The sequence below is a fragment of the Rhodoglobus sp. G.S.4 genome, assembly GCF_056619605.1.
In genome coordinates this window covers 575383-633053 of sequence record NZ_CM152748.1, presented here as the reverse complement: position 1 = coordinate 633053, position 57671 = coordinate 575383, and the positions used below count along the sequence as shown (strand labels likewise).

At 59.5% G+C, this 57671-nt stretch carries 48 protein-coding genes (2 of these 48 only partly in view); 16 read left to right on the top strand and 32 right to left on the bottom strand.

Annotation, left to right across the window (positions count from 1 at the left end; translation table 11 throughout):
- Positions 1–808: the 3' portion of a GNAT family N-acetyltransferase gene (locus AC061P_RS03115; protein WP_449648242.1), read on the top strand. It extends 2 nt beyond the left edge of the window; only the last 808 of its 810 coding nucleotides appear in the window; its start codon straddles the left edge of the window (only 1 of its three bases is visible, at position 1); the stop codon is at positions 806–808.
- 11 nt (positions 809–819) lie between these two features.
- Here AC061P_RS03115 and AC061P_RS03110 read toward each other — a convergent pair whose 3' ends face one another.
- From AC061P_RS03110 to AC061P_RS03100, 3 genes are read right to left on the bottom strand one after another with little or no spacing between them, the layout of a single operon-like run.
- Entirely contained in the window at positions 820–1782 is a 963-nt protein-coding gene (locus AC061P_RS03110) for an SDR family oxidoreductase (protein ID WP_449648243.1), read from the bottom strand.
- Complete coding sequence (locus tag AC061P_RS03105; protein WP_480391794.1) at positions 1779–2738, bottom strand: bile acid:sodium symporter family protein; 960 nt, start codon at positions 2736–2738, stop codon at positions 1779–1781. The genes AC061P_RS03110 and AC061P_RS03105 overlap by 4 nt, the downstream gene beginning before the upstream one ends.
- Positions 2735–4063, bottom strand: coding sequence for a flavin-containing monooxygenase (locus AC061P_RS03100; protein ID WP_480391793.1), 1329 nt, complete (start codon positions 4061–4063; stop codon positions 2735–2737). The genes AC061P_RS03105 and AC061P_RS03100 overlap by 4 nt, the downstream gene beginning before the upstream one ends.
- 197 nt (positions 4064–4260) lie before the next feature.
- Between AC061P_RS03100 and AC061P_RS03095 the strand changes: the two genes are divergently transcribed.
- Both AC061P_RS03095 and AC061P_RS03090 read left to right on the top strand, forming a co-directional pair.
- Positions 4261–6573 carry a glycosyltransferase family 2 protein gene (locus AC061P_RS03095; protein WP_480391792.1) on the top strand — a complete coding sequence of 771 codons (2313 nt, stop codon included), beginning with the start codon at positions 4261–4263 and terminating at the stop codon, positions 6571–6573.
- Entirely contained in the window at positions 6570–8165 is a 1596-nt protein-coding gene (locus AC061P_RS03090) for a chitinase (RefSeq protein WP_480391791.1), read from the top strand. The genes AC061P_RS03095 and AC061P_RS03090 overlap by 4 nt, the downstream gene beginning before the upstream one ends.
- Here AC061P_RS03090 and AC061P_RS03085 read toward each other — a convergent pair.
- On the bottom strand, positions 8162–9835 hold the full coding sequence (locus AC061P_RS03085; RefSeq protein WP_480391790.1) for an ABC transporter ATP-binding protein: 1674 nt from the start codon (positions 9833–9835) through the stop codon (positions 8162–8164). The two genes, AC061P_RS03090 and AC061P_RS03085, sit on opposite strands and share 4 nt — an antisense overlap.
- Before the next feature lie 53 nt (positions 9836–9888).
- Here AC061P_RS03085 and AC061P_RS03080 point away from each other — a divergent pair, with 53 nt between their 5' ends.
- Positions 9889–10497 carry a PH domain-containing protein gene (locus AC061P_RS03080; RefSeq protein ID WP_449648249.1) on the top strand — a complete coding sequence of 203 codons (609 nt, stop codon included), beginning with the start codon at positions 9889–9891 and terminating at the stop codon, positions 10495–10497.
- A 47-nt stretch (positions 10498–10544) separates the two neighbouring features.
- Here AC061P_RS03080 and AC061P_RS03075 read toward each other — a convergent pair whose 3' ends face one another.
- From AC061P_RS03075 to AC061P_RS03065, 3 genes are all read right to left on the bottom strand, one after another.
- Complete coding sequence (locus AC061P_RS03075; protein WP_449648250.1) at positions 10545–11663, bottom strand: ABC transporter permease; 1119 nt, start codon at positions 11661–11663, stop codon at positions 10545–10547.
- 2 nt (positions 11664–11665) lie between these two features.
- Positions 11666–13210 (bottom strand): ABC transporter permease, encoded by a 1545-nt coding sequence (locus tag AC061P_RS03070; protein ID WP_449648251.1) that lies wholly within the window; start codon positions 13208–13210, stop codon positions 11666–11668.
- 122 nt (positions 13211–13332) lie between these two features.
- Positions 13333–15102: an ABC transporter family substrate-binding protein gene (locus tag AC061P_RS03065; protein ID WP_449648252.1), complete on the bottom strand. Its 1770-nt coding sequence runs from the start codon at positions 15100–15102 to the stop codon at positions 13333–13335.
- 314 nt (positions 15103–15416) lie between these two features.
- Here AC061P_RS03065 and AC061P_RS03060 point away from each other — a divergent pair, with 314 nt between their 5' ends.
- The 5 genes from AC061P_RS03060 to AC061P_RS03040 all read left to right on the top strand — a co-directional run bounded on the left by AC061P_RS03060 (position 15417) and on the right by AC061P_RS03040 (position 22875).
- Complete coding sequence (locus AC061P_RS03060) at positions 15417–15992, top strand: antibiotic biosynthesis monooxygenase (protein ID WP_480391789.1); 576 nt, start codon at positions 15417–15419, stop codon at positions 15990–15992.
- Between the two features lie 39 nt (positions 15993–16031).
- The gene (gene hrpA / locus AC061P_RS03055) at positions 16032–19958 is read left to right on the top strand and encodes an ATP-dependent RNA helicase HrpA (protein WP_480391788.1); all 3927 of its coding nucleotides are present in this window, start codon (positions 16032–16034) and stop codon (positions 19956–19958) included.
- Positions 19959–20057: 99 nt separating this feature from the next.
- Complete coding sequence (locus AC061P_RS03050) at positions 20058–20912, top strand: HpcH/HpaI aldolase/citrate lyase family protein (RefSeq protein ID WP_449648255.1); 855 nt, start codon at positions 20058–20060, stop codon at positions 20910–20912.
- A gap of 53 nt (positions 20913–20965) precedes the next feature.
- Complete coding sequence (locus AC061P_RS03045; RefSeq protein WP_449648256.1) at positions 20966–22123, top strand: thiolase family protein; 1158 nt, start codon at positions 20966–20968, stop codon at positions 22121–22123.
- Positions 22120–22875 (top strand): 3-hydroxyacyl-CoA dehydrogenase, encoded by a 756-nt coding sequence (locus tag AC061P_RS03040; RefSeq protein ID WP_480391787.1) that lies wholly within the window; start codon positions 22120–22122, stop codon positions 22873–22875. Before AC061P_RS03045 ends, AC061P_RS03040 begins: the two co-directional genes overlap by 4 nt.
- A 33-nt stretch (positions 22876–22908) precedes the next feature.
- On the opposite strand, the gene AC061P_RS03035 is transcribed toward AC061P_RS03040, so the two are convergent.
- From AC061P_RS03035 to AC061P_RS03005, 7 genes are all read right to left on the bottom strand, one after another.
- On the bottom strand, positions 22909–23691 hold the full coding sequence (locus AC061P_RS03035; protein ID WP_304612869.1) for an amino acid ABC transporter ATP-binding protein: 783 nt from the start codon (positions 23689–23691) through the stop codon (positions 22909–22911).
- Positions 23688–24704: an amino acid ABC transporter permease gene (locus AC061P_RS03030; protein WP_480391786.1), complete on the bottom strand. Its 1017-nt coding sequence runs from the start codon at positions 24702–24704 to the stop codon at positions 23688–23690. Before AC061P_RS03030 ends, AC061P_RS03035 begins: the two co-directional genes overlap by 4 nt.
- A 9-nt stretch (positions 24705–24713) precedes the next feature.
- Entirely contained in the window at positions 24714–25604 is an 891-nt protein-coding gene (locus tag AC061P_RS03025) for an ABC transporter substrate-binding protein (protein ID WP_449648259.1), read from the bottom strand.
- A gap of 221 nt (positions 25605–25825) precedes the next feature.
- Positions 25826–26353: a hypothetical protein gene (locus AC061P_RS03020; RefSeq protein WP_449648260.1), complete on the bottom strand. Its 528-nt coding sequence runs from the start codon at positions 26351–26353 to the stop codon at positions 25826–25828.
- A gap of 75 nt (positions 26354–26428) precedes the next feature.
- Positions 26429–26908 (bottom strand): GNAT family N-acetyltransferase, encoded by a 480-nt coding sequence (locus AC061P_RS03015; protein ID WP_449648261.1) that lies wholly within the window; start codon positions 26906–26908, stop codon positions 26429–26431.
- Entirely contained in the window at positions 26905–27903 is a 999-nt protein-coding gene (locus tag AC061P_RS03010; RefSeq protein ID WP_449648262.1) for a ribonucleotide-diphosphate reductase subunit beta, read from the bottom strand. Before AC061P_RS03010 ends, AC061P_RS03015 begins: the two co-directional genes overlap by 4 nt.
- A 79-nt stretch (positions 27904–27982) precedes the next feature.
- Complete coding sequence (locus tag AC061P_RS03005) at positions 27983–30424, bottom strand: ribonucleoside-diphosphate reductase subunit alpha (protein ID WP_449648263.1); 2442 nt, start codon at positions 30422–30424, stop codon at positions 27983–27985.
- A 248-nt stretch (positions 30425–30672) separates the two neighbouring features.
- Between AC061P_RS03005 and AC061P_RS03000 the strand changes: the two genes are divergently transcribed.
- Entirely contained in the window at positions 30673–31881 is a 1209-nt protein-coding gene (locus AC061P_RS03000) for an MFS transporter (RefSeq protein ID WP_449648264.1), read from the top strand.
- A gap of 22 nt (positions 31882–31903) precedes the next feature.
- Here AC061P_RS03000 and AC061P_RS02995 read toward each other — a convergent pair whose 3' ends face one another.
- Complete coding sequence (locus AC061P_RS02995; protein WP_480391785.1) at positions 31904–32902, bottom strand: aldo/keto reductase; 999 nt, start codon at positions 32900–32902, stop codon at positions 31904–31906.
- Between the two features lie 306 nt (positions 32903–33208).
- Between AC061P_RS02995 and AC061P_RS02990 the strand changes: the two genes are divergently transcribed.
- Positions 33209–33916 carry a M50 family metallopeptidase gene (locus tag AC061P_RS02990; protein ID WP_480391784.1) on the top strand — a complete coding sequence of 236 codons (708 nt, stop codon included), beginning with the start codon at positions 33209–33211 and terminating at the stop codon, positions 33914–33916.
- A 9-nt stretch (positions 33917–33925) separates the two neighbouring features.
- On the opposite strand, the gene AC061P_RS02985 is transcribed toward AC061P_RS02990, so the two are convergent.
- The 3 genes from AC061P_RS02985 to AC061P_RS02975 are packed head-to-tail and all read right to left on the bottom strand — an operon-like array spanning position 33926 to position 36297.
- Entirely contained in the window at positions 33926–35185 is a 1260-nt protein-coding gene (locus AC061P_RS02985) for an FAD-dependent oxidoreductase (protein WP_449648268.1), read from the bottom strand.
- Between the two features lie 22 nt (positions 35186–35207).
- Complete coding sequence (locus AC061P_RS02980) at positions 35208–36035, bottom strand: alpha/beta fold hydrolase (RefSeq protein ID WP_449648269.1); 828 nt, start codon at positions 36033–36035, stop codon at positions 35208–35210.
- 49 nt (positions 36036–36084) lie between these two features.
- Positions 36085–36297 (bottom strand): hypothetical protein, encoded by a 213-nt coding sequence (locus AC061P_RS02975; RefSeq protein ID WP_449648270.1) that lies wholly within the window; start codon positions 36295–36297, stop codon positions 36085–36087.
- A 220-nt stretch (positions 36298–36517) separates the two neighbouring features.
- Here AC061P_RS02975 and AC061P_RS02970 point away from each other — a divergent pair, with 220 nt between their 5' ends.
- The gene (locus tag AC061P_RS02970; protein ID WP_480391783.1) at positions 36518–37468 is read left to right on the top strand and encodes a DUF4349 domain-containing protein; all 951 of its coding nucleotides are present in this window, start codon (positions 36518–36520) and stop codon (positions 37466–37468) included.
- Here the strand turns inward: AC061P_RS02970 and AC061P_RS02965 are convergent.
- The 4 genes from AC061P_RS02965 to AC061P_RS02950 form a co-directional block, all read right to left on the bottom strand.
- Positions 37465–38505: an LLM class flavin-dependent oxidoreductase gene (locus AC061P_RS02965; protein WP_480391782.1), complete on the bottom strand. Its 1041-nt coding sequence runs from the start codon at positions 38503–38505 to the stop codon at positions 37465–37467. The genes AC061P_RS02970 and AC061P_RS02965 overlap by 4 nt on opposite strands.
- A gap of 200 nt (positions 38506–38705) precedes the next feature.
- Positions 38706–40556 (bottom strand): alpha/beta hydrolase family protein, encoded by a 1851-nt coding sequence (locus AC061P_RS02960; RefSeq protein ID WP_449648273.1) that lies wholly within the window; start codon positions 40554–40556, stop codon positions 38706–38708.
- 87 nt (positions 40557–40643) lie between these two features.
- Positions 40644–42161, bottom strand: a complete 1518-nt coding sequence (gene glpK / locus AC061P_RS02955) for a glycerol kinase GlpK (RefSeq protein WP_449648274.1) — start codon at positions 42159–42161, stop codon at positions 40644–40646.
- Between the two features lie 67 nt (positions 42162–42228).
- On the bottom strand, positions 42229–44016 hold the full coding sequence (locus AC061P_RS02950) for a glycerol-3-phosphate dehydrogenase/oxidase (protein ID WP_449648275.1): 1788 nt from the start codon (positions 44014–44016) through the stop codon (positions 42229–42231).
- 147 nt (positions 44017–44163) lie between these two features.
- Here AC061P_RS02950 and AC061P_RS02945 point away from each other — a divergent pair, with 147 nt between their 5' ends.
- On the top strand, positions 44164–45195 hold the full coding sequence (locus AC061P_RS02945; protein WP_449648507.1) for a sugar-binding transcriptional regulator: 1032 nt from the start codon (positions 44164–44166) through the stop codon (positions 45193–45195).
- A gap of 3 nt (positions 45196–45198) precedes the next feature.
- On the opposite strand, the gene AC061P_RS02940 is transcribed toward AC061P_RS02945, so the two are convergent.
- Positions 45199–46635, bottom strand: a complete 1437-nt coding sequence (locus AC061P_RS02940; RefSeq protein WP_449648276.1) for an NAD(P)H-quinone dehydrogenase — start codon at positions 46633–46635, stop codon at positions 45199–45201.
- Between the two features lie 118 nt (positions 46636–46753).
- On the opposite strand from AC061P_RS02940, the gene AC061P_RS02935 reads away from it, so the two are divergent.
- Together AC061P_RS02935 and AC061P_RS02930 are read left to right on the top strand one after the other, a co-directional pair.
- On the top strand, positions 46754–47590 hold the full coding sequence (locus AC061P_RS02935; RefSeq protein WP_449648277.1) for a purine-nucleoside phosphorylase: 837 nt from the start codon (positions 46754–46756) through the stop codon (positions 47588–47590).
- Positions 47587–49254 (top strand): phospho-sugar mutase, encoded by a 1668-nt coding sequence (locus tag AC061P_RS02930; RefSeq protein ID WP_480391781.1) that lies wholly within the window; start codon positions 47587–47589, stop codon positions 49252–49254. Before AC061P_RS02935 ends, AC061P_RS02930 begins: the two co-directional genes overlap by 4 nt.
- Before the next feature lie 59 nt (positions 49255–49313).
- On the opposite strand, the gene AC061P_RS02925 is transcribed toward AC061P_RS02930, so the two are convergent.
- Genes AC061P_RS02925 through AC061P_RS02905 form a run of 5 tightly spaced genes read right to left on the bottom strand, consistent with a single transcriptional unit; the run spans position 49314 to position 53063 of the window.
- Positions 49314–49586: a PTS sugar transporter subunit IIB gene (locus AC061P_RS02925; RefSeq protein ID WP_449648279.1), complete on the bottom strand. Its 273-nt coding sequence runs from the start codon at positions 49584–49586 to the stop codon at positions 49314–49316.
- Positions 49583–50032 (bottom strand): PTS sugar transporter subunit IIA, encoded by a 450-nt coding sequence (locus tag AC061P_RS02920; RefSeq protein WP_480391780.1) that lies wholly within the window; start codon positions 50030–50032, stop codon positions 49583–49585. The genes AC061P_RS02925 and AC061P_RS02920 overlap by 4 nt, the downstream gene beginning before the upstream one ends.
- A 2-nt stretch (positions 50033–50034) precedes the next feature.
- Positions 50035–51156: an adenosine deaminase gene (locus AC061P_RS02915; RefSeq protein WP_480391779.1), complete on the bottom strand. Its 1122-nt coding sequence runs from the start codon at positions 51154–51156 to the stop codon at positions 50035–50037.
- 57 nt (positions 51157–51213) lie between these two features.
- On the bottom strand, positions 51214–51885 hold the full coding sequence (locus AC061P_RS02910) for an IclR family transcriptional regulator (RefSeq protein WP_449648282.1): 672 nt from the start codon (positions 51883–51885) through the stop codon (positions 51214–51216).
- A complete protein-coding gene (locus AC061P_RS02905; RefSeq protein WP_480391778.1) occupies positions 51885–53063 on the bottom strand; it encodes an adenosylhomocysteinase in 1179 nt (392 codons plus the stop codon). The genes AC061P_RS02910 and AC061P_RS02905 overlap by 1 nt, the downstream gene beginning before the upstream one ends.
- Before the next feature lie 48 nt (positions 53064–53111).
- Here AC061P_RS02905 and uriH point away from each other — a divergent pair, with 48 nt between their 5' ends.
- Entirely contained in the window at positions 53112–54059 is a 948-nt protein-coding gene (gene uriH, locus AC061P_RS02900) for a uridine-preferring nucleoside hydrolase UriH (RefSeq protein ID WP_449648284.1), read from the top strand.
- Here uriH and AC061P_RS02895 read toward each other — a convergent pair.
- The 4 genes from AC061P_RS02895 to AC061P_RS02880 form a co-directional block, all read right to left on the bottom strand.
- The gene (locus AC061P_RS02895; RefSeq protein ID WP_480391777.1) at positions 54056–55546 is read right to left on the bottom strand and encodes an MFS transporter; all 1491 of its coding nucleotides are present in this window, start codon (positions 55544–55546) and stop codon (positions 54056–54058) included. The two genes, uriH and AC061P_RS02895, sit on opposite strands and share 4 nt — an antisense overlap.
- A gap of 86 nt (positions 55547–55632) precedes the next feature.
- Entirely contained in the window at positions 55633–56946 is a 1314-nt protein-coding gene (locus tag AC061P_RS02890; protein ID WP_449648286.1) for a thymidine phosphorylase, read from the bottom strand.
- Positions 56939–57355 carry a cytidine deaminase gene (locus AC061P_RS02885; RefSeq protein WP_010205718.1) on the bottom strand — a complete coding sequence of 139 codons (417 nt, stop codon included), beginning with the start codon at positions 57353–57355 and terminating at the stop codon, positions 56939–56941. The genes AC061P_RS02890 and AC061P_RS02885 overlap by 8 nt, the downstream gene beginning before the upstream one ends.
- 4 nt (positions 57356–57359) lie before the next feature.
- Positions 57360–57671: the end of an ABC transporter permease gene (locus tag AC061P_RS02880; protein WP_449648287.1), read on the bottom strand. Its footprint extends 969 nt past the window's final position; 312 of the gene's 1281 nt are visible here — the last part of the coding sequence; the start codon falls outside the window, past its right edge — the gene reads right to left on this strand; its stop codon occupies positions 57360–57362.

Below are 57671 nucleotides of genomic sequence, written 5' to 3'. Positions count from 1 at the left end.
GATCTCCCCTACCGAACTGCTGGCGCTCTACGACGCCCAACAGCGGTTAATCGTGCCCGAGCATCCGCCGGTTGGAGTTCATTTTGAACTGACAGACTCCGTGCTTCGAGTAACCGGGCGCAGCGAGGGAATGATCGAAACTGCGCAGCGCCTCGACATGAGCGGCGCCGAATTGGATGCCCTCATCGCCGATCACCGCAACTTCTTTGCTGCCCGAAACGAACCCGTGGAATGGAAAACGCGAGCCCATGACGTGCCCGCCGACATCCCTCAGCGACTCGAACATGCAGGGTTCATCGCTCAAGAACGAGAAGCGGTGCTCGTCGGCCACACCGCTGACCTAGTGAGCGCACGCCCGCTACCTGCCGAGATCACTATCCGCGAGACCCACGACCACAACGACATTGTCGGTCTGGCAGCCATGCTCTCTGAAGTGTGGGGCTACGACTTCGTCTGGTTTATCGACGAACTCGAAGCACAAATCGCCTCAGCTCCTGACCTCACCGTGCTCTTCGTCGCTGAAGCCGGCGGCCGCATCGTCTCCGGTGCCAGAATCGAATTCACCCCCGGCAGCGACTTCGCGGGACTCTGGGGAGGCTCAACAGCATCCGAGTGGCGGGGCAAAGGAATCTACGGTGCCCTCGGCGCAGCCCGCGCCCAACGGGCACAACAACGAGGAGTGCCCTATCTGCAAGTAGATGCCTCAGACGAGAGCAGCCCCATCCTGAAACTTCGCGGTTTCGTTGAACTCACCACCACGACGCCGTATCTGTGGACGCCACCGAGCACCGAGGCACCGAGAATCTGAGCACCAACGATTCAGCTTGAGCGCAGAGCACGCGCCTCAAGGTAGGCGGCAAAAGCTTCTCGGCTAGTCTTGCGCGGTCGGTAGCCAAATGACTCGCGAAGGGCGCGGTTGTCGAGCACCGGCCGATAGCGCAAAAACTTGACCTGTGCCGGTTTGTGCGGGGTGAGGCGTAGCCCATGCCCTACCCAGAGCGCGACCGCGAATACCCACGGCGGCAGCACGAGGAGCTTTTTGCCGAGCGCGTGAGCAATCTCGCCGATCGTCATCTTGCCGTCGCCAGCAACATTGAAAATTCCGGCAGGCCCGCCTGTGGCCGCGCGCACCATCACTTCAACAACATCGTCGACCCAAATAAACACAAAGGGGCTGTCAGAACCGGCAAGCTTCAGCAACCGACGCCCCTCCCACAGGGCAGTGATCTGGTTGTCGACTGCCGGACCCAAGATTGTTCCGATGCGAAAAATGGTCTGAGTCAGCTGTGGTGCGGTTGTGCGCAGCTCGGCCAGCATCTCCTCAACCATTCGCTTGTGTTTGCTATAGGGAAAGTCGTCGTTGCCTCGCAGCGGGTCACTCTCCGTGATCCACTCCGGGTTGTCAGCGTGATAGCCATACGTCGCACCGCTCGACGACACGACGATGCGCGAAACACCTGCCTCAACGCAGGAGGCAAAGACCGCGCGCGACCCGTCGACGTCGACCGCAAACTCTTGCGCCACGGTGGTTGTTCTGCCCGGGTTCACGATCGAGGCGAGGTGGACAACGGTGTCAATGTTGTGAGCACGCAGCAGTTCGGGAAGGTCAGCGGCAGCCGTCACATCAACCCGTTCATAGTGCACGCCCGCTAGCCGCACGCCGGGGCTCGGAACCCGAATGTCCGCACTCACTACACGCTCAATGGCTTCGGATGCAGCCAACCCGGCAACCACGGAGGTGCCCAAGAATCCGCTGCCACCCGTAACCAGTACCCGCGTCACGCGACTGCCTCCGTGCCACTCTCGGGCACACCGGAATGCGGCCCAGAACCGTCACCGGCACCCTTCGCCTTGCGGCGTCCCCACCAAGTGGCCAAGGCGAGCCCTGCGATGATGTCCCAAATTCCCCACCAGCCAGCGACGACCGCCATGCCGCCGAGCCCACCGAAGAAGGCAAATACCAGTCCTAGCCCGAGACCGGCGTTGCGGATCCCCACTTCGAAGGTCACCGCCTTGGCCTCATAGAGGGCGAGGCCACCGAGTCTCGCGCTCGCATAACCGAGGCCGAGCGCGACAGCATCGTGCAGGAATACGGCCAACAGCACAACACCGACGTAGGCGATGAAGAATGGGAAGTTACCGGCGAGCGCCGCAATGATGAATCCGAGCAACGCTAAGAGGCTCACCCATTTCACCGTGGGCTGCACTTTTTTGGCAAACGCTGGCCACCGATTCTTGATGGCAAACCCGACCGCGAATGGCAGACCGATAATCACAACGATCTCCAGCAACATCTGCCAACCATTGAGGCTGACGCTCTCGAGAATAGTCGACGCTGTCGGGTGCCAACCACCCCACAGCGACAGGTTCACGGGCAGCATGACGATGTAGACCACATTGGTGACTGCCGTCATAGATACGGAAAGCGCTACGTTGCCTCGTGCACGATAAGTGAGCACTTGGGAGATGTTTCCTGGCGGGCAGCACGCCACCAAAATCATCCCGAGTGCGATCGACGGACCGACCTGCAACAACAGCGTCAGACCGAAGGTCACGGCGGGGAGCAATACAAGTTGAGCAACCAAAGCGATCGCAAAGGCCCGTGGGGCTTTGAGTACCGCCCGAAAGTCTTCGAGGCTCGTATCGAGCGCGATTCCGAACATGATGAGACCAAGCACAACGCTCAAAGCGATAAGCGATGCTGGGCTGAAGTTGAGCATCGCATCATCGATGGTCATGAGTTGGCCTTTCGGGTGAGAGTCTCACGCAGTTTTCGTAGGGTGCGTCGGTAGGCATCTTTGTTTACGTAATACGACATGCGTTCGAGTGCGAGGTACTTGTAACCACCGGTAAGGTCTGGCCACGGTTGCTCGGCGGACTCCCTGAAGTGGGCGGCAGCACGAGGAGCATCTTCTTGCGCGGCAAGATATGCCGCCAAAAGTTCGGCTTGCTCGTAGCGGCCCTGCCAGCCGATGCCACTGGCCTCGATCATGCCCATAACGTACAGACCGTTGAAGCTCGGCGGGAACATATTGAGATAGAGATCGGGGGCCATCCCCGACCAGTTCAGGTGATCTCGATCAACGAACGGATAATCGAGACTGTAACCGGTTGCCAATACGATCAGGTCATAGTCGGTGTGGGTTCCATCCGCGAAATGCACCGTGTTGCCTTCGAAGCGTTCTGGGGCGGGAACGACACGCAAATCGCCCTGCCCGAGGTGCCCGAGCACAAGAGTATTCACAATCGGGTGCGACTCATAAATGCGATAATCGGGGGCAGGAAAGCCAAAGGTGACGGGATCACCGGTAAACGCCCGCAACACTCTCGTGTCGATGAACTGCTTTATTCGCGCCGGAAGCGGTCGCCCCTGGTTGAGGGTGTCAGCAGGCTTTCCAAACAAATAGCGCGGAACAAAGTAGTAGCCACGGCGCACACTCAAGTCGATGCTGTCAGCGTGATGCACAGCATCCACGGCAATATCGCAACCGCTGTTTCCCGCGCCGACAACGAGCACTCGCTTGCCCGCAAACATTGTTGCCTTTTTGTACGCGCTCGAGTGAATGATCTCCCCCGAAAATTCACCATCAAAGTTCGGGATGCTGGGGTGCGCCAGCGTGCCATTGGCCAAGATTACGCCGTCGAAGTGTTCAGTCTCGCTCTCGCCGCCTTGGCGCATTCCGCTATCGGCATCCGTCGGACTCGTCGTTACATTCCACCCGCCACCATCGGCGGGCTCAACACGCTCCACCGTCGTGGAGAAACGAAATTTCTGCCCCAGGTCATAGCGATCACTAAAGGCGCGAAAGTACTTCTGGAGCTCTCGGTGGCCAGGATAATCCGCCGTCGTAGCCATAGGCAGCTCACGGAATTGAGTCGTGGTGCGCGACGAAATGAGGTGCGCTGACTCGTACATAGTGCTGCGTGGATTATCAATATTCCAGAGGCCGCCAACGTCGTCTGCTGACTCGAAACCGACGTAGCGGATGCCTGCCTTATCGAGGGCACGAGCGGCTGCGAGCCCCGAAGGTCCAGCACCGATGATGGCGATGGTACGAGGCATCCAGTCCTCCCGGGGTGAACAACACTATTCAGGGCGTTTCCGCAGCTTACTAGACAGGATCTCGCAGGTAGACCAGTTGCGGTTCGCGTACTGTTTTCTTGCGAACAGAAGCCCAGTTGTCAATACTGGGCGATGCAAGGTCACCCGACGGCGTCTACCCGAAAGACGCCGGATCTTGCATAGGGGATTAACCAACCATGCTTAAAGACAGTACGGTTGCGCCTGCCCGGCGCCGCCAATGGGGCTCAGAAACACGCCTCCATCCATTACCCACCGTGCACCCTGCACCCAGTGATCGCACGATCGCGCTTGCGCGTCTGGCGATTGTTGCGACGATTGTGTTCTGGCTGACGTATGTGATCTATACGATCGTTCGCCAGTTCATCAACAACGGCACCGAAAGTTTCCGGTTCACAACCGAAGCTATTTCGTACTTAATCGTTGTTACCTTCCTCACCTTCTCTGCGCTCATGTATTTGATCGCGAGACACGGTGCCTATCAACGCTTCCGGGCGCACGCTCGCGTGCCGCGCGCTGAACTCGATCGGCACTTCGCCGAGAACCAGGGCTCGATCACCGTTCTGGTTCCCAGCTACAGCGAAGAACCGGATGTCGTGCGTGCCACCCTGTGGTCGGCGTGCCTTCAGGAGTATCCGACTTTGCGTGTCGTGCTCTTGCTCGACGACCCGCCGTTTCCTTCTGACCCGGATGCTGCAGCACAGCTAGCGGAGTCTCGTTTGCTTGCCGAGAAGATTCAGGCTGAACTCGCTGAGCCCCGTGAACGCTTCGGTGACGCTCTTGCGACGTTTGAGCGTCGAGTGCAGCTGGGCCGCACGGTCGGCCTGTTCGAGCTCGAGGAGCTCGCTGAGCACTACCAGTGGGCTGCCGACTGGCTAGAGAACAAGGCTTCCAACGAACAGCGCATTGACCACGTCGATGAGTTCTTTGTCACGCAGGTTATTCAGGGCCTGGCCGGTGAGCTGCAACTGACCGCCGATGCGCTCGGCGCAGCTCACGATGAGCATATGGTTCCCCCCACCGCACGGATGCGCGAACTGTACCGTCGTCTCGCTTGGACCTTCACGGCCGACCTCTCGACCTTCGAGCGCAAGCTTTACGCTTCTGTGTCTCACGAAGCGAACAAGGCAATGAACCTCAACGCTTATATCGGCCTGATGGGTGGCAATTACCGCCCAGAGGAAACACCAACCGGCACGGTACTGCGCCGCGTGAACCACGCAGAAGCTGGCGATCTGTCGATCCCCGATTCGCAATACCTGCTAACTCTCGACGCTGACTCGCTGCTGCTGCGCGACTACTGCCTCCGACTTGTCTACTTGCTTGAGCAGGCGGACAACTCCCGGGTCGCCGTCACCCAAACGCCGTACTCCTCATTCCGCGGAGCAGGTACACGCATCGAACGACTCGCTGGCGCCACGACTGATCTGCAGCACATCCTGCATCAGGGCAAGTCGTATTACGGCGCAACCTTCTGGGTGGGGGCCAACGCCGTCATCCGCAAAGCTGCACTGGATGACATTGTCGAGACCGAGACCGAGGGCGGCTTCACGGTCAAGCGCTACGTGCAGGACCGCACCGTCATCGAAGACACCGAATCGAGCATCGACTTGGGCGCCCACGGCTGGACGCTCGTGAATTACCCAGAACGACTCAGCTACAGCGCAACCCCGCCCGACTTCGGTTCGCTTGTAGTGCAACGTCGTCGCTGGGCTAACGGTGGGCTACTCATCATGCCCAAACTGATGCGCCAAATGCGTGAGCGTCGCGCTCGCGGCGAAACTGTGCCGTGGACCGAGTTCTTCCTGCGCGTGAACTACATGACATCGATCACATGGGCGAGCTTCGGTCTCGTGTTCCTGCTGGCCTACCCCTACGACAGCAGACTCTTGAGCCCCGTGGTGCTACTCGCCGCGGTGCCGTATTTCTTGGCCATGGGCAGCGACCTTCGCTATAGCGGCTACAAGTTCTCCGACATCTTCCGCATTTATGGGTTCAACCTGATCTTGCTCCCCGTCAACCTTGCCGGAGTTCTCAAATCACTCGAGCAGGCCATCACGAGCAAGAAGATCCCATTCGCTCGCACCCCAAAGGTTCGCAACCGCACCTCAACTCCGTTGCTGTATGTGCTGGCGCCGCTCGTGATCATCACGTTCTCGGGCTTCACTTTCTGGCGCGACTTGAACGCCGGCAACTGGGGTAACGCCGCGTTCGCGGCTTTCAACCTGGTTCTCGCCGGCCTCGCCGTCGTGTCGTGCATCGGCATCTGGAACACCATCGTGGATATCTGGTTGGGTGTCACACGCCCGCTCTTTGTCGAACGAAAGCCAAAAAAGACGAAGGAAGAACCAGTGCCAGAATCGACTGAACTCGACTGGCGTTCAATCCTCTATTACGGCGACGACAGCGGAGTTCACACCAAGGTGCGAGACTCCATCGTCTTCGCTGAAATGCTGCCACCCGCTGAGGCTGAAAGCGAGGTGCGAGCATGAGCACCGCGACTCACCGACTCTCTTTCAGGCGACTCGTCATGGCGGTTGTTATCGCCATTGCTGTCGCCGCCGGTGGTCTCTTCGCCTACCAAGCGTGGGCATCCACTCAGGCGGCTCCCGCGCCAGACCCGTGGTTCGCCGCCTACGTTGACGTCACAGCCACCCCGAGTTATGAATTCGAAGCTGCGACGAAGGAGAGCGGCAAAGAGGTCATGCTTTCGTTCATCGTCGCCGCTAGCGATGAAGGTTGCACTCCAACGTGGGGCACCGCCTACACAATGGATGAGGCAGCAATCTCACTCGACCTCGACCGCCGGATTGCCCGGCTACAACAGCAGGGCGGTGACGTCGCGGTTTCGTTCGGCGGGCTCCTGAATAACGAGCTCTCCACGACGTGTACCGATCCTGCAGATCTGGTTTCCGCCTACAACTCGGTGCTCGACCGCTATGCGTCAACCACGATCGACCTCGACATCGAGGGCGAAAACCTCAGCGACACCGCTGCGGGTGAACGTCGGGCGGCGGCAATGGCCACCCTGCAAGCAGCACGGCGCTCCGCAGGCGATGATCTCGCTGTGTGGCTGACGCTTCCCGCAGCAACCTTCGGACTCACGGAAGAGGGAACCACTGCGGTCACTCAGATGCTCGATGCCGGTGTCGATCTCGCCGGAGTGAACATCATGACGATGAACTTCGGTCAGAGTATGGCCGATGGAGAGACCAGCGGTGACGCCTCCATTCGCTCGCTGCAAGAAACTCACCGTCAACTGGGCATCCTCTATGACAACGCCGGGATCGAACTGACGGATGCCACGATCTGGACAAAGCTCGGCGCGACCCCGATGGTCGGCCAGAACGATATCGAAGCCGAAGTTTTCACGATGGCCGACGCTGCAGCACTCAACGAGTTTGCTCTCGACAAGGGCACTGGTCGCATGTCGATGTGGTCGCTGAACCGCGACACTACGTGTGGGCCGAACTACGCCGACACGTCCCGCGTCTCTGACTCCTGCAGTGGTGTAGCCCAGGGTGACCTGTTCTTTGCGGATGTCTTGGCTGACGGTTTTGACGGTCACGTCGCGAGTTCTGCAAAGACCATCACCACCGAAGAGCCGTCGGATCCCAATGATTTCATCGACGATCCTGCGACTAGCCCGTACGCAATCTGGCAAGAAGACGCCAGCTACCTCGCGGGTACAAAAGTGGTCTGGCACCGCAATGTGTACCAGGCCAAGTGGTGGACGCGCGATGAGTTGCCAGACAACCCCGTGCTCAATTCGTGGGAAACACCGTGGACTCTCGTAGGGCCAGTGCTTGAGGGCGAAACCCCCGTTGAAGTTCCTACGGTTCCGAGCGGAACCTACCCTGGTTGGGATGGCACCGCTGTCTACGAAGAAGGCGACCGCGTACTGTTCAGCGGAGTGCCCTACGAAGCAAAGTGGTGGAATCAGGGCGACAGCCCCGCCGCCTTCTCTTCAGACCCCGACGGAACCCCGTGGGTTCCGCTGACGGCCGAAGAGGTCAAAGCGCTGATTTCGGGCGGCGAGACTGGCGAACCAGCCAACCTCGCCACCGCCACTACCGAAGGCTAGGAAGCGAGCCCTTCGCGTTCGCTTCTCCGGCGACGCTGTTCTTCAGGATCTGGAAGAGGAACGGCGGCAATGAGTCGCTGCGTGTAGGGGTCCTTCGGGCTGCGCAGAACCTCATCGCGCGTCCCCTGCTCCACAATTTTTCCGCGGTGCATGACAGCGATGCGGTCAGCCAGAATGTCAATCACGGCCAAGTCATGCGAAACGAAGAGGCACGCAAATCCGAGTTCCTTTTGGAGTTCTTGGAAGAGCTCAAGCACCTTTGCCTGAACCGACACATCGAGAGCCGAAGTAGGTTCGTCAGCGACCAACAATTTGGGGCTCAGCGCTAGCGCCCGAGCAATTCCCACTCGTTGGCGCTGACCACCAGATAGCTCATGCGGGTATCGGTTACGCATGTGAGCGGAGAGCTGCACGCGGTCGAGCAACATGCTCACTCGCGCTTCCTCATCTTTGCTAGTGAAGCCGCCAACGAGCCGAAGCGGCTCACCGATGCTCTCGCCGATCGGCATCCGCGGGTTGAGTGACGAACCGGGGTCCTGAAAGACGATGCCGATGTCTCGACGCACAGCGCGCAAATCGTTTTTACTGATGCCGACCATATTCGTTCCGACAATATCGAGGGTTCCCGCAACAGCGGGAAGGAGTCCGACGACGGCGCGACCGATCGTAGTCTTGCCCGAGCCAGACTCACCAACGAGGCCGAGCACTTCACCCTGGCGAATCGTGAGATTGATGTCGTCGGCAGCACGGAAGGCCGGCACCCGGCCGCGCTTCGGATACTCAATCGCGACACCCTTCATCGTGAGAACGACATCGCGGTTGTCTTTCGAGGCGGATGCTTCGCCTGCAGCCCCCAAGTGAGGAACAGCAGCCAAGAGTGCCTGAGTGTAGGGGTGCGTCGCTCCGGCGAAAAGCGACTCCGCTGTTCCCGTCTCAACAACTTCGCCATCCTTCATGACCATCACGCGGTCAGCGAGGTCGGCGACAACCCCCATGTCATGCGTGATCAGGATGATCGCGCTGTCGAGCTTGGAGCGCAAGTGGTGCAGCAACTCAAGAATCTCGGCTTGCACGGTCACGTCGAGCGCTGTCGTTGGCTCGTCAGCAATGAGCACGCGCGGGTTGCAGGAAATGGACTGCGCAATCATGGCGCGTTGACGCTGACCACCAGACAACTGATGCGGGTACGAGTCGAACGCTTTTTGCGGGTCAGGCAGCTCGACCATCGCGAGCAATTCGAGGGCACGCTTGTGAGCATCCGTCCGGATCATTCCCGGATTGTGCACTTGAAGCGCCTCAACGATTTGGAACCCAATTGTGTAGACCGGGTTGAGGGCCGTCATCGGCTCTTGGAAGATCACGGCAATGCCGGCACCACGCAATTGGCGAAGACGGTGCAGCGACGCCCCAACCATCTCTTCACCGGCAAGCTTCACGCTGCCCGAAATGCGACCATTCTCAGGAAGCAAACCGAGGAGGCCCATCGCGCTCGTGCTCTTGCCAGAACCAGATTCGCCAACAATGGCAAGCACTTCGCCACCCTGGAGGGTGTAGCTGACATTCTTTGCCGCCGTGACCCACTCCCCCTCAACCCAGAATTCGACGCCAAGGTCAGTAACCTCGATCGCGGGAGTCTTCGTTGCTGTCTCAGTCTTTGCTGTCTCAGTCATCAGGAGATTCGCCTTTCGCCCTGGATACGGTGCGCACGTGGGAACATAGTTCCGTGTCGCCAAACTTCACCCTGCACTCGCGATTCGGGCGCGTACTTTCCATCGTCGTTTTTGTCGCGTGCGCTGCCGCACTGATCGTCACGGCCGCTCAGGGCCGCTGGCTGGATGCCCTGCAAGTGCTGCCCGTCTTTGGCTTCGTTTCGCTGCTCACGTGGGCCATGTTCTGGCGCCCCGCTGTGCTCGTGACGGCGGCCGGCGTTACGCTGCGTAATGTACTGCGCACCGTCGACGTGGCGTGGCCCGAGATTCGCCGCATCGATACCAAATATGCGCTCGCGCTCGAAACGGTTCACGGCACCGTCACAGCGTGGGCTGCGCCCGCTCCCGGCCGCCACTCGGTCTTCTCGGCGGTGCGCCAGGATGGCGCGAACCTTCCGGAGTCGAGCTACTTGGCTGGCACAGTGCGACCCGGCGATCTGATCACGTCGGACTCTGGTCAAGCCGCCCACATCATCCGTACGCACTGGGAGCAGTTGCGAGACGGCGGACATTTGGATGCCGCCACGAGTGAATTCACGAAGCTGCGTGTAACGTGGCACTTCCGCACGATCGCGGCTGTCGCCGCGCTGATCGTGGCTGTGCTGCTCACCACCGTCAGCTAGCTCGTGTTCATTCGGCGACGAGTGCCGGTCGATCGACCTCATCGCCCTCATTTGTTGGAGGTCCCGTCACCGGGGCGTGCACCGGGAACGTAGCTCTTGAAGAAGCTGATGACCTGCGAACCGAAACCGTTCTGGGCCGGTACTCGCTTCTGCCGGGGGTCGAAAGCATCGCGCAGTCCGTCACCGATGAAGTTGATACACAACGCAATCACGACGATGAATAGTCCCGGCCACCAAAACAACCACGGACGAGTCTTGAATGCTTCGTTGTACTCGCTGATGATTTGGCCGAGCGAAATGTCTGGCGATTTGATGCCGAACCCCAGGAAGCTCAAAGAAGTTTCGAGCAAGATCACGGCGCTCATCAGGAGGGTCGCGCTGACCACGATCACGCCGACAGTGTTTGGCAGAATATGGCGGAAGATAATGCGGAAGTCGCTCGCACCAGCCACGCGGGCTGCATCGACAAACTCTCGTTCGCGCAGGCTCAAGAACTCGGCTCTCACGAGTCTCGCCATTCCTGTCCAGGCAATGAGGCCAAGCATGACGGCCAAAAGAATTGCGTCTCCACCGATCGTGCGGCCAAGAACAGCGCCCAACACGAGCAGCGGGATGATGATGATGACGTCGGTGAGACGCATGATGACCTGGTCGATCCACCCCCGGTAGTACCCAGCAAGGGCCCCGAAAACGACACCGATGACGGTGGAGATCACTCCAACGATGAAGACGACACTGAGTGATTGCTGCATTCCGCGCATCACGCGAGCAAAAACATCCTTACCGGTGTTGTCTTGGCCGAACGGGTGTTCGCCAATGCTGAACGGCCACAGCGTGAAGGTGGGAGCACCGCCTGGGAGCACGATGTCATAGCGTTCCCACCAGGTGGATGTCCACCAACCAGGAATACGCACGCCGTCGATAATGAGGCGCGTCGAGTTGGCGTCGGGCACGAGGGCTCCTGATCCGCCGACGACTGTACCAACCGACGTGAACGCGAGTAAGACAAGAAATAGCAACACGTACATCGAGATGACGGCGCCACGGTGCCGGAAAAACCGACGACGAACAATCGTGCCTTGGCTAAGACCGACGGTTGCGCGCTGTTCAATGCTGAGTTCTTGACCTGTCGACTGGTCGTCGACTGCCGGAGTTTTGTCGCTCATGATCAGCTCACCCGAATCCTGGGGTCAAGTGCCGAATACAACAGATCGGCAAACACGTTGAAAAGCACGGCGAGAACTCCGGTGACGAGGAAGAACCCCATCACCAGATTCACATCGGTATGCGCGAGCCCCTCGTTGAAGAGGGAGCCCATCGCCTGCCAGGCGAAGACTCTTTCGGTGATCACCGCACCACCAATCACCGCCCCGAAGTCGAGCGCGATGATTGTCGCAATGGGGATCATGGCGTTGCGGAATGCGTGGCGCATAACCACCGTCCGCTCGCCAAGGCCCTTCGCACGGGCAGTGCGTACGTAGTCCTGGTTCATAACGTCGAGCAGGCTGGCCCGCGCATACCGCGTGTAGGCCGCAAGCGAGATGATCATGAGCGCGATCGTCGGAAGCAGCATGTGGGTGAGCGAGTCCAGCAGGTTCAGCCACGTGTCATCTACTCGCCGGATAGCAGGGGTCGATGCACCGATCGTCGCGATTACGCCGTTGCTCAGCGGGATGCGCGCAACGTATTCGTCCCAGCGCAAGAACATTTGATCGAGCACGAGCGGGATGACGGTGAGACCACCAACCAGGCCGGCGGTTCGCGCGACAACCGCTTTGCCATCGCCGCCAACCACTAGCCCAACGACAATGCCGATGCCGGCCATCAGCACGGTGACCAAGAGCACCGTCCACGCCGAGTTGAGATAGAAGAAAAGGAACTGAAACGGATACCAGAGGCCGAGTGTCAGAGCGACAACAATGCCCACCGCGATAAGCGCCCGGCGGTGTTGGAATCCTGTGGACGTAAACACCACGATCGCCGCGGTCGCGAGCGTGAGCAATGCCACCCCGATGATGCCGATCGATGGTTGCACGAACCAGCGGGTCACATCAAGCACGAAAATGAGGCCGCCAACACCGATCGCGACACTGGCGAAAGAAATTGCGCGAGTGCGTAGTTCACCGCCGACCACGGACGAGGCGATGAAGCCCATGACGAGCCCGACAACGACGATCGACCACCACGGTATGACGGGATCACCCAAGAATTCGTTGAATCGGATGGCGCCGAACTCTTTGAGCAGTACTGCCACCCAGAAAATCGGGAGCGAATAGAAGACGAATGTGAGGAATGTGACGACGTAGTCGTAACCGCTGTACTGACGAAGGGCGGTGGTCATTCCGATTGCCACACCGATCACGATTGCGAGAATCGTAGCGGCGAGCACAAGTTGCAGGGTGGAGCCGAGAGCTCCGCCGATGGCATCGATGACGGGCTGTTCGCCGCGAGCGACCGAAATGCCGAGGTCACACTGCCCAATGAAGCAGGCACCGACTCCCCCGAGCCAGGAGAAGTAGCGGAGCACAGGCGGTTGATCGAGGTTGAGGAGTCCACTCAGATACTTGATCTTGTCTTGAGCGTTGGGGTCTCGACTTCCCCGAAGCTCAAGCAGCGGATCACCGGAATTCGCAGTGAGTAGATAGACAATGAACGAAGCCACAAGCAGCACAAGAATGGTGGCTACGAGGCGTCTGGTGACAAAGGTCAACACCGGTGATCCTCATTTCGGGGCAAAGCAGAGCGGAACAGAGACAGTGCCGCCGAAGCGGCAGAAAACGTGGCGCAGGTGAGCCGGGCGCATAACGCCCGGCTCACCGCTATAGCGCTACCGAGTTATTCGGCGTCAGCCGGTGCCCACTCCCAGAAGTTCCAGAAGTAGGTCGGAGACAGCGGACTCGGGTCCACGTTCGTTACTGATTTGTTCCAGACAGTGATTCCAGGGAACTGGAAGATGGTGACGCCGTAGCCGTCGCCCCATACTTCCTTCTCCACCTCAACCTGGATTTTCGTCTGGGCCGCAGGGTCCAGCTCGGTTTCCAGATCCTTCAGGAGTCCGTCAACCTTGGTGTTCGAGTAGCCACCGAAGTTGCTCGGCTGACCCGATCCGAGGTACTGATCTGAACCTGTGAGCGCGAGGCTCGTTGACTGCCACGCGAAGATAACCGCGTCGTGCGGGTTGATCGGCAGTGCTTCCTTGTCGGTGAATGCCCACTCGGGCTCGGAGTCATCAACAACCGTGAAGCCAGCGAGAGCTGCCGACTGCTGGATGAATTCGAACTCAGTACCGCGACGAACGTTGCCCTCGGGGTACCAGAACTTGACCTCGACCGGAGTGGTTACTCCAGCATCCGCCAGCAGCTTCTTGGCACCGTCGATGTCGACCTCGGCATAGTCTGCTGAACCGTTAGTCGAAGCGATTTCGTCATAACCGGGAGCGCCAGGAATCTGCAGAACAGAGTCGCGGAGTCCAGCGTTCGGGTTCAGCGGGCTGATCAGCTTGTCGAGGATCTCCTGACGCGGGATGACCTTCAGGAACGCCTGACGAACAGCCTTTGCCTTGTCTTCGTCTCCGCCGTAGGTTGCGGGGTCGAATGGACCACCATTGTTGAAGGTGAGGTCAATGTGCTCGTAAGTCGCTTCATCCGCGGTCACGTAGTCAGCGTTGTCGAGTCCCTTGACGAGCTCAAGCACGTCAGGCGTCGGCTGGCCGGCAGCAATCTGAACGTCACCGTTTTCGATGGCCTGAACCTGAGCGGTTGAGTCCTCGATCTGGCGAACGATGATGCGTTCGTACTTGGGTGAAGGGCCCCACGTGTAGAGCGGGTTTGCCTTCAGCGCGACGTACTCGTTCTCGACCAGTTCGTCGAGAACATAGGCACCGCTCGACAGCGCAACGAGTTCGTTGTCTGGTGTGCTTGCTGCCTGGTATTCGTCGTTCCACGCCTTGGCTACCGGGGTAAGCCACTCAACGTCGTCGTTCTGAACTGCCTCGACGAACATCGACTTAGCTTCTTCAGGGTCGGTGATGTCTGGGTATGCAAGCTCAACTACACCGTGGGCTGCAACGCCGAGGTCGAACTGGATCTCCCAGTCAACGTAAGCCTTGTCGTACACAATCGTGATGCTCTTGTCGTCAATCTCCGGCATGGTCGACGCGAGGTCGCCACGGGGGTTTGCGTGAGTGAAGAGAGGCGCGCCTTCTGCGTCTTCTACTCCAGCGAAGATCGTGGTCCACGCGAGCAGAAGGTCAGCGGAGTCGATCGGAGTTCCGTCAGACCACGTCACGTTGTCGTTGATCGTGTACTTGACGGTGAGCGGGTCGTCGCTCGTCTTCTCGAACGTACCGAAGTCTGTGTTACGTACAAGAGCGGGGTCGCTGTTGTAGTACAAGAACGTCGAGTTCATCATGTACAGCACGACCGCGTTTGCGGTGTTGTTTCCTGCTGCACTGCTTCCGTTGAAGTTATCAATCAGGTCATTCCACGCCACCGTGATCTCGGTGTCTGCAATTACTTCTGATTCGTACGGCGGAGTACACCCGGTCAGGGCAAGTGCTCCAGCCGCGAGGACAGCTATGGCAGCTGCGACGCGCTTGTTCTTCATCTTTCCTCCAGTAGAAAGGTGGCCGAAGGGATGGCGTAGACCAATCCCATGGCCGCCATTACACCGCAAACCTGAACGTTGGGGCAATAGAAACTGACGATTCGCACAATTCGCAACAAGAACGACACAATCCTGCGTCGATTAACTGTGTCTACCCCACAGAGAGGGTGGTGCACGGATGAGCACGGGCTTCGTAACAACCTGACACTGCGCGGACCAGCGCTGCGGGCATCCGACCTATACTGGCCGGAGCGAAGCCCACACCGGCTGTCACTGTTGTCGCTGGTCAACAGAGAAGGAGTGCGCTGAGACGCATGAGCACCAGCCCCATCACAATTTCCATTGAACGCACCGTCGATCCCGCCCGGATCGCCGAAGCCACCGCCTGGATGCAAACCGGAATCAATCTGGCCACCAGCTACCCCGGCTTCCTCGGCTCCGGTTGGGTGCGCGCCGGCACCGACAGCACCACCTGGCACATGCTGTACCGATTCGCGGATGACGCAGCACTGCTGCACTGGGAACAATCCCCCGAACGTGCGTGGTGGTTGCAAAGCGGAAGCGGATTCGTGCACGACCAACGAACAGAACGCCGCACCGGCATCGAAGGCTGGTTTGACGAACCAACCGAAGTGACCGTTGAGCACGCCGGGCCATCCGCCGCCACAGTACCACCCCGCTGGAAACAAGCCGTGACCATTTGGCTCGGCTTCTTTCCCCTCAACCTCGCGTTCACCTACCTCGTGACGCTGCTCGTGCCCGGCTGGGATACGCTGCCGATTCTGGCACGCGTGCTGCTCACGACACTCTGCCTCACCCCGATCATGACCTACGTGCTGCTACCAGGAGTGACCCGGATGCTGCGACGCTGGCTTCTGCCGACACGGTAGCGGATCACGCCGCAGTCACAGCGCGTAAGCTGAAGGGCTATGTCCGCCTCCGAAGTTCACTCCGCCAGCACCGCAACGCTGCTGCCTGCCGGGGTAGCGATCACGTTCCCACCTGAGCTGCCCGTCAGCCAGCGCCGGGACGACATTGCGAAGGCAATCCGCGAGAACCAAGTCGTGATCATTGCCGGAGCAACCGGTAGCGGAAAGACCACCCAGCTGCCCAAGATTCTGCTCGAACTGGGCAAGACATCCATTGGGCACACGCAGCCCAGACGGATTGCCGCCCGCACCGTCGCCGAGCGCATCGCCGAAGAACTCGGCACCGAGCTCGGCGATCTCGTGGGTTACCAAGTGCGCTTCACCGATCGCGTCGGCAAAAACACGCGCGTGAAGCTCATGACCGACGGCATTTTGCTCAACGAAATTCACCGCGACCGCGACCTCAAAAAGTACGACGCGATCATCATCGACGAAGCCCACGAACGCAGCCTCACAGTCGACTTCTTGCTCGGCTATCTCAAGCAGCTTCGCGCCCGCCGCCCCGATCTCAGCATCATCATCACGAGTGCAACAATCGACCCCGAAAGCTTCTCCAAACACTTCGACGGTGCCCCGATCATTGAAGTCTCTGGTCGCACCTTCCCCGTCGAAATTCGGTACCGCCCCCTCGTCGCTGAAGAGAACGTTGGTGACGACCTCGAATCAGAGGATGCCGAAGAAGCTGCCGCAAACCGTGCCGACCGCGACTACCTCGAAGGCATCAACGATGCCCTCGACGAACTCTCCCGCGAGAGCGACGGCGACGTGCTCGTGTTCCTCTCGGGCGAAACCGAAATTCGGGATGCCGAAGAAGCGATCCGCGGACGCATCAGCGCCGGCAAGCTCTCCGAGGGCACCGAAGTGCTTCCCCTCTACGGTCGGCTGAGCTCCGCCGAGCAGCACCGCGTCTTCGAGTCGCGCCGCACCCCAGGCACGCGACGCCGCATCGTGCTCGCCACCAACGTTGCCGAAACCAGCCTGACCGTGCCGGGCATCCGCTACGTCATTGATGCGGGAACGGCCCGCATTAGTCGATACAGTACGCGCGCCAAGATTCAGCGCCTCCCGATCGAGGCCATTAGCCAGGCCAGCGCCAACCAACGCTCCGGGCGTTCGGGTCGAACGAGTGACGGAATCGCGATCCGCCTCTACTCCGAAGAAGACTTCAACTCGCGCCCCGAGTTCATGGAACCCGAGATTTTGCGCACCAACCTCGCGGCGGTCATCCTGCAGATGATCTCGCTTGGTCTGGGCAATATCGCCGAGTTCCCGTTCCTTCAGCCACCAGATTCTCGCGGCATCAAAGACGGGCTCGACCTGCTCACCGAACTGGGTGCCGTCGAAAACGCGATGGTGGGGCAGACGAAAGCCGGAAGTAAATCCGGTGCCACAAAAGATGCCACCCCGCGCATCACCCGCATCGGCAAACAACTCAGCCAACTGCCGATCGACCCCCGGCTCGCCCGAATGGTGCTCGAGTCGAAGCAGCACAGCACCACGCGCGAAGTCATGGCGATCGTCGCTGGGCTCAGCATTCAAGATCCCCGAGAACGCCCTCTCGATAAGCGACCCCAAGCCGACCAACAGCACGCGCGCTTCATCGACCCCACAAGCGACTTTCTCACCATGCTCAACCTCTGGAACTACCTCGAAGAGAAACAAAAAGAACTCTCGGGCAATCAGTTCCGCCGGATGTGCAAGAACGAGTACCTCAACTATTTGCGCGTGCGCGAATGGCACGACGTGTACCGCCAGTTGAGCCGGATGGCCAAGCCGCTTGGACTGGTTATTGGCGACGCGCACTCGAACCCCGACGGCATCCATCGCTCACTACTGGCCGGCTTGCTTAGCCACATTGGCCTCAAGGATGTCGCGAAGCGCGACTATATTGGCGCCCGTCAAACCCGCTTCGTCATCTTCCCCGGCTCGGCTCTGGCCAAGAAGCAGCCCAACGCGATAATGAGCGCCGAGCTCGTGGAAACGAGCAGGCTCTTCGCGCGCATGAATGCGTCGATCGATCCGGTGTGGGCGGAGAAGCTCGCGGGCGATCTTGTGAAGCGCAGCTATTCGGAACCGCACTGGGAGAAGAAGCAGGGTGCAGCCGTCGCGTTCGAGCGCGTGACGCTCTATGGCGTCACGCTGGCCGCCCGCCGCCGCATCCAGTTCTCCCGGGTAGATCTTCCTGCCGCCCGCGAACTCTTCATTCGCCACGCCCTCGTCGAGGGCGAAGACGACCTGACAAAGCGCGACAAGCGCGTGTGGGGCTTCGATGCCTCGAACCGTGCCCTGCGCCGTGACCTCGAACAGCTCGAAGAGCGCAGCCGTCGCCGAGACATCCTTCACGATGACGAAACTATTTTTGAGTTCTACGACAAGCGTGTGCCCGCCACCGTCGCGTCCGTGCGTGACTTCGAGGGCTGGTGGAAGAAAGCTCGTCACGACTCCCCCGACTTGCTCACACTCACCACCAACGATCTCCTTGAGAATGCGGATGACGCCGAAGTCGATGACGCCGCGTTCCCGACGACATGGGTTCGTGGCGACCAGACGCTGAGCCTCACCTACCGCTTTGAGCCAGGAACTGACGACGACGGTGTGACTATTGCCGTTCCGTTGCCACTCCTCGCTGGCCTTCGCCCCGACGGCTTCGACTGGCAAGTGCCTGGGCTGCGCGACGACCTCGTCACCGCGCTCATCAAATCGCTGCCGAAACCCATCCGCCGTAACGTTGTTCCGGCCGCCGACTGGGCCCGCCGCCTGCTCGAAACTGCCCCCGACGATCCAGCAACCGCCGCGTTTGAGGGCGGACCATCGCTGACCGAATTCTTGGCGAAAGAAATCGCGCGGCTCACGTATGCCACCGTGTCGACCTCCGACTTCGATCTCGATCGCGTACCCGCGCACCTCCGTGTCACTTTTGCGGTTATCGACGAGAACGGCAAAAAGGTCGGCGCGAACAAATCGTTGCGCAGCCTGCAGGCAAGCCTCAAACCGGTTGCCCGCGAAAGCGTCGCGCGTGCGGTCCAAGGTGCTACGCGCGGCTCCGCTGAACCCCACACCAACACCAACACCCTCGAACGTTCCGGGATTACGAGTTGGGACTTTGGCGAACTTGACCGCTCCCGCGACACCAAGCACGGCGGCAACACCATTCGCGCCTACCCCGCGCTAGTGGACGACGGCGACTCAGTATCCATTCGCCTCATGTCGACCCCCTACGATCAGGCCATCGCCCACCAGAGCGGTGTGCGTCGCCTCCTGTTGCTGGCGATTCCCTCGCCGCTCGGCTATATCAACGAACATCTCACGGGCACCGAAAAACTCGTACTCGCCCAGAGCCCGTATCGGTCAACGAATGCCCTCTTCGACGATTGCTTGCGCGCCTGCGTTGACTCCGTCATGGGCGACCGCGAAGTCTTTTCACAGACCGAGTTCGAGGCGCTGCGCAATGAAATTTCGGCAGGGCTGGTCGACTCGCTCTTTGCGACCGTCTCGCTCGTGGCATCCATTGTTTCGGGAGTTCGGCTCGCCGACAAGGCGATACGTGCCGCAACAAGCATGCACTTGCTGACCCCTCTCGGCGATGCACGCGAACAGCTCGATGCCTTGGTCTACCCCGGCTTCGTTTCCGCGACAGGGCTCACGCAGCTGCGCCGCCTGCCGGTGTACCTCAAGGGCATCGAACATCGTGTGACAAAGCTCACCGAGAACCCCGGCAAAGACCGCGGGTGGATGTCAGAAGTCGAACTCGCGACCCGTCGCTATAAGGATGCCGGTGGCACACTGCCGCTGGAGCAGTATCCCGAACCACAGATCGCGCGCGCTCGGTGGATGCTCGAAGAGTTGCGCTTGAGCCTCTTCGCCCAACACTTGGGCACCGCCGAATCGGTGAGCGTGCAACGAATCGCCAAAGTACTCGCTTCGTAGCGCCCGAGTATTCGACGGCACACAGCCATCACCGGGTACCCTTGAGGCTGCGAGTGGCACGAGAACGTCGCCTCTCTAATGAAAGAAAGCAGCTGACGCGTGTCTGAAAGCACCAACGATCACCCGACCACCCACGATGTTTCCGCCGAGATTGCTCGGTCGTGGCTTCTGGTCGCAGCAACTCGTCCCGAAGAATTTGATCGCGCTGAGCAGTCTCGCGCCGACCAAATCATTCTCGATGTCGAAGACGCTGTTGACCCGCGCCTCAAGTCGTCAGCTCGTGACTCGGTCGTCGAGTGGCTGAGCAATGGTGGCAGTGGTTGGGTCCGCATCAATGACCGCACTTCTGACTTCTGGTCAGACGATGTGGATGCTCTCGCCGGACTTCCAGGCCTGCGCGGCGTCATGCTCGCCAAGGCTGAGGCAGCAGCTCACGTCTCAGAAACTTTTGACCGTCTCAAGGGAGTCACACCGGTGATCGCCCTCGTCGAGTCTGCACTCGGCATTGAAGAAGCAGCATCGATTGCTCGCGCCCGTGGCGCCTATCGTCTAGCGTTCGGCAGTGGCGACTATCGCCGCGACACCGGCACGAGCTCCGACGACCTTGCGATGGCCTACCCACGCTCGCGTCTCGTCATTGCGAGCCGCGTCGGCAACCTGCCCGGCCCGATCGACGGCCCGACCGTCGGCACTAACCACCCGGTGCTGCGCGAACAGGGCAGCATGGCTGTTGCCCTCGGCATGACGGGCAAGCTCTGCCTCGACCTCGAGCAATTGCCCATCATCAACGAAGTCATCAGCCCCACTCGCTCAGATGTGGCGTGGGCTCGCGAATTCTTGGAAGACTTCGAGGCTCGTGGCCGCGTCATCCGTGATGGCAGTGACCTGCCCCGCCTGGGTCGAGCTCAAAAGATCGACAAGCTCGCTCGCGCCTTCGGTGTTGAACCCGCCTAAACGGGGCTCTCATTAGGCTCGCATGATGGCGAGCCCACGATTAGTGTTGAGGCATGACAACGGCAGTCATCGTTGATGCGATTCGCACGCCTTCGGGCCGAGGCAAACCCGGCGGAGCCCTCTCTCAAGAGAACCCCATCGATCTCCTCGCAACGGTGCTGAACGGGCTACTCAGCCGCCACGATCTCGACCCGGCAATTATCGATGATGTGATGGGCGGCTGTGTGACGCAGTCGGGCCAACAGGCCGTGAATGTGACCCGCAACGCTGTTCTCGCTGCTGGATTTCCGGAGACAGTTCCGGCAACCACGATCGACCGCCAGTGCGGGTCCAGCCAGCAAGCCGCACACTTCGCTGCCCAATCGGTGATGGCCGGGATCAACGATGTTGTGATTGCCTGCGGTGTTGAACTGATGAGTTCACACCCCATCGGTCAGGCAACACTTAGTCAGAGCACGATGAGTCCGCTACTGCGCGCACGGTACCCTGACGGCCTCGTCAATCAGGGAATCTCCGCCGAACTGATCGCCGCACGCTGGGGCCTTGATCGTGACGACCTCGACCTCTTCGCCGCTGACTCGCACTCCCGCGCTTCGCTTGCGGATTTCAGCAGTGAAATTCTTCCGATCGGAGATTTAGCACGCGACGAAACTGTGCGGCCCGGTACTACCGCTGACACGCTCTCCGGCCTCTCCCCTGCGTTCTACGACGCCGCGATCGCGGCACGCTTTCCCGAAATCCAGTGGCGGGTAACGGCAGGCAATTCCTCGCCACTCACCGATGGTGCCTCCGCTGTGCTCATCATGAGCGAAGAACGAGCAGCCGCGTTCGGCCTGAAGCCTCGAGCCCGTTTCCATTCCTTCGCGGTGGTCGGCTCCGACCCCATCGAGATGCTCACCGGGATCATTCCGGCGACCCATCGCGTGTTAGAGCGCAGCGGCATCCGTCTCGATCAACTCGACAGCATTGAGGTCAACGAAGCGTTCGCCTCAGTGCCCCTCGCCTGGCTTAGAGAATTTGCCGTTGACCCCGCGATCGTAAACCCCCGGGGTGGCGCGATTGCCCTGGGCCACGCCCTCGGGTCCTCGGGCACACGCCTCCTCAGTACCCTCGTCAATCATCTCGACCACACCGGCGGCCGCTACGGACTCCACGTCATGTGCGAAGGCGGCGGCATGGCAAACGCCACCATTATTGAAAGGCTTGCATGAAAATTCAGGATGCCGCAGCACTCATTACCGGTGGTGCGAGTGGACTCGGGCTCGCCACCGCTCGCGCTCTCGCCGCCCAAGGTGCCCACGTCACCATCGCCGACCTTCGCAGCTCCCGTGGAGTCGAGATTGCCGCCGAGAATGACTTCCGGTTTGCGCCAACCGATGTGCGCTCGGAGGCCGACGTCCAAGCCGCGGTCGCCCTTGCGAGTTCGACGGGACCGCTGCGCATTGTCGTGAACTGTGCCGGCGTCGCGACACCGGGCAAGACTCTCGGCCGCAATGGGGTGCTCCCGCTAGAAACGTTCGAGATGGTGATCGGCATCAACCTCACGGGCACCTTCAACGTCATCCGTTTGGCGGCAGCCGCGATGGTCGAAACCGACCCGGTTGACGGCGAGCGTGGAGTGATCGTGAATACGGCATCCGTCGCTGCGTTTGATGGGCAGATTGGACAACCAGCCTATGCAGCATCGAAGGCCGGAGTTGCCGGCATGACTCTTCCCCTCGCCCGCGAGTTTGCGTCATCGTTTGTGCGCGTCATGACCATCGCCCCGGGCATCTTTGAGACACCGATGATGGCTGGGCTGCCGCAAGAGGCGCAAGATTCGCTCGGCGCTCAAGTGCCGCATCCGTCGCGCCTGGGGCGCCCCGACGAATATGCCGCACTCGTGCAGCACATCGTCGAAAACCCGATGCTCAATGGCGAAGTGATTCGCCTTGATGGTGCGATCCGGATGCAACCGCGCTAGCGGCGACACCCGGATCGACTAACGGCTACAGCGCTAGAGAACCTTTGAGAGGAACGCTTTCGTGCGTTGGTGCTGGGGGTTGCCGAGCACTTCGTCGGGGTCACCCGACTCCACCACAACGCCGCCGTCCATGAAGACGAGCTGATCAGCGACTTCGCGCGCGAACCCCATCTCGTGCGTGACAACAATCATGGTCATTCCGGAATCGGCGAGACCCTTCATGACATCGAGCACCTCACCGACCAGTTCGGGGTCGAGTGCGGAGGTCGGCTCATCGAACAGCATGAGCTTGGGCTCCATAGCGAGAGCGCGGGCGATAGCCACTCTCTGCTGCTGGCCACCGGAGAGGTGGGCCGGATAGGCATCCTCTTTCTCCGCAAGACCAACCTGAGCCAGCAGTTCTCTGCCGTGCGCGATTGCGGCTTCTTTCTTCACCTTGTTGACGCGGATGGGCGCCTCAATGATGTTTTCGAGGGCTGTCATATGCGGAAACAGATTGAACCGCTGAAACACCATGCCGATATCGCGGCGCTGACGGGCCGCTTCGCGGGGCTTGAGCTCATAGAGCTTGTCGCCGCGCTCTTCGTATCCGACCAGAACGCCATCGACACTGAGTCGGCCAGCATCGACGCGCTCAAGGTGGTTGATGCAGCGCAAAAATGTCGACTTGCCCGATCCGCTTGGCCCGACAAGGCACATAACTTCGCCCTGCGGAACTGACAGCGAGATGCTCTTCAGCACCTCGTTAGAGCCGAAACTCTTCGACACACGGTCGGCGTGCACCATAGGCACGTCGCTTACGGCTGCGTTCGTCATTGGTGCTCCTTTCCTGTCGGATCGGTACTGGAATCGTCCGTGTCGGATGCTGCACCAGGGGTCTCGATGACTCCGGTCTTGAGCGTGATCACTCCGGTCTCGGTCCCCGCTTTTTCGGGGCGTGCTTGGCCGACTCCGCGCGAGAAACGCTTCTCCAAGAAGTACTGGCCCACCATCAGGATCGAGGTGAACAGCAGGTACCAGGCCGAGGCTACGAGCAATAGCGGGATCGGATCAAAGATCACTACGGAGATGTCGCGCGAGCGTCCGTAGAGTTCCAAACTGAACGGAATAGCGGTGACCAGTGAGGTGGTCTTCAGCATCGAAATTACTTCGTTGCCGGTCGGAGGGATGATGATGCGCATGGCCTGCGGGATGACGACGCGCGTCATCGTCTGTAGCCACGACATTCCGAGGGCAGTTGCTGCCTCGTCTTGTCCCTTATCGACCGAAAGGATTCCGGCACGCACGATCTCGGCCATATAGGCGGACTCATTGAGCGCGAGCCCAATCACGGCAAGCCAGAACACGCTGATGAGATCGTTGGTTTCCACCGAGAGCCACGGCTCGGTGAAGGGGATGCCCACGTCGATCGTTGAGTAGATCGTCGCGAAGAGACCCCAGAACACGAGTTGCACGTAGACAGGAGTTCCGCGGAATACCCAGAGGTACAACCACGCAATGCCCTTAACAACAGGGTTGTCCGAGAGTCGCATAACCGCGAGGGTGACGCCCAAAATGATCGCGATGATCATCGAGTACACCGTTAGCAGGATCGTGTAGCCGGCGGCCTGCGAGATTCTCTTGTCGAAAATGTATTTGCCGAAGTTCTCCCAGCCATACGCTTCGCGCTGCGAAGCATCAACGATAAAGAGAACCAGCATGGCAACGAGGATGACCGCAACAACATTGCGCCACGGGTGGCGAAGGCGAATCGCTTTGATCGCCTCTGCTTGGTCAGCGCCGTTCGGCGACACGCTTACGGGTGTCGCCGAACGGCCAGAATCTGACACAGCCAATACCTAGCTGGTGGTTGCCGCGTTGATGGTGATCGACGAGACAGCACCGCTGAAGACGCCCCAGTCTTCGAGGATCGTCTTGTAGGTTCCGTCGTCGATCATCGACTGGAGTGCAGCCTGGAGTGCTGCAGAGAGTTCTGAATCCTTCTGCACGGCGATGCCGTACGGTGCGGTATCAAAGGAGTCGCCCGCGAGTTCGATCTTGTCTTCGACCTGGCTCACTGCGTACTGCGTGATGGGCGAGTCGGCGCTCATTGCGTCTGCACGGCCCAAAGCGAGAGCGTTGGTCGCTTCGTCTTGCGTGTCGAACTTGAGGATGTCGATGGGCTCTTTGCCAGCATCCGTGCACTCTTGCGACTTTGCGGGAAGCTCATCGGTCTCTTCGTAAGTCGCAGTCTGCACAGCTACCGTGAGGCCACAGGCGTTAGCGGGATCAACGTCTACACCGATCAACTGTGCCCACTGGATGCCGGCTTCGTAGTAGTTGACGAAGTCGACGACCTTCTCGCGCTCTTCGTTGTCGGTGAACGAGGAAAGCCCGATGTCATAGCTGCCGCCCGTGACGCTGGGGATGATCTTGTCGAAGCTCGATGGCTGGTATTGGGTCTCGAGACCGAGCTTGGCCGCCATGGCGTTGCCGAGGTCAACTTCCCACCCGATGGGGTTACCGGCGTCGTCTTTGTACTCGTTGGGGGCGTAGGTCGGGTCGATACCGATGACGAGAACGCCGGCGTCTTTGATGTCGGCCGGGAGCAGAGCAATGGCAGCAGCATCAGTGCCAACGTCAAGGTTGCCCCCACCCGTATCGGTGCTTGGTGTGCTGTTGTCAACACAACCCGACAGCATCAGGGCCGTAGCAACGACCAATACTGGCAGCGCGAAATTGATTCTCATGGTCCAACCTTCTCTTTATCCAAGTGAATGTGGTCGCCGTTGACGAGGCTGGAATCCCGCAGGACGCACCTCGTTGAAACGTCGACCTAGGCAGCCTACCTTCGGGTGCACGCAATTTTTCGCCCACCCGCGCCGCGTGACTGCGAGGCTGCGATCAATGTGACGGATATGTGCTGCACACGTCGAAATGCTGCTTTTGGTCCACTTTACGCCGGTGTGGGCTAGTACTCGCCCTGCGCCGCAGCCTCAAGTTCAGCAAAGTTAATGGTTCGCAACTCACGAAGCCGACGCTTGCGTTGAGCGTCATAGGAGGGGTCTTCCATCGGCAAGTAGGCAACGCGAAGTTTGGCAATGATTGCGGTGCCGATTTCGCTCCAGGCAAGCTCCCGCGCTTCATCGATGATGCTCGAAATCAGTTCGCCATCCATGGATGCTTGGCGCAGTCCTTCAGCGAGCCCCGTTTGAACCGCGCGGTTACGGTCAGAGTGCGATCCTCGGAGGAGGTGCTCTGCTTGCTCAGCAAGCTGGTCGAACTCGACGTGAACCAGACCGGCCAATGCGCCGTCATCGTAATCAAGGTGGTCTCGTGCGGCATCCACAATGATTCGGTTTTTTACCGCCATGCGCACAGCATTGCGGGCGATCAGCACACCCTCTTCGACGACCCTCTCGATCGGGGCCTCTTCGACGGGCTCGGGCGCCCTAAATTTGCCCAAGTTAAGGCGCGGGCGCCGCCGAATAAATCTCACAGTGCAATTGTTCCGGTTTTGATTGATGAACGGTATCCCCCGTCCAGTGCAGCTTAGATGGACAACCTGAACGGGCTACAAGGTCTTCTCGTAGCAGACACCGAAAGGAATCGCAGCGTAGTGCCCAAAAGCGTCAATCCGTTGGTATCCCAAGCTCTCGTAGAGAGCCATAGCCGGCACTTGAACGTGGCCAGTTTGAAGCACCAAAGAGCGCGCCTGAGCTTCTCGCGCTACGCCCTCAAGCGCGTTCATGAGTCGGCGCGCAGCACCCTTGCCACGATGGTTCGAGTCGACGAAAACCTTCTTGACCTCAAGGGATGACCCAAACGGGCGCAAGGCTGCGTGCCCGATGACCGAATCGCCATCGAGCACCAGCGCCGTATGAGTAATCTCCGACGGCGCAATCGTCAACGCTGCATGTACCGCAGCGCGACCAGCATCATCGAGCTCTGCCTGACGGTCGGCATACATCGCCGTCGTCTCGACATCCATCGCCGCTCGCTGCTCAACCGCTCGTGGATCAAGCCAATCGACCCACTCAACGGTCAGGCTCACTCCGCTTTGACCTTGGTGGTTGCCGACGCGTTTGCCTCATACGAGGTGTTGGTCGACTCAAAGAAGTTCACGAGTTCAAGAGTGTCGTTGGCGGTTGCCATCCACTTGGCCGGGTTCGTGACCTTGTAGTGGGCTTCGAAACCAAGCTCCTCGAGGCGTCGGTCAGCCAGGTACTTGACGTACTGGTTGATGTAGTTGGCGTTGAGCCCGAGGATGCCACCGGGGAGAAGGTCGTGGTTGTAGGCCTCTTCCATTTCCACAGCATCCAGAATCATCTGGCGAATTTCGTCAGCGAACTCTTCGGTCTGAATCTCGGGGTTCTCTTCGAGCACCGTGAGAATCAGGTTGATACCGAATTTGAGGTGCAGGCTCTCGTCGCGAACGACCCAGTCCATGAGCGAACCGAAGTTGCGCAGCAGGTTGCGCTGACGGAATGACAGAGCGACCATGAATCCCGAGTAGAACCAGATGCCCTCAAGGACCACGTTGTACGCAACGAGGTTGCGAATGAAGTCTTGCTTACCTTCGATGGTGTTGATGTCGAGGGTCTGCTCCGTCATACGACGGATGTACTTCATCTCAAACTCTTCTTTGCGCGCCATGGATGGCACGTCGACGTGAGAGTTGTAGGCAGCTTCACGGTCGATGGGGAAGGTCTCGAGAACGTACTCGAAGCTCATGCAGTGGTTCGCTTCTTCCCACATTTGCTTCGCCAAGTACAGCGAGCATTCTGCAGCAGAAACATACGGGTACACACCGAAAGCGAGCGCCTTGTTGACGAGCAACTCATTCGGGTTGAAGTAACTCATGAGGAAGGTCACTGCGTGACGCTCTTCATCAGTCATCTTCTTGAAGTCGGCGATGTCTTCGCCCAACTGAATCTCGTTAGGGAACCACGTGTTGGCGACGGCCTGGTCGTACAGGTCCATTGCCCACTGGTACTTGATCGGCTTCAGTAGGAGGCCATCTTGCAGGCCTGTTCCTAGAATTCCCATTACTGGCAGCTATCGCACTGAAGGTCGTCCATGGGATCGACGGGAACGAAGTAGTCGTCTGTGATGTTGTCGCGGTTCATTATGCTTCTGCCTTCTTTGCAAATCCGCCGAAGCCTCGGCGTGCGGGAGTTGATGATGCTGCGGTTGCTCCGGCCTCAGACGATGCAGCCTTAGTCGACGAGATCTCCTCGGACTTGTTGACCTTGACGGTCGACTGCTCTGCCTGGTGGCGGGGCTTCATGTGGAGGTAGTAAGTGGTCTTGACGCCACGAGACCACGCGTCGAAGTAGATGTCCATCATGTCGCCGAGGTCACGCGTCTCGAGGTACATGTTGCGGCTGATGGCCTGGTCGATCCACTTCTGGGCACGAGCGGCAACCTCAAGGAACGCATACGGCGAGAGCTGGAAGCTCGTCTTGAATACGGCCTTGATGTCGTCGGGGATGCCGGCAACGTTCTGGATGTCACCCTGGCTGCGCAGAATAGCTTCGCGGTTCTTCTCCCACAGTCCGTGCTCCTGAAGCGTCTCCACGAGGTTGCGGTTCACTTCAAGGAACTTGCCGTTTGACGTCGAGCGGCTGAAGATTTGCGAGAACTGCGGGTCGAGGCCGGGCGTCGTGCCGGCAACGAGACCAATGGATGCGGTTGGCGCGATCGCCATGAGCGTTGCGTTACGCATTCCACCCTTGACCTTTTCACGCATGGCATCCCAGTCAAGGCGCGTCTTGCGGTTGACCTTGATCTCCATGCCACGGTCTTCTTCGGTGAGCGCGATGGAGTCGAGCGGCACGAGGCCTTCCGACCAACGGCTGCCTTCGAAGTTCGTGTACGAACCGCGCTCCTTGGCGAGTTCGGTGCTGGCATCGATCGCAGCGTAGGAGACGTGCTCCATGATTTCGTCGATGAGGTCGTAGGCCTCTTCGCTCTCGTAGCTGTAGCCGAGCTTCTCGATGATGTCGGTGAAGCCCATGACACCAAGGCCGACGGCGCGGTTCTGTTCGTTCGAGAAGTCTGCTTCTTTCACACTGGAGCGGGTGATGTCGATGAGGTTGTCGAGCTGGCGTACCGCCAGTCGAGCGCTCTCAGCAATCTTCGCGAAGTCAACTCCGCCTTCAGGCAGGAGGTGACGCGAGAGGTTGATCGATGCCAAGTTGCAGACGGAGACGTTGTCTTCGTCTTGCGGGAGCGTGATCTCGGTGCACAGGTTGGAGAGGTGGATCGTGCCCGTGTTGTTGTTGAGCGCACGGTTGTTGATGGTGTCTTTCCAGGTCAACCACGGGTGGCTCGAGGTCTGCAACGAGATGAGGATCGACTTGAACTGCTCGCGAGCACCGATCTTCTTGAACATGTGCATTTCGCCGGCGTCAGCCATCGCGACATATTCGTTGTAGCGCTTCGAGAAAGCCTTGCCGTAAAGCTCGTTGAGGTCGGTGACTTCGAGCGGGTCGAAGAGGTACCAAGAGTCGTCGTTCTGAACGCGCTTCATGAACTCGTCGCTGATCCACACTGCCGTATTGGCCGTGCGAGTGCGGCGGTAGGGGTCACCCGAGTTGCTGCGGAGTTCGAGGAACTCCGGGAAGTCCATGTGCCAGTTCTCCATGTAGAAGCACAGCGCACCGAACTTCTTGCCACCGCGGCTTACCGCACGCAGGATCGAGTCGATCGTGTGCATGAACGGGATGGGACCGGTTGAGGTGGTGTTGTTCGAGCGGATGGGCGAACCCTGAGCACGAAGCTTGGTGACCGAAAGGCCAATTCCGCCGGTGCCCTTAGTGAGCCACATGACATCGCGTGTCGTCTTAGCGATGTGCTCCATGTCGTCTTGCATTTCCATGACGAAGCAGTTGGCGAGCTGCGGGTAGATCGTTCCCGCGTTAACGAGAGTGGAGCCGGCAGCCAAGTACTCGAGGCTAGACATTTTCTCGTAGAACTTGAGGGCAGCCTCGTTGGGGTTCGCTTCGTTGAGCGAAAGACCCATCGCGATGCGCATCCAGAAGTACTGCGGAACCTCAAGCGCATCGCCATTGCGACCCTTGATGCCGTAGCGGTTGTTGAGCGTAACAACACCGATGTACTTGAGCAGTTCATCGTGAGCAGGCTCAAGGTGCTCGGCGAGAGCATCCAAGTCGAACATGCTGGTGAGGCGAGGGTCGAGGAGTCCCTCTTCTACGCCACGGATGACGTTGGGGCCGAAGTGCTCTTTGTGCAGACGCTTGAGGTCAGCGGCGTCGGTGTAGTCACCGAGAACGCGCTTGTAGATCGTCTTGAGGAGAAGACGGGCTGCAACGGTGTCGAAGGCCGGGTCATCTTTAACGTTTTGGAGAGCAACCTGAATGACGGCTTCGTCGAGTTGCTGGGTCGTGATGCCATCAAACAGCGTCAGTTCGAGCTCGGAGGCGATCTGGGTTACCCACGTGATGTTGTCGTCGAGACCGGTGGCGGCATCTTCAATTGCGAGGTTGATCTTGTTGGCGTCATACGGCTCTCGCTGACCGTTGCGCTTGACGACTGTAATTGCCACAAAAACTCCCTAAAATCCCCATAAAACCTCGAAAACCGCGACCCCCGGCCAAGCGGTTCCACCACTATATATCGTGGGTGCCACCTGTCGCCAACCCTAGATGTAGTGGGCGTGTCCTCCACAGGTGTGGATAACTTCGCGGGGTTTTCCACAGCCTATGGATAACCACTGACACCCCAGATATCCGCGGAGAGCCGGCCTCTAATGACCGAAAAATGGCCCACTTCGACAGCTAAGCTGGAGTTCTTGTGAATGCTTACATCGACCTGTTGAAAACTCCGGGCATCGCTAGGATCATCGCGGCCCAACTAACCGCCCGACTGCCTGGCGGCATGCTCTCTTTGGCGATCCTGCTTCACGTTGAACAGATTCACAATTCTTATGGCGCTGCCGGCCTAGTGCTCGCGGCAACGAGTATCGGCCAAGGCGTCGCCGGTCCCCTCACCAGCCGTTGGATGGGCATTTGGGGAATGCGCAAAGTGCTCATCCTGACTCTCATCATCTCGGCAGCCGCAATCTTCACCATCGCGCTCGTTCCGCTCAGCGTCGGCATGTTCATGGTCGTCGGTCTCATCGCCGGACTCAGTAACCCGCCGGTGCAACCAGCAGTACGCACGATCTACCCCAAAATGGTGAACTCGAAGCAGCTGACCCCGCTGTTCTCTTTGGATGCCTCTGCCCAAGAAATTATCTGGGTAGCCGGACCAGTAATTGCCACCTTCCTTGCCATTCAGATTTCCACGACCACAGCGATTGTCGTTGCTGGAGCCTTCCTTCTCGGCGGCGGCGCGTGGTTCATCGCCAGCCCGGAAGTCGGTCAGGTGCGCATCCCGCGCAGCAAACGATCCTTCGGCACCGTGCTGCGTCGACCACCCGTGATGTTGGCAACAATCACCGGCTTCCTTCTTGTCGGTGCTGCCGCAGCGGTCGAAGCATCCGTCGTCTCAGTCTTTGGACACGACGGACCCCAGGCCGGTTTCGTACTCGGCATCTGGGCCATCGGTTCGCTCTTCGGCGGCCTTTTCCTTGGCCACCTCCCGATTGGGCCGTGGGCTCTTGCTCGCCGCATGTTCATCGTTTTTGTCGGCATGGCTTTGGCGATGTTTAGCCTCAACTTTTGGTGGCTTGCCATCATGCTGCTCATCGCCGGTATTGGCATCGCCCCGGCCTTCGCCGTCATCTTTGCCATCGTGTCGGCAAGCGTGAAGTTCAGCGATACCGCCGAGGCTTACGGATGGGTCGGCACCGGTCAATTGATTGGTGCAGCCCTCGGTTCCGCTGTCGCCGGGTTCCTGATCGACGCCTACGGGCCCATCGGTGGATTCTGGGCAGCCACCGTCATCGCCGCTCTCGGCGTGCTCGTCCCCACAATTTTGCGAGGATGGCACCCCGACCTGCGCGGCAAAGACGCGAGCCCCATCCCCGACACCGAACCAATCAGTACGCTGCGCCAGTAGCTAGCGCGTAGCTAGCGCGCCGCTACCAGCGGGGATGAACGGCCGCGCGAAAGTGGCGATCGTAAATGTCTCGCACGCCAGCCATGAAGCCATCGCTCAGCGCCTGAACATCACCGGCTGCGGCATTCGACTGCGCCTGAGCAATGTTGCGCGCTCCCGGGATCACGGCACTCACGCCGTGCTGCTGCGCAACCCATGCCAGAGCAACCTGAGGGGTCGAGAACTCGGCAACGGCAGGCTCCGCCGCCAGCAACGCTGCGAACTCTTGAGCGGCGGCAACACCGGTCTCGAAGTCGACACCCGAGAACGTCTCGCCGACATCGAAGGCTTCGCCGTTGCGGTTGTAGGTGCGGTGATCGTTCTCGGCGAAAGTCGTGTCTGCGCGGTACTTACCACTCAGCAAACCGGATGCCAGCGGCACACGGGCGATAATTCCTACGCCTGCGGCAGCAGCGGCCGGCAATACCGCATCGAGGGGTTTGAGGCGGAAGGCGTTGAGGATAATCTGCACGCTCGCCACGTGCGGGCGGGCGATTGCGGCGAGCGCTTCATCCGCAGTTTCGACGCTCACACCGTAGGCGGCAATTGCCCCTTCGGAGACGAGAGTATCCAGATCGTCGAAGACGGCATCCATGCTGAAAACGGCGGTTGGCGGGCAGTGCAGCTGAACAAGGTCGAGCGTGTCGGTGCCAAGGTTGCGTCGCGAGCGATCGGTCCATTCGCGAAAGTTAGTGAGGGTGAAGTGTGCGGGGTCTTGCTCTGCGCGGCGCCCCATCTTGGTCGCGACGGTGATGTCGAGTTCTGGGCGATCGGCGAGATAGCGACCGATGAGGGACTCGCTGCGCCCATCACCGTAAACGTCTGCGGTGTCAAAAAAGGTGACTCCGCCATCGACGGCAGCGTCGAGCACGCCGCGAGCATCCGCTTCGCTTACATCACCCCAATCGGCACCAAGCTGCCAGGTGCCGAGGCCAATTGCGGAAACAGAGCGGCCTGTGCGGCCAAGAGTGCGGATGTCCATGGGATAACGCTACGCCTCCCCCGCGACAATTCTGCACACGGCAGAAAACTCGCGACCAGCGGCTGCTCGGCAACTTTGGTGAAAGCCCAGCAAGAACAGCGTGGTTCTGGTGTAGCGGGTGGTGAGAATGGTGGCCATAGTTTCGGTGTCGATTCCGATGACGGAAGCATAATGCAGCGAATCTTCGATGTACTCTCGGCAGGCAGCGTCGCGGATGCGCGGCGAGCATGACGGTGATGGCCCTCACGCCGCGTGAGAGTGTGCGCACTGGCCAAATAATTCGCGCGCTAGTGAGAGAATTCGGGAATGGATGACCTTCTCGCTTCCCTTGCCCGCACGACACCGGTCGCGATCTCGCCGACAGTTCTGATCATCATCGTGGCCTCAGCCGCGGTGCTGAGCATTCCGCAACCGATCTGGAAGTGGTTCGGGCTCTTCACCACCCTTGTGCACGAACTCGGGCACGCGGTTGGCGCTATTCTCACCGGTCGATTTGTGCACGGAATGAAGATTCGGATGAACCATTCGGGAGAGGCAGTCAGCAGCGGCCGCGGCAAACTTGGATCGTCGATCAGCGGGTCGCTCGGCTATCCCGCCCCCGCAATCGTCGGCGCCATCCAGTTGTGGTGCGTTACTCAGGGCTACACAGCGATGGCGCTGTTCGTCGGTGGCATCATCCTTATTCTCACCTTGCTTGTCATTCGCAATCTCTTCGGGTTTCTCGTTGTCGCCGTTTCGGCCGCGGCGAGCGCCGCTCTCTGGGTGTGGGCCACCCCGGAACAGCAAAGCTACGTTCTGCTCGTGATCGCCATCGCGCTTCTTGTCGGAAGCGTGCGCGGCCTCGCCACCGTGATCGGTGTACACACTCGTCGGCGCGACCAACTGAGCACGTCAGACGCCTATCTGCTCTTCAAGCGCACCGGCATCCCTTCGGTGGTGTGGTTATTGCTCTTCGCCGTCCTTATTGGTGCGAGTGTCATCTGGGCTGTAACGACCGTGCTCGAAACGTACTAGCGCGCAACGCTAGTGTCGCTGTTTCGCCGAGGGTAAAAGCACCCCGCGCGCGATACGCTCCGGCCGAAAACCGTAACCCACAATTCGGGCAAGCACGGGGCGGATGCGCGGCAGGACGACCGCGATCACCAATCGTTCCCGCAACCATGGTGGGTTGTGGATGACGGTACGACTCGTCGCCCTGTCGATCAGCCGGTGAGCTACCCGTTGCATGCGCTGCATGAGTGCGGTTGGCAGGCTACGGCGACGCTGAACGGCAGCACACACGGAGTCGATCGCTGCGGCATCCGCCCCGTGCTTTCGCAACACGGGAACAAGGATGTTCGCCAGCGCGACCGCATCTTGGATCGCATAGTTGATACCAACGCCGAAAGCTGGCGACATCGCGTGGGCGGAATCGCCAATGCAGAGCGCACCCGGCACTGACCATTCGTGAATTCGATTGATCTGCACAGAGAGCAGTTTCACTTCAGCAAAGCTGCTAATTGCTGCCGTGACATCGGTGAGCCGGGGCGCGATGCTGCCGATTTTACGGCGGAAGGCTGCAATGCCATTCGCTTGCAGTTCCGGGAATGTACCTTTGCGAATGAGGAGACCGCACTGAAAGTAGTCGGGGCGCGGAATGGTAACGAGGGCGCTGCCGTTGCGAATCTGGGCCAGAGTATCGCGCACAGCTTTGGTGGGTTTTGGCACCCGAAACCACAACACATCAATGGGGACGCCGTAGTCGGTGGGCACGAGACCGAGCGCCTGGCGCACGGTGGAATCGCGCCCGTCAGCGGCAATAGTTAGTGCGGCCCGTACCTGAAGTGTGCCGTTTGGCGTTGAAGCCGCGACCCCAACTACGCGTCCGTCGTCGCGGATCACATCGTGCGCAGTTGCTTCCATCACGAGTCGAAAACTGGGCTGTTTGTTGGCTTCTGCGACGAGCATGTTCAACAGATCCCACTGCGGCATGAGCGTTACGTAGCGGTGCGGGGCAGGAAGCGTCGTGAAATCAACAGCCCGAACTCGGATGCCGTCGATCACAGCGTCTAGAGTCGAAAGTTCGCTGTGGTCAATCGCTTTGGCTTCGTCGCGCAAGCCAAGCTGATCGAGCAGGTTGAGCGTTGATGGATGCACGGTGTCGCCGCGGAAGTCGCGCAAGAAATCAGCATGTTTCTCCAGTACAACGACGTCGATTCCGGCGCGGGCTAAGACAAGCCCTGCCACTATTCCCGCCGGGCCGCCGCCCGCAATGCATACCGTGGTAACAAGTTTTTCGTCCATGAAAAGCTCCGTCCCGTGACGCCTACGCTACTCCGGCAGAAATTTCACGGTCGGCGGTGATTACCTGGACAAGGCGTCGCGCGAGGCGCTTGCGCACGAGGTGATCATTAGCGTCCACCTTGTGCATCGTGACCTGGCGCATTTGCCCAATTATTTGCATGGTACCTGGCGCGATGAATTGATCGAGGGAGCCGTACACGACGTCGATGGGCACGCGAACAGAGGCAATATCACTGACCGTGGTTTGTGTCTCGATGCAGTTCTGCAAGCTCAAAACGAATGCGCGCCAGTTGCGTTCAGATACCTCCAGCACGTCATCGAGCTGGAAAAGTCGACGCAGTGTTATGGCAGTCGCCATAGTGAAGTCTTTGTTGGTGCGAAGAAATTCATAGGCCCGCAAGTAGGCTCCTACGCGCGCCCTCACGAGGGGATCACCGATTTGGCTTGGCGGCACGTAGATGGGCGGGCTCACTAAAACGAGCCGGCTCACTTGCCGCGGGTGGGTTGCCGCAAAGCGTGCTGCGAGCAAACTGCCCAAGGAGTGCCCTACGAGGATGAACGGCGCATCGAGCTTGAGTGACCGTATGGTCGCGGCTATCGCTCCAACATGCTCTTCAATGGTGAATGTTGCTTTCTCCGGGCTTGGCGAATCTCCGAAGCCGAGGAGGTCGAGCGAGATACAGCGGTAGTGATCCGAAAGTTGAGGCACGACGTGGGCGAACGTTGCTGCCGACGAAGCGATTCCGTGGAGAAGAATAATTACGGGACCTTCTCCGGCGTCGCCTGCGATATTGAGGAGCGGCGCTCTGTTCTGGAAGGTCAACCGTCGAATCGTGCGCCAGAGGCTCATAACCCCAGTATCTCAGCCAGCGCGGCCGGGATACTGGGGTGGCACCTAATTAGCGCAAGTCTTCCTTGTATTCGTTCTTTGCTTTCGTCGCTTCACGCTCAGCTTCTGCGCGCTTGAGCTCGGCTTCTGCCTTCGACACTTCGGCATCAGCCTGAGCCTGGTCGGCGGCGTCACTCACTCGCTCTTTAGTGTCGTCGACGAATTCGCCGACCTTCTTGGCGGTTGCTTCGCCTGCGTCTTTGGCGTTATCGATGAGACCCATGATTCCTCCTACTAGTGGTAATCCGTGTCTTGCCGTGCCCGCGATAGCGGCACAACTTCACGATACCCACGCGGCGGGGCCTCCCCAGCAGTTCCCATTGAAGGCCAAGCGATCTCTCAGTAGACGTCAAGCTCTTGCGCCGTGCATCTTCAACGGTGACGGCCGAAAAGTCGAAAACGTTGGGTAGTTTTTCTGGGGTTCACCGCTCTACGGTGAAACCATGAGGCGCACACTATTCATCACCACAGCACTTGCCCTATCGGCAATTACACTTTCTGGATGCTCGGCGGCAGTCGACGAAATGGCTCCAGGTGACACTCAAGAGTATGTACTTGAGCAACCAGCAGAGGTTCGGGCCGGCAGCGCGGAGAGTTCTGCCGATGGCGGCATCGCCTACGACCAAGCAGCTCCTGATTCGAGCCGCGACGTGATTACCACCGGCTACATGTCGGTGACCGTGAAGAGTCCGGATGAGGCGAGCGCTGATGCGATCCGCATCACCGAGTCTGTCGGCGGCCGCATTGACGGTCGAAGTGAATATGCGCCCCACGATGGCAACCGCGGCAGTGCAACGTTGACGCTGCGTATCCCGGCGTCAGAGCTCACCGCCACCTTGGACAAGTTCAACGAGCTTGGCGTCCTCCAAGAGATCTCTATCAATGCGGTCGACGTCACGATGCAATCGCGCGATCTGGATGCCCGCATTAAAGCACTGGATGCTTCAGTCGAGCGCCTGCTTGCGTTACTCACTTCTGCCGAGGACACTGACACGCTCATCAAACTCGAAACCGCAATTTCTAGCCGTCAAGGCGAACTCGAAAGCTTGAAGTCGCAGAAGCGCTACTTTGATGACCAAATTACGATGTCGACGATCACACTCAACCTCGTTTCCGAGGCCGACGCTCCCACTATTGAGCCTGGCAACTTCTTTGATGGTCTCGTCACCGGCTGGAACAGTTTCGTCGCATTCTTCGCCGGCCTGCTGGTCGCGCTTGGAGTGCTCGTTCCTTGGCTGATCTTCGGTGCTCTCATTGCCGGAGTCGTCATCCTGATCGTGCGCTCGAAGCGCCGCTCACGACGCACTAGCCGCGCGACAGAAAACACTGACCGTGAAATTACTGAAACTGAGGTCATCGAGGGCGAAGCGCCAGAGACAGCTCGGTCAGACTAAGAAGCGTCAGCGAGCAGTTCCCGAACCCGAGGTATGACCTCGGTTCCGTACAGTTCGATACTCCGCATCATCTGCTCGTGAGGCAGAGTGCCAGCGCTGTACTTCATGTCGAATCGCTGGATGCCGAGTGCGGAGATGGTCTTGGCCATCTTCTGCGCTACGGTCTCCGGCGATCCGGCATACATCGACCCGTGCTGCACTTCATCGATGAACTCGTCAACGCTCGATTCTGGCCATCCCCGGTCCCGACCGATACGGTCGCGCATGACGCGGTAGTGCGGCCACAATTCATCAACGACCTTCTCATCGGAGTCGGTGATGTAGCCGGGCGAGTGCACGGCGATGGGCAGGTCAGGCTGACCGAGTTCAGCAAGCGCGCGGTGGAATAGTTCGGCATACGGCGCAAATCGTTCTGGCTGGCCACCAATGATGGCCAGGACCATTGGCATCCCGTAGCGGGCTGCGCGCACGACAGACTCTGGGCTTCCGCCAACGCCGATCCACGTGTTGAGCTTGCCCGATTCGGTGCGCGGGAATACTGGCTGTTCGTTGAGGCTGGCCCGGAGAGTGCCCTTCCACGTGACGGGCTCCTCTTTGATGAGTTCGGCGAAGAGGTCGAGCTTCTCAGAGAACAATGTCTCGTAGTCGTTGAGGTTGTACCCAAAGAGCGGGAACGACTCCGTGAACGAACCACGCCCGAGGATGATCTCGGCGCGACCGTTCGAGAGCGCATCGACGGTAGCAAAACGTTCGTAGACACGCACGGGATCGTCGGAGCTCAAGACGGTAACCGCCGAGCCCAGTTTGATGTTCTTGGTCGCGACAGCGAGCGCTGCGAGAACAGTTTCCGGTGCCGTGATCGCGAAGTCGTCGCGGTGGTGTTCTCCGACACCGAAGTAGTCGATACCGAGCTCGTCGGCCAACACACCTTCAGCAACAACATTGCGGATGACCTGGGCCTGACTCAGCAGGCTGCCGCTCTCGTCTACCGAGACATCACCAAACGTGCCGAGTCCAAACTGAACGTGCTGATTCACGAGCTCCCTTTCGCTGAGACGCCAATCGCGTCTCTAGGCAAAACCGTAGCCGGGCATCCGCTATTCCGCGATTGCGCCGACCCCACCCGCCAGATGGCGGTTTCAGGATGCCGCTCGCACCATCCGAACGCAACAGTGCCCCGGTCGTGATATCGACCGGGGCACTGCAGGAGCCGATCAGTTGATCGGAGAGGGTGTACTTACGCTGCGGTGAGCGTGTTCGATACCGAGATGAGGGTAACGATTGCCGCGTTGATGAAGCCGGCGATGTACGGGTTGTTCGTCTCACGGTAGATCTTGCGCGAGATGACTGCGGTCACGGCCAGGATGAGGATGACCGGGTACAGCCAGATGCTGAAGATTCCGCCGAAGCCGTCGATCGTGTACCCCGTGGTGAAGAAGTTGGTGTACTGAGCAACGACGAGAACGATGGGTGCCAGAGCGTTGAAGAGCGCCAGCAGTGCCGTGTTGATCCATTCCTTACCGCGGATGGAGAAGCGGTTGAAGGCGTTGACCGCAACCGAGTTGGCGACAAAGTAGATCGCAAACAGTGGCAGGTACATCAGCGCAATGCCGACCTTGTCAGGAGTGAAGGCCTTGACAGCGATGACCCACCAGCGGAAGTCCGTCTTGAAGAAGTAGTCGAGCACGAAGACGATCGCGTATGCCGAAACAACGACGACCAGTGCGAGACCGATTCCGTGGAAGAACTTCTTCCAACCAGGCAGTACTCCGGATGCGCGAAGGTCAAGACCGTTCTTGCGTCCGAAGACGAGGTACGAGATCGTCATGATGATGATCGCGGCGATCGCGTTGATCGCGGCCCAGAAGGCTACGAAGAACACAGCACCCTGAGGCATGAAGAACGGAACGATGTTGAACGCGATCGCGCCCACCCACGGGGTGTTAGCGAGGATCAACCAGCTCCAACCGGAGATGATTGCCGAAACAACCAGTCCGCCCCAGAACCACGCGAGTCCCTTGCGGGTCGCCGGTACCACTGCTGCTGCCGGTGCACGAAGACCAGCGAAGGCACGGGTCGAGAGCATGGCGCGAGTGAAGGCGAGCAGGAAGATTCCGAAGCCGATCAGACCGAAGAGGGTGAAGGTCTCCTTGACCTGCCACACCTGCGAGCCGGATGCGATTTCGTTGGGAGCACCAAATGCTTCTTGGAAGAACTCGATCTGGCTAGCAACCGTCGTCTTGGAGATGGTTCCCCACGGGTGGTTTTCTGCCGGCGTGTACACAACGCGGAGAGCCTGCTGGCCATCAACGGAGTCGGTGTAGAACTCGCTAGCTTGGCGCTCGTCAGAGGAGACGTCCTCCGGGTTAGCACCAAAGTGCAAGAACGACTGAGCATTCGGGGTTCCGATGTAGTCACGCGGCGGGGTCAGAACTGCACCCTCGGGGCTGTAGCTGCGGAAGAAGAACTCGTCATACTGGTCAGCAACGATTCCGACATCGCGGGCACCGTAGAGGTTGAAGTATGCGTTCTCAGCTTCGGCATCCGTGTACACAGCGTCGTTGTCTACCAGCAGAACAGCCGAGATGAGCTGTTCGTCGGCTGCATTGTCGATGAACATCGAGAAGTTTGCTGCGCGCGCACCGTTCGAGTGACCGCTGACACCAATCTTGTCGGTGTCGACGTAGGGCAAGTCGGCGACGAGCTTAACAGCGTCGTACATTCCGGTTCCGCCGAGCGTGACATCGGGAGTCAGCGGCGATGAGTTGCCGTGACCGAACATGTCGATCGACACAACAACATAACCGCGACGGGCAAGCTCAACATAGTTGGCGTCTTGCATTTCGCGGTTGTTCCACCAACCGTGGCTGACCACGATTGCCGGAACCTTGTTGTCGACGGTCGCGGTGTCAGGCTTGAAGAGCAGAGCGCTCATCATCTGACCCGATGAGGTCTCCCAGCGCATGTCCTTAACGCTGATTGAGCCCGCACCGGTTTGCACGATGGACGCACCAATTGACGCGACCAACATCATTACTAGCGAGAGAACGAGCCAAAAGCTGTTCCTCTTAACTAACGAGGTTTTCATTGATTCCCTACCCCTTCGTGGGTATCGATTGCTGTGTGATTACGAACGTGACTGACAGCACGTCCTTCATGGGTTTTGGCAGGCAGATTAGGTCTCCACGTCCTCATCAACCCAGCCCATGGTCTTGGTTACCGCTTTTTTCCAGTTGCGGTAAAGCTGATCTCGTTCGAGGCGAGCCATCTGCGGCGTCCACCTCTTGTCTTCGTTCCAGGTCGCGATCACATCGTGTTCGCTTTCCCAATAACCGATCGCGATCCCGGCGGCGAACGCTGCACCGAGAGCGGTCGTTTCGGTGATGCGGGGGCGGATGACATCCACCCCTAGCTGGTCGGCCTGAAACTGCATGAGAAGTTCGTTTGCCACCATGCCGCCGTCGACTCGGAGCTCAGCGAGGTCGACTCCGGCATCCGCGTTCATGGCATCCATGACTTCGCGTGTTTGGTACGCGGTGGCTTCGAGCGCGGCGCGCGCGATGTGGTTCTTGGTGACATAGCGAGTGAGCCCGAGAAGGGCCCCCCGTGCATCCGGTCGCCAGTAGGGGGCGAAGAGTCCAGAGAAGGCGGGCACAAAGTAGGCGCCGCCGTTATCTTCGACTTCCAGGGCGAGACGCTCGATGTCTGGGGCGTCGGCAAACATGCCGAGGTTGTCGCGCAGCCACTGAACGAGCGATCCGGTGACAGCGATTGATCCCTCGAGCGCGTAGATCGGAGCGGCATCACCAATTTTGTAGCAGACGGTAGTGATGAGGCCGTTGTTGCTGTGCACACGCTTGGCACCGGTGTTGAGCAGCAAGAAGTTTCCGGTGCCGTAGGTGTTCTTCGCCATGCCCTCGCTGAAGCAAGCCTGGCCAAACGTGGCCGCCTGCTGGTCGCCGAGGATGCCCGCAATGGGCACTCCCGGTAGCGAACCGTGATCGCGGCAGTGGCCAAAGATCTCGCTCGAGGAACGAATCTCGGGCAGCATCGACATCGGGATACCCATGTCGGCTGCAATGTCTTCTCGCCACTGGAGGGTGTCGAGATCCATGAGCATGGTGCGGGAGGCGTTAGTCACGTCTGTCGCGTGCACTCCCCCATCGACGCCGCCGGTGAGGTTCCAGAGCAGCCAGGTGTCAATGGTTCCGAAGAGTAGCTCTCCGCGGTCTGCCGCTTCTTGGGCGCCGTCGATGTAGCGCAGAATCCAGGTGACCTTGGGTCCAGCGAAATAGGGTGCAAGCGGAAGCCCAGTGATGGCCTTGTATTTCTCGAGCCCCTCGGTACCGGCGAGTTCGTTCACAATGTTCTGGGTGCGCGTGTCTTGCCAGACGATCGCGTTCGTGACCGGCTTGCCCGTGAGCTTGTTCCACACCACGGTAGTTTCGCGTTGGTTGGTGATGCCGACCGCGGCAATGTCTTGATAGGTGAGGTTGGCACGCGCCAGAGAGAGACCAACCGTCTCGCGAACGTTGTCCCAGATCTCCATGGGGTCATGCTCGACCCAGCCGGCGCGCGGAAAAATCTGCTCGTGCTCGAGCTGCCCATTCGAAATGATGCGCGCGTCATGATCAAAGATGATCGAGCGAGAGCTCGTCGTTCCTTGGTCAATTGACAAAATGTACTGTGTCATTTTTGGCGTATCTCCATTGATAGTCAACGTGCGTTCGAGTGCGCGTTACGTTCGTATTTGGTGCTTTTTACGGGTTCTGCGTGTGCTGGGTTTCGTGGCCGGCCGGCGTTGCGAGTGGCACAATTTGGGGTGCTGCCTCGCGAACGTCAGAAGCGCTTTCGTCGTCGCGCGTGAGTGACGCTGCCTCTACGGCATCCGCCATCTGGTGGTAGACAGCGACTTCATGGGCGGTGGTCTCTTCTGTCCACCCGAGTAGCTTCGCGGCAATCTCTGCGACCTCGGGCACTACGGCGAGTCCCTCATTGAGGTACTCATAGTTCATTCGGGTGCGACGAACCATGAGGTCTTCGAGGTGCAGTGCTCCCTCATGCGTGATCGCGTACGCAATCTCGGCACGAAGGTAAGCGGATGCTTCCGCGAGCGGCTGCGACATCGTCGGGTCAGCATCCGCAATGGCGGCGATCTCTGAAATCTTGGCGCCGTAACGGTGCAACAGGTGATCGATCATCTGGTCACTCCAGCCGAAACGCTCGCTCAGGGCACGAGTGCTGTCACGGGCCTCGTCGAGTCCCTCAGCCCCGAGCAACGCCACTGATTGAGTGATCGAAGGGTTTGCTTGCGCTGCGTCTTTGCCAAGAGCAAAGTCAACGGCGTCCTTGGCCATCACCCGGTAGGTGGTGAACTTGCCACCGGCAATAACAGTCAAACCAGGAATGGGTGACGCGACGGTGTGTTCACGCGACACCTTTGCAGAGTTGGTGCCCTCCATGGTGCCGGGCTGCAGCAGGGGGCGTAGACCAGCCCACGTGCCGATAACGTCGGAGCGATCGATGGGGTTAGCAAGCACAGCATTTGCTTCAGAGATGACGTAATCGATGTCATCCGCTGTCGCTGCGGGGTTGAGCAGGTTCTCTTTCCAGGGAGTATCAGTCGTGCCAATCACCCAGTAGCGCGACCACGGGATGACGAACAGAACGCTCTTCGAAGTCTGCAGGATGAGCCCGGCTTCACCCGTGATGCGTTCACGCGGAACAACAATGTGGATGCCCTTGGAGGCGAGAACTTTGAGGCCGCCGCTTTCGTGGGCAAGAGCCTGAGTCTCGCCGGTCCAGACGCCAGTGGAGTTGATGACGGCCTTGGCGCGCACCGGGAAGGTTGTGCCGGTCTCGAGGTCGACGAGCACTGCGCCATTGACGGCACCGTCGTCGTTCTTAGTGATCTCGACTACCTGAGTGCGACTAGCAGCGTTGGCGCCATGAGCATGAGCCGTGCGAACGACGCTCACAACGTAGCGGGCGTCATCAACGTTGGCATCCCAGTATTCGATGGCGCCGACGGCGGCATCGTGGGCGAGTCCAGGGAAGCGGACGGCAAGCTGCTTGCGTGACAAGTGACGGTGCCACGGCACGCTGCGCTTGCCCTTGACGTTCTTGGTTGTCACGGTGGCGAGAAAATCGTAGAGCGCGATTCCGGCACCGACGAAGGCGCGCTCCCACACGTGGTGACGGAGCGGGTAAAGGAAAGGCAGCGGGCGAACCAAGTGTGGTGCAACGTTGTTGAGCAGCAAGTCACGCTCGGTGAGCGCTTCGTGCACGAGCTTGAAGTCCAACATCTGCAGGTAGCGCAGCCCGCCGTGGATCAGCTTGCTTGCACGGCTGGACGATCCGGCAGCCCAGTCTTGGGCTTCGACAACAGCGGTGTCGAGACCGCGGGTCGCCGCATCGAGCGCAATTCCTGCTCCGGTAATTCCGCCACCGATGACGAGGACATCGAGCTCGTGACCCGGCTGTGCGCTATCGACGAGGCGCTGGATGGCGCTGTCGCGGGTTGCTCGTGTCAGGGACTGATCAGTCATGAAAGCTGTGTTTCTTTCTGGTGGTGGCTTCCGCCGGAGCGGCTGTGAATCTTCTGGGATGATCCACTGCTCAGCAGCGTATTACGCTAGGAGCACCTAATGACAAACTGAGCAGAACATCTGCACGAACGTGCAAGGATGGACGACATGGAACGCGAAGAGGCAATGCTGTCCGCATCGTCGATGTATTACCTGCAAGACATCAAGATGGACACCATCGCCAACCACCTGCATATGTCACGGTCGAGCGTCTCTCGATTGCTCCGCGATGCGCGCGAAAGTGGTCTCGTTGAAATCACCCTGCGCCCGACCCCAACGCGCGGCCCAGGGCTCGCCAAGAAAATCGAAGGATGCTTCGGGATCGAAGCCCACGTTGTGCCGGTTGCCGACCTCGCCGACGAGGCTGAACGTCTCGATCAAGTAGCCAGAGCCACCGCCAGAATAGTCACGGGATGGTTCGACTCCGACATGATTATGGGCGTCGCTTGGGGTACCACTTTGGCGGCGATCGCGCGCCACTTGGGCAAGAAACCGACCCGCGGAAGCGCCATCGTTCAGCTCAATGGAGCAGCCAATGTGCGCACCTCGGGAGTCGAATATGCGGGCAACCTTATCGCCAGATTTGGCGAAGCATTCGATGCCCAAGTGCACCTTTTCCCGGTTCCCGCGTTCTTTGATTTCGCCGAAACCCGCAACGCCATGTGGTCAGAACGGTCAATTGTGCGCGTGCTCGAGTACCAACGTCGAGCAGACATTGCCCTGTTCTCGATCGGTGCGATCGCGGGCGAAGTACCCAGCCACGTCTACTCCGCTGGCTACCTCGAAGCCGGCGACATCCAGACCCTCGACAAAGAAGGAATCGTCGGCGACGTGTGCACAATTTTCCTGCGGGAAGACGGCACCTATGAAGACCTTTCCATGAACGCACGTGCAACCGGGCCGACCCCGGAAGAGTTGCGCTCAATCCCCCGGCGAATCTGCGGTGTAGCTGGCGACAACAAGGTTGTTCCCCTGCTGGCAGCCTTGCGAGCTGGTGTAATTACCGATCTGGTGGTCGATGAACAAACGGCAACGAAACTTGTGGAGCACGTCATGCAGCTCAAGGATGGGGCAGCATCAGCCGAAGAAATCGCCTTCAAGACCGACCACGCCGAGAATGCGGATCACGTCGAGAACTGACCGCTAGTTCACAATGTGCATGGCGCGAGCGGCATCCGTAATGCTTCCCGTCAGTGACGGGTACACGGAAAATGCCCGAGCAATCTGATCAACGGTGAGGCGGTGCTCGACACCCAGCGTGACAGACATGACGAGTTCCGAAGCGTTGGGCGCCACAATGACTCCACCGATGAGAGTTCCTGAACCGGTGCGTGCAAACAGCTTTACGAAACCGTCTTTGATGCCCATCATCTTGGCGCGAGGGTTCGAGGCGAGAGGCAATTTGTAAATCGTGCCCTGCGCGAGACCATCTTCGATCTGCTTCTGCGACCAACCAACGGTGGCAATCTCGGGCTGCGTGAAGATGTTGGATGCCACGTTGCGAAGTTCGATCGGAGTTACACCGTCGCCCATCGCGTGGAATACGGCAGTGCGGCCCTGCATAGCAGCAACGGATGCCAGCGGAAAAAAGTCTGAACAGTCACCGGCGGCATAGATCGACGGCATCGATGTGCGCGCGACACGGTTGACACGGATGTGGCCAGACTCTGTCAGCTGCACACCAGCCTCTTCGAGTCCAAGGTTTTCAGTGTTCGGGAGGGAACCGACAGCCATGAGGCAGTGGGAGCCTTCAACGGTCGTTCCATCCTGCAGCGTCGCCGTGACACCGTCTTTAGTGGTTGTGACGGATTCGGCGCGCGACTTGGAAAGCACCGTCATACCGTTGCGCTTGAAGACGTCTTCAATCACACGGGCGGCGTCTTCATCTTCGCCGGGTAGCACGCGGTCGCGAGACGAAATCAGGGTCACTTTGGCACCCAGGGCCGTATAGGCGGAGGCGAATTCAGCACCCGTTACCCCGGAACCGACCACGATGAGGTGTTCAGGGGTTTCCTTGAGGGTGTAGAGCTGGGTCCAGGTGAGGATGCGCTTGCCGTCAGGCATCGCCGAATCGAGCAGGCGCGGTCGTGCACCAACGGAAACGATGACGGTGTCGGCGTCGACTTCGTCAAAATCGGTTGCGGACTTGCCCTTACCTGTCGAGACCACGAGTCGCTGGGGCCCGTCGAGTCGGCCTTCACCCTCAATGACGCGAACCCCGGCTTTGATGAGCTGAGACTTCATGTCGTCAGATTGCTGCTGGGCTAGCCGCATGAGGCGCGCGTTGACGGCGGCAAGATTGACGGTAATTTCGGGGCGGACTACACGGCCAGAATCACCGCGAGAGTAGAACTGCACACCGAGGTCAGCCGCATCCCGAATCGCATTTGTCGCTTCAGCCGTCGCGATGAGGGTCTTCGAGGGAACCACATCGGTGAGAACTGCCGCTCCACCAACGCCAGCGCGTTCAACGAGGGTGACTTCGGCCCCCAATTGCGCTCCCGCCAGGGCTGCTTCGTAGCCGCCAGGGCCACCGCCGAGTATTGCAATACGTTGGGTGCGCTCGAACTCATAGGCCATGCAGCAATTCTCTCGCGCTTCTGGCCCAGCGACAAACCGCGGCCAACTCGTGGGCGTTGCTCAGATTCGCATCGAACCCCAAGGCGTGTCGCAACAGTCACGGTTTAGAGTGGATGCCATGTCACAGTCGCCAACCACAAACCCCCTCGACGACCCCAACGCAGACCCATTCGCGGTCGCGCAAGAAGCGGCTGACGCTATCGCCGCAGCAACAGGAGTCGAGAAGCACGACATCGCCCTCACCCTCGGGAGTGGGTGGGGCAAAGCCGCCGACCTCATCGGCGAGACAACGGCGACCATCGCGGCATCCGACATCCCTGGATTCTCGAAGCCAGCGCTGGAAGGCCACGTCGGCACGCTGCGCTCCATTCTGCTCCCCAGCGGCAAGCGCGCTCTCGTGATTGGCGCCCGCACCCATTACTACGAGAACCACGGTGTTCGCCGGGTTGTCCATTCCGTGCGCACCGCAGCGGCAACCGGTGCAACCACCATGATCCTCACCAACGGTGCCGGTGGCATCAAAGAGACCTGGAAGCCAGGAACCCCCGTTCTTATCAGCGACCACCTCAACCTCACCGCCGACTCCCCTCTCGAGGGTGCAACGTTCATCGACCTCACCGATTTGTACAGCAAGCGTCTTCGAGAGATCGCTAAGTCGATCGACTCAACCCTCGACGAGGGCGTGTATACCCAGTTCCGTGGCCCCCACTACGAAACCCCCGCCGAAGTGCAGATGGCCAAGACCATGGGCGGCCACATCGTGGGAATGTCCACCGCGCTCGAAGCGATCGCCGCGCGCCAAGCAGGCATGGAAATCTTGGGAATGTCGCTCATCACTAACCTTGCTGCCGGCATCCAGTCGACTCCCCTCAGCCACGAAGAAGTCATTCAGGCAGGCAAAGACGCTGAAGTGCAGATCAGCACCCTGCTCGCACAGATTGTGACCGCACTATGAGCACCGAAGCCCTGAATACCGAACAACTCATCTCAGCCGCCAACGCGTGGCTTGAGCAAGACCCTGATGCTGTCACCCACACCGAACTCGAAGCGCTGATTACGGATGCCGTCAACGGTGACGAGACAGCAATCACCGGACTCCACCACCGCTTTGACACGCGGCTCGCGTTCGGCACTGCCGGGTTACGCGGGGAGCTGGGTGCCGGCCCGAACCGCATGAACCGGGTTTTGGTCACTCAGGCGGCTGCGGGACTTGCCGCCTATTTGCTCACTCATGAACTCAGCCCGAGCATCGTTATTGGGTACGACGGCCGCATTAACTCTGAAGTCTTTGCCCGCGATACGGCCACGATCATGGCTGGCGCCGGTGTTCGTGCCATTTTGTTGCCGCGGATGCTCCCCACGCCAGTTCTCGCGTTCGCTGTTCGTCATCTCAATGTGAGCGCCGGCGTGATGGTGACGGCGAGCCACAACCCGGCAAACGATAACGGCTACAAGGTTTATCTCGGTGGGGATAACCACGGTTCGCAGATTGTGCCACCGGCTGACGCCGATATTGCCCACGCTATCGACATCGTTGCCAAGGGGTCGATTGCAGACCTGCCTCGCTCCACCGACTTTGTCACGACTGATGACGGTGTTGTTGACGAGTACATTGCGCGCACAGCAGCTCTCGCTGGTCCTTCCACGGAGATTGTTTACACCTACACCGCCATGCACGGTGTCGGGTGGGAGACCAGCAAAGCTGTCTATTCACAGGCCGGCTTTACCGATCCCGCCGTTGTCGAAGAACAGGCCCACCCGGATGCTGCCTTCCCCACGGTCGCTTTCCCCAATCCTGAAGAGCCGGGAGCCATGGATCTCAGCTTCGCTAAAGCTCGCGAGGTTGGCGCCGACATTGCTATTGCTCACGATCCTGACGCTGACCGCCTCGCGGTTGCGCTGCCGGGTCGCGACGGCGAGTGGCGTCGGCTGAGCGGAAACGAAGTGGGTATCTTGCTGGGGTGGCGCGCGGCAGAACGCGCTAACGGCAAAGGTGTGCTCGCGGCATCCATCGTCTCCTCGCCAGCATTGCGCACAATCGCGGGGGCTTACGGTCTGGATTACCACGACACCCTCACGGGTTTCAAATGGATTTCCCGCATTGACGGGCTGACGTTCGGCTACGAAGAAGCACTCGGTTACCTTGTCGACCCCGCGAAGGTTCGAGACAAAGATGGCATTTCAGCCTCGGTCGATTTCCTCTCGCTTGCTGCCGAACTCAAGGCTGAAGGCAAGACGGTGCTCGACCGCCTCGATGAGTTCACCACACAGTTTGGTGCCTTTGCTTCACGTCAAGTGTCGATGCGCTTCGCCAAGATCTCTGAAATTGGCGACATGATGACGAAGGTGCGCACCAATGCTCCGGCTGAAGTCGGAGGCCACCGGGTTGTCACGTTCACCGACTTCATCGACGGCGTCGATGGCTTCATCCCCAGCGACATTCTGCGCATGGATTTCGAGGATGGCGCTCGCGTGATCGTGCGACCAAGCGGCACCGAACCAAAACTGAAGTTCTATGTGGATGCGATGAGCACTTCCGGCAACGGCGCCGAGCGTCAGGCTGCTGCAGAAGCTGTCGCGAGTCAACTTGAGGCTGGCATGCGGGAGCTTTTGGCCTAGAGCCCACTTCCACACCACGCGCATCCTGCGCGAAGCAACGCTGAGGGCGTCTGAGGGGTTTACCCGAGGGCGTCCTCAAGCTTTTGCTTGAGTTCTGAGGTGTCAAAGAGATTGACGATGACGATGACGTCGGCGTTTGTCTTGCCGATGGCCTCGACGAACTCTTGGCTCGTGAGAATGATCTGAGCGTCGGCTGCGACAGTGCGCACTGAATTCACGTCAGCGGCGACAACGGTCGCTTCGAGGTCGAGCGCACGCAGTGCGCGCTCGGCGTTCACCTTGAGCACTCCAGAGGAGCCAATTCCGGCACCGCAAATGGTCACAATTTTCATGACGGAACGACCCCCATAATGTGTTGAACTTCTGCTGCGGTTGTTGCTTCGGCGAGCTGGTCAATCGCCGAAGAGTCGTTGAAGATATTTGCGACGGCCGCAACAGCCGCGAGATGCGCGCCTGCTTCAGAGATCGCTAGCCCGAGCACAACCCGAACGGGATCGTTGTGGGCGTGACCAAAACGAACTGGCTCCTTGAGCGTCACGATCGACAGTCCGTTAGCTATAACCTGTGGTCCCGGGCGGGCGTGAGCCAAAGCGAGGCCAGGAGCGATCACGACGTAGGGGCCGTGATCTTCGATCATCCGGATCATTTCGATGGCGTAGCCGGGCTTGGCAGCACCGGATCGTGCCAATGCCGCCCCGGAGAGCGAAACGGCGGCACGCCAGTCAGCGGCGAATGCTCCGATGTCGATTGCGGATTCAGGAAGCGGAGGCAGCGACATCGTTACGCGCTTTCGAATCCAGCGCTGATGGCCTCAGCGAGGTCCTCGCGCTCTTCGATGGGCAAGAAAGCGGCAGCAGCAGCATTGATCTGGAAGACCTCAAGATCGGTGAGGTCGTATCCGAAGGCCTCTGTCAGTAACGAGAGCTCGCGGCTCAAACTCGTTGCGCTCATCAGTCGGTTATCGGTGTTTACCGTGACCCGGAATCCGAGCTGGTAGAGCAGGTCGAAGGGATGATCGACAAGTTCGTCACCCCACTGTTCGATTGCACCGGTTTGTAGGTTGGATGATGGGCTGAGCTCGAGAGCAATCTCACGGTCCTTCACCCACTGCGCGAGGTCGCCGAGTGAGACGTACGTGTTTTCGTCATCTTCACGAGCGATCGTGATGTCTTCGGCTAGGCGCACTCCGTGTCCCAGTCGCAGGGCGCGGCCGTCAAAGAGGGCACTGCGAATGCTGTCGAGGCCATCCGCTTCACCGGCGTGCACTGTGGCCGGAATGTAGTTGTGGGCGAGCAGATCGAACGCACCGCGCATTCGGCTAGCGGGGTAGCCGGCTTCTGGCCCGGCGATGTCGAAACCGAGAACTCCACGATCCCGGTGACGAATCGCGAGCTCGGCAATTTCGGTGCCACGATCGGTCTGGCGCATTGAGCTCAAGAGTTGGCCAACACGAATGCTGCGGCCACTTGAGCGAACAGCGTCGGTTCCTTCTTCGAGCCCCTCTTGCACCGCAGCGACAGCCTGATCGAGGTCGAGACCGTTCTGCAGGTGCTGTTCTGGTGCCCACCGAATCTCACCATAAATAACACCGTCGTCGGCGAGGTCGTGCACGAATTCGCGGGCGACTCGCTTGAGGTTCTCTTGAGATTGCATGACAGCGATAGTCACGTCGAAGGTCTTGAGGTAATCGACAAGCGAGCCGGAGTCTGCTTGCTCAGCAAACCAGGAAGTGAGTTTCGCTGGGTCTGTTTCGGGGATCTCGAAGCCGATCTCCTCGGCAAGTTCCACGATTGTTTGCGGCCGCAATCCGCCATCGAGGTGATCGTGCAGGGAAACCTTGGGGAGCGCAGTAATGCTTGCGCTGCCTCCGGGCATCAGAAAATTCTCAACAGCGGCGTTCATACCCACAAATCTACCGTGCCAAACTCTGAAAGCCCTCTGTGGTTTTGCTGGATGACGTTAAGATTCTGTAAATGCTCGCCCTTGGAGCACTTCTGAGATTTCTTTCGCGGCATCCGCTGCGAGCTGGAGCACTCGTTCTGCTTCAACTTCACTGAAAGCGGTTGCTACGTAGGGCACGGTAATCGCTGCGACGGTCCCGGTCGAGCTCCGCACAGCAGCGACAACATCGGTGATGCCGGGATGAAACGTGTCTGCGCGCACGAGGGGTTCGGCATTGTCTGCTGCAAGCACGAAACCGGTTCCTGTGGTCTCGATCTCAAATGTAGCCCCCACGCGCACGCCGAAACCAAAGTCTGCGGGAGACTCCACTTGGGCGATCACTCGCACCCTGTTTCCATCCAACACCGCAAGGTTGCAGGACTGCCGCGTCTGCTCCGCTAACTGCCGCATGATCGGCAAGGAGACGCTGATCAGTCCTCGCAGTGGCGAATGCTTGTGCGCAAGGTCAAGCAGCTTCATCGCCAGCACGTAGAGTCCGGACTGCTTGTCGCGGAACACAAAACCGCGACGCTCCAGGGTCGATAGCACCCGAAATATTTGCCCGGTACTTCGTCCCGTGGCATCCGCTATCTCTGACTGGCTCAGCGACCCCGGAGTTTCCGCGAGCAATTCGAGAATGTCGAGGCCCTTTTCCAGGGCCGGGGCTGGGTACTCCGGTGTAGCGACCACTAGCGGTCTGCCTTCATTGCGATGAGCATGCGGCGGGCAATCTCGCGATTGATGGGGTCAGGAACCGGTTGCGCTCCCAACACCAGAGTCTCAGGGGCAGTAGCCACCCGTTCGAGCGACATCGCTTGGAGCAGAAACCCGAGGTCCATTGATTCGATCGAGTTTCCTTTGGGTTCACTGCCGGCGAGATTGATCATGCGTCCGTCAGCTAGGAGCGTGACGTGACGATTTCCTGGAAGATCGATTCGCTCGATAACGGTGTCGATTACGGTGCTGCTGATGGCGAGATCGCGCAGGGCGAGCACATCGATTTCCCAAGGAAAGTGACCGCAATTGACGAGCATTGCACCGTCAGCGACCACCTCGAAGAAGTCGGTTCCCAAAACTTGCGGATGCCCGGTCGCGGTGATGAATACTTCGCCCCACTGCGCCAGATCGAGCATGTTTGCCACGCGGTAGCCGTCTAGCGCTGCTTCAAACGCTTTGATTTCATCAACTTCTACTACGGCAACTTTTGCGCCAAGGGCGCGAAGGTAGTGAGCGACTCCGCGACCGCACCAGCCGTATCCTGCGACCACGAATCGTCGCCCGGGAACCATGAGATTGGTGATGCGCATAAAGCTCTCGGCCACGGACTGACCGACCGCGTGTTTGTTCTCACCGAGCAGCGCGAGCGGGCTGTCGTTGATGAGCACCATAGGAAACGGCACGTATTCCGCGAGTTCTGACCGGAGGCGGTAGCCGCCAGAACTGGTTTCTTCGGTTCCACCAATGATGTGGGATGCGAGTCCGGACTCGGCAACCGTGGCAACGAGGTCGGCTCCGTTGTCGAGCAGGATGTCTGGCTCGGCGGCGATCACGTTCACAATGTGCCCGTGGTGCTCATGGGGAGTGTCATCGCGACTACCGAAGATAGTCATTCCTTGTTCGCGCAAGAACGCGACGATGTCATCTTGCGTCGATCCATGGTTTCCGGTGGCCACAATCTCGGCGCCCCCAGCGGCCAGAGTTTCGAGTAGCACAGCCGTCTTGGGCTCTAGGTGCAGAGACATACCGATACGGCGACCAGCGAAAGGTTGGGTCTCGGCGAAGTGTGTGCGCATTTCGGCGAGCAGAGTCATGCGTGAGCGAATCCACGTGAGACGGGCGGCTGCGCGTTCAACAAGTTCACTAGTCATGACGCCACTCTACATATATGAATCTTATTTTCATATATGCTTTTAGGCATGGCTGAGAAGATTATCCTCGACTGCGACCCCGGGCACGACGACGCGATTGCGCTGCTGCTCGCCCATGGCAATCCCCAGATCGAGTTGCTCGGCGTTACTACCGTGATGGGCAATCAGACCATCGAGAAGGTCACTCGCAATGCTCTAGCGATTGCTCGCGTCGCCGGCATCACTGATGTCCCCTTTGCCCGCGGCGCCCATCGCCCGCTCGTTCGCCGAATCGAAGTCGCCGAATCTATCCACGGCGAGTCCGGCCTCGACGGTCCCGTACTCCCCGAACCCACAATCGAGTTGGATGCCCGGCACGCCGTCGACTTCATTATTGACACCGTCATGGCCCACGAGCCAGGCACCGTAACGCTAGTGCCCACCGGCGCCCTCACCAACATCGCTCTCGCTGTCCGTAAAGAACCCCGCATTGCCGAACGCGTGAAGCAAGTCGTGCTCATGGGTGGAGGCGTCAACGTCGGCAACTGGAGCGCAACGAGCGAATTCAACATCGTGATCGACCCCGAAGCCGCGCACATTGTCTTCAACGAGTGCTGGCCGCTCACGATGGTGGGCCTTGATCTCACCCACGAAGCTCTCGCGACTGACGAAGTTGCGGCATCCATCGCGGCCGTCGGCACCGGCCCCGCTCGTTTCGTCGGCGAACTCCTCGACTTCTTCGGCGAGACCTACCGTGATGCGCAAGGCTTCGACCACCCGCCGGTACACGACCCGTGTGCCGTGGCTTTCGTCATCGATCCGAGCGTCATGCAGGTCGTGAAGGTGCCCTTGGATGTCGAACTCACGGGAACTCTCACGCTTGGCATGACCGTTGCCGATTTTCGCGCTCCGGCTCCCGCCGACTGCACGACTCAGGTCGCTCGCAACCTCGATCATCCCAAGTTCTGGGGAATGGTTGTCGACGCTCTCGAGCGCATCGGAGATCCGCAGCTTTAGGCGTTGCTGCTTTGCCGTGCGCGACGCTTTCGCGCACCAAGGTCGACGACGCCGATGAGCATTGCGATAGCGAAGAACAGGGTCGCAGAGAGCATCCCGACACCGTAAGCGTGGTGGTAGAGCTCGACGGTACCTTGGCTGCTGTTTCGTTCGTTGTAGAGCGTGGAGTAGAAGAGCGAGAGTGCTACAGCAGTTCCGATTGCTGTGCCGATGCGCTGCCCCAGTTGACCGACGGATCCAGCAAGTCCGCCCTCGACCGGCGGGATGTCGTTCAGTGTGAGTGTCTGATTGGGCGAAATCACTAGTCCACCGCCGGTTCCTCCGATGAGGAATGCGGCTGCCATCACGAATGGAGTGATTGCCGGCGGAGTGAGGATCGCCGCGGCCATGAGAAGTCCAAGCCCCACCAACAGGATGGCGAGTCCCACAACAACCAGCGAGCGACCGTAGCGCTCAACCAAGAGACCACCGCGCCACGACGAAAACGCGCTCGTCAGGGCGAACCCGATTGTCACCATTCCGGCAAAGACGGGCTCGAGACCGAGACCGAGTTGCAGGTAGAGGGTCGTGAGGAGGAACATCGCCGGCATCGCGGCAAAGTAGACCGTAGCGAGCATGGTTCCATTGCGGAACGAACTAATACGAAAGAGCTTTAGCGGAACGAGGGGCGCGCGGCCCCCTGCGGCATAGCGACGTTCCCACGCGACGAATGCTGCAGCGGCGAGCACAAAGACCACAAGCAACCACCATCGGTTGGGATCATCAGTTGGCGCTCCCGTCGTGAACAAGAATGGCCACATTAGCGCCAAGACGGTGACGCCAAATATTGCGATACCGATCGGGTCGAGGTCGAGGCGCCCATAGGTTGCTTTGGAGGTCGCGGGAAGGATGCGCCAAGCCAGAACGAGAGCGATAATGCCGAGAGGAACATTCATCCAGAAGATGTAGCGCCAGCCGTCTTGGGCACCACCAAGAGCAATCATGAGCCCACCGAGGGTCGGGCCGAACGCAGTTGCGATCCCGATCATTGCGCCGAACAAACCGAAGGCCCGACCACGCTCTGGCCCGCGGAACAACTGCTGGATAAGACCAATCACCTGGGGCATTTGGATGCCGGCCGCGACACCCTGCAGAAGTCGAGACGCCAGCAAAAGTTCGGCCGTCGGCGCAATAGCGCACGCAATACTGGCGAGAGTGAACAGCGTCAGTCCGGTCAAGAACAGCGCCTTGCGAGATCGCTGATCTCCCAGCCGGCCAGCCGGCACCAGAATCAAACCGAACGTCAAGACGTAGCCAGAGACGATCAGCTGCAACTGAGTGGAGCTTGCTCCCAGTGCATCTTCAATCGAGGGTAGTGCTACGTTGACCTTCGACAGATCCAGGATCGTGATCGCCGCAACGACGACACAAACCCAAAAGGCACGCCATTTATCGGTGTCGCTGAGAGCCGCTCCGGCACCCGCGGTGGTCTGATCCGCTTTAGTCATTTGTCTAACTTTACGTCAGCAAATGAGACCCCTCGTTCAGCCTTTACCGAGTCAAGCTCCCGAAATTAGTGCGACTTCCGTTTGTTCTAGTCGATGCGTCCCGCGATCAGCGGTCCGCCATCGTGCACGGTGTCGCCGGCGTCGCCGATGCGGTACGCGCCATCAAGAGACTCAAGCGCACGCTCGAATCGAGCCGGCTCATCCGCGTGCATAGTGAATAGCGGTTCACCCTTTCGCACCGTGTCGCCGGGCTTGGCGTGGAGATCGATTCCCGCAGCGTGCTGAACCGGGTCCTGCTTGCGCGCACGGCCTGCACCCAAGCGCCAGGCAGCAACACCGAATGGCAGAGCTTCCTGTTCGACGAGAACACCGTCGCGGTCAGCAAGAACAACGTGGCTTTCCTTGGGTTGGGGTAGCGCACCATCCGGGTCTCCGCCTTGCGCGGCGATCATGCCGCGCCAAGCATCCATTGCCTGACCGTTGTCGAGAGCAGCCTCAACATCTGCGTCGGGTTGGCCAACCTGAGCGAGCATTTCGCGGGCCAATGCGACAGTCAGGGCGCGAACGTCGGCGGGTCCACCACCGGCGAGCACCTCAACAGATTCACGAACCTCGTTGGCGTTTCCGATCGTGAGACCAAGGGGAACGTTCATGTTGGTGAGCAGGGCAACTGTCTTGACACCAGCGTCGTTACCGAGGCGAACCATGGTCTCGGCGAGTTCTCGACTGCGAGCCGCGTCTTTCATAAACGCACCAGAACCGAACTTCACGTCAAGCACGAGAGCAGAGGTGCCCTCGGCAATTTTCTTGCTCATGATGGAGGATGCGATCAACGGAATAGCTTCGACAGTTCCGGTGATGTCGCGAAGGGCATACAACTTCTTGTCTGCCGGAGCGAGGCCAGAACCGGCGGCACAAATCACTCCACCAACGCCACGCAGTTGCGCATAAAACTCTTCGTTGCTGAGGTCGGCACGCCAGCCGGGAATGCTCTCGAGCTTGTCAAGTGTGCCGCCCGTGTGGCCAAGGCCGCGGCCGGAAAGCTGCGGCACGGCAACGCCGAACGACGCAACCAGGGGTGCAAGCGGCAACGTAATTTTGTCACCGACACCACCGGTCGAGTGCTTGTCGGTTGTTGGCTTGCCGAGTCCGTCAAAGCTCAGGGTCTCGCCACTGGCGATCATTGCGAGGGTGAGGTCGCGAATCTCTTCGCGCTCCATACCGTTGATGAAGATGGCCATTGTCATGGCAGCCATCTGTTCGTCGCCGACATAACCGCGAGTGTAAGCATCCACGAGCCAGTTGATTTGGTCGGTGCTGAGTACGCCCTTGTCGCGCTTGGTGTGGATGAGATCGACGGCATCGAATCGTTCAATTGCTGTTTCTTCACTGTTATTCACTGCGGTACTCCTCAAGAGTGCGTGGCCCGAACGCGTCGGGAATTACTTCGTCAATTGTTTTGATGCCAGAAACTGTTTCGAGCAGCATGCCTTCAGCGGAGTGCTCAAACAGCAGCTGGCGGCAGCGGCCACAGGGCATGAGAGCGTTGCCTTTGCCATCCACGCAAGTGAAGGCGACAAGCTTGCCGCCGCCCGTCATGTGCAGTGCGGAGACCATGGTGCACTCTGCGCACAGCGTGAGGCCATAGGAAGCGTTTTCTACGTTGGCTCCCGAAATTATCCGGCCATCGTCGACAATGGCGGCGACGCCGACCGGAAACTTCGAATAGGGAACGTAGGCGTGACTCAGGGCATCTGTGGCGACGAGCCTCAGCGCATCCCAGTCAATTGATTGCGGCTCGATCGTCATAGCGTTACCCCTTTATGTACGGTGTTCCGGATGCGGCTGGCGGCCGAGACTTTCCGACCAAGCCGGCTACGGCAATGATTGTCACCACGTACGGCAGCATGAGCATGAACTCGCTCGGCACCGGCGAACCGACAACGCTCAAAGCGTTCTGCAGGTTGCTGGCGAAACCGAAGAGCAGTGCGGCGAGCGTCGCCTTGATCGGATCCCAGCGGCCGAAGATGACAGCGGCGAGAGCAATAAAGCCGGCTCCAGCCGTGACGTCCTTTCCGAACTGGCCCGTCTGGCTCAGCGTGATGAATGCTCCACCGAGACCAGC

What these genes read in the sequence shown, in the direction of transcription:
- AC061P_RS03075 (WP_449648250.1), bottom strand. Translation starts at nt 11,663, where the DNA reads ATGAGCGACAAAACTCCGGCAGTCGACGACCAGTCGACAGGTCAAGAA.
- uriH (WP_449648284.1), top strand. Translation starts at nt 53,112, where the DNA reads ATGGCTGAGAAGATTATCCTCGACTGCGACCCCGGGCACGACGACGCG.
- AC061P_RS02940 (WP_449648276.1), bottom strand. Translation starts at nt 46,635, where the DNA reads ATGGCCTATGAGTTCGAGCGCACCCAACGTATTGCAATACTCGGCGGT.
- AC061P_RS02945 (WP_449648507.1), top strand. Translation starts at nt 44,164, where the DNA reads ATGGAACGCGAAGAGGCAATGCTGTCCGCATCGTCGATGTATTACCTG.
- glpK (WP_449648274.1), bottom strand. Translation starts at nt 42,161, where the DNA reads ATGACACAGTACATTTTGTCAATTGACCAAGGAACGACGAGCTCTCGC.
- hrpA (WP_480391788.1), top strand. Translation starts at nt 16,032, where the DNA reads ATGTCCGCCTCCGAAGTTCACTCCGCCAGCACCGCAACGCTGCTGCCT.
- AC061P_RS02975 (WP_449648270.1), bottom strand. Translation starts at nt 36,297, where the DNA reads ATGGGTCTCATCGATAACGCCAAAGACGCAGGCGAAGCAACCGCCAAG.
- AC061P_RS02995 (WP_480391785.1), bottom strand. Translation starts at nt 32,902, where the DNA reads ATGGACATCCGCACTCTTGGCCGCACAGGCCGCTCTGTTTCCGCAATT.
- AC061P_RS03040 (WP_480391787.1), top strand. Translation starts at nt 22,120, where the DNA reads ATGAAAATTCAGGATGCCGCAGCACTCATTACCGGTGGTGCGAGTGGA.
- AC061P_RS02935 (WP_449648277.1), top strand. Translation starts at nt 46,754, where the DNA reads ATGTCACAGTCGCCAACCACAAACCCCCTCGACGACCCCAACGCAGAC.
- AC061P_RS03100 (WP_480391793.1), bottom strand. Translation starts at nt 4,063, where the DNA reads ATGCCTCGTACCATCGCCATCATCGGTGCTGGACCTTCGGGGCTCGCA.
- AC061P_RS03065 (WP_449648252.1), bottom strand. Translation starts at nt 15,102, where the DNA reads ATGAAGAACAAGCGCGTCGCAGCTGCCATAGCTGTCCTCGCGGCTGGA.
- AC061P_RS02990 (WP_480391784.1), top strand. Translation starts at nt 33,209, where the DNA reads ATGGATGACCTTCTCGCTTCCCTTGCCCGCACGACACCGGTCGCGATC.
- AC061P_RS02905 (WP_480391778.1), bottom strand. Translation starts at nt 53,063, where the DNA reads ATGACTAGTGAACTTGTTGAACGCGCAGCCGCCCGTCTCACGTGGATT.
- AC061P_RS02885 (WP_010205718.1), bottom strand. Translation starts at nt 57,355, where the DNA reads ATGACGATCGAGCCGCAATCAATTGACTGGGATGCGCTGAGGCTCGTC.
- AC061P_RS02920 (WP_480391780.1), bottom strand. Translation starts at nt 50,032, where the DNA reads ATGTCGCTGCCTCCGCTTCCTGAATCCGCAATCGACATCGGAGCATTC.
- AC061P_RS02970 (WP_480391783.1), top strand. Translation starts at nt 36,518, where the DNA reads ATGAGGCGCACACTATTCATCACCACAGCACTTGCCCTATCGGCAATT.
- AC061P_RS02925 (WP_449648279.1), bottom strand. Translation starts at nt 49,586, where the DNA reads ATGAAAATTGTGACCATTTGCGGTGCCGGAATTGGCTCCTCTGGAGTG.
- AC061P_RS03025 (WP_449648259.1), bottom strand. Translation starts at nt 25,604, where the DNA reads ATGAGAATCAATTTCGCGCTGCCAGTATTGGTCGTTGCTACGGCCCTG.
- AC061P_RS02985 (WP_449648268.1), bottom strand. Translation starts at nt 35,185, where the DNA reads ATGGACGAAAAACTTGTTACCACGGTATGCATTGCGGGCGGCGGCCCG.
- AC061P_RS03035 (WP_304612869.1), bottom strand. Translation starts at nt 23,691, where the DNA reads ATGACGAACGCAGCCGTAAGCGACGTGCCTATGGTGCACGCCGACCGT.
- AC061P_RS03095 (WP_480391792.1), top strand. Translation starts at nt 4,261, where the DNA reads ATGCTTAAAGACAGTACGGTTGCGCCTGCCCGGCGCCGCCAATGGGGC.
- AC061P_RS03085 (WP_480391790.1), bottom strand. Translation starts at nt 9,835, where the DNA reads ATGACTGAGACAGCAAAGACTGAGACAGCAACGAAGACTCCCGCGATC.
- AC061P_RS02895 (WP_480391777.1), bottom strand. Translation starts at nt 55,546, where the DNA reads ATGACTAAAGCGGATCAGACCACCGCGGGTGCCGGAGCGGCTCTCAGC.
- AC061P_RS03090 (WP_480391791.1), top strand. Translation starts at nt 6,570, where the DNA reads ATGAGCACCGCGACTCACCGACTCTCTTTCAGGCGACTCGTCATGGCG.
- AC061P_RS03060 (WP_480391789.1), top strand. Translation starts at nt 15,417, where the DNA reads ATGAGCACCAGCCCCATCACAATTTCCATTGAACGCACCGTCGATCCC.
- AC061P_RS03010 (WP_449648262.1), bottom strand. Translation starts at nt 27,903, where the DNA reads ATGGGAATTCTAGGAACAGGCCTGCAAGATGGCCTCCTACTGAAGCCG.
- AC061P_RS02915 (WP_480391779.1), bottom strand. Translation starts at nt 51,156, where the DNA reads ATGAACGCCGCTGTTGAGAATTTTCTGATGCCCGGAGGCAGCGCAAGC.
- AC061P_RS02930 (WP_480391781.1), top strand. Translation starts at nt 47,587, where the DNA reads ATGAGCACCGAAGCCCTGAATACCGAACAACTCATCTCAGCCGCCAAC.
- AC061P_RS03045 (WP_449648256.1), top strand. Translation starts at nt 20,966, where the DNA reads ATGACAACGGCAGTCATCGTTGATGCGATTCGCACGCCTTCGGGCCGA.
- AC061P_RS03105 (WP_480391794.1), bottom strand. Translation starts at nt 2,738, where the DNA reads ATGACCATCGATGATGCGATGCTCAACTTCAGCCCAGCATCGCTTATC.
- AC061P_RS02980 (WP_449648269.1), bottom strand. Translation starts at nt 36,035, where the DNA reads ATGAGCCTCTGGCGCACGATTCGACGGTTGACCTTCCAGAACAGAGCG.
- AC061P_RS02960 (WP_449648273.1), bottom strand. Translation starts at nt 40,556, where the DNA reads ATGAAAACCTCGTTAGTTAAGAGGAACAGCTTTTGGCTCGTTCTCTCG.
- AC061P_RS02950 (WP_449648275.1), bottom strand. Translation starts at nt 44,016, where the DNA reads ATGACTGATCAGTCCCTGACACGAGCAACCCGCGACAGCGCCATCCAG.